We start from the raw sequence: 57,671 nt of genomic DNA, 5'->3' as shown, positions 1-57,671 counted from the left end.
GCTTTAGTTGGACTTACCCTATCAGTTATCATTGTGGTTTTGGTTCTATTTTTTTTCTTAGCGAAGAGATATTCTTATCTGTTTAAGGGGGAGACGATAAAAATAGATGATCGAAGGGTTTTAAGATTTTTAGGATATCTGACATTTTCAACTCTGGTTTCAGGTCTATTCTTTCTTCATGTTGATGCCATAATGCTTGGCATTCTTATGACTGCCAAGGATGTTGGTTTTTATAAAGCGGCATTTAGCATAGTCACTGCATTCATAAGCCTAGTATCCATCACCTCAGTTCTTTTTCCTGTTTTTACACAATTGGAAGGAGACGAATTGAGAAATGCCTTTGTGAAGGTCTTTAGGTATTCGTCAATATTCGCTTTTCCATGTGCTTTTGGATTAGCTTTCATAGCACGCCCTCTTATACAGGTTATGTATGGGGCAGAATATTTGCCATCAGTGATGCCTTTTTACGCGTTATGCTTGTTGATCCTCATTGTGCCTATGGATTTCTTTAGCATTTTGTTTGATTCAAAAGAAAAACCGGAATATCCTGCAAAAGTTACTGTTATGGCTTCTGGATTAAATATTGTGCTCAATTATCTCTTTATTCTACGGTTTGGATTGATAGGTGCAGCGATTGCAACCTTAACCGCAAGATACTTTGGTGCTTTTACCATGGGTGTCCTGTCAAAGAGAGTTTTAAATATATCCCCCGGATTTGATTCGATTTATAAGCCCCTGTTTTCTTCCTTTGTGATGCTTGCTTTCCTTTATCTGATACCAAGTCCCACAACCCTTTTAGATGGCATAATTGGAATTATCTTTGCTGCGGTTATTTATATTTTAGTGATGCTTTTGATAAAGGGAATAGATAAAGAAGATGTGATCTATTTGAGCGCAGTTTTTGGGCAGCAGGAAAGGTTAAAGAAGATGTATAACGCAGTGGACAGCAAGTTGCAAAGAGGTGTTAAATAACATAACGGTAAAAAGTATCTATAAAAGTGGTAAAAAAGAAAAGATAAAATAAGGTATTTAATAAACTCTTTTTTAGATAAGGTACGGGGTGTCTGTTGCTCTAATAAGGTATTTTCTAAATTTATCGGATTATTGCCTTATTGGACATTTTCAAATCAAAGAAGTGAAATTTTTATCAGTACATCTTGTTGACTTTGGGTTTTTGTATATAAATTTAAAACTCTAACAACTAAAGCGTTTAATTTAAGTGAAGATAAGCTCCATTCCATTCATAATAAAGTAAAGAAAATTCGGGTGGAAAAATGAAAATACTTGTAACAGGCGGTGCAGGCTTCATAGGAAGTCACTTGGTAGACAAACTAGTTGAAATGGGCAACAACGTATTTGTATTGGATAATTTAGAGGAGCAAGTTCATACAAAGAAACCAGAATACCTAAATCCAAAGGCAGAGTATTTGTTTGGAGATATAAGGGATAAGCGTGTTTTGAAAAAAGCTATCGAGGGCGCAGAAGTAATCTTTCATGAAGCTGCTGCTGTCGGCGTTGGGCAGAGCATGTATCAGGTCGAGAAATACGTGGATGTCAATACTATGGCAACTGCGAAACTTTTAGACCTTTTGGTAAATGGTGAGAATGAAGTGAGGAAGTTGATAGTTGCATCTTCGATGAGCATATATGGTGAAGGAGCTTATGAGTGCGAAGATTGTGGCATAGTTTATCCAAAATTGAGGTCAGAGGAGCAATTGAAGAGCAGAAAATGGGAAATGAAATGTTCAAATTGCGGGAAAATTGTTAAAGCAATACCCACAAGTGAGGATAAGCCGTTGCATCCCACTTCGATCTATGCAATAACCAAAAGAGATCAGGAAGAGATGTGCTTGAATATTGGGAGAGCTTATGGCGTTCCTACTGTTGCATTAAGGTATTTCAATGTCTACGGTCCGAGACAATCACTTAATAATCCCTACACAGGCGTTTGTGCGATTTTTTCCTCTAGGATAAAGAACAATAATCCTCCATTAATTTTTGAGGATGGGTTACAATCGAGGGACTTCGTGAGTGTTCATGACATTGTCGAAGCGAATATTTTAGCGATGAAAAAATTAAGTGCGGACTATGAGGTTTTCAATGTTGGGACGGGTAAATCAACCAATATTTTGGAGATCGCTCATACGCTCATAAAACTGTATGGTAAAGAGTTGAAGCCTCAAATTATAAATAAATACCGGGCGGGGGATATACGACATTGTTTTGCTGATATTTCAAGGATAAAGAATGAGCTGGGATTTGAGCCGAAGGTTGCTTTTGAGGAAGGTATAACAGAGCTGGTAGATTGGGGCGAAAAAGAAGAAGCAGTGGACAAGTTTGAAAAAGCTCATGAAGAGCTAAAAGCAAAGGGCTTAGTAGAAGAATAGATAATATGGCTATTTATGGCTATTTTTAGACATAGTTATTCCCGCAAAAAACTGATCAATAACATATGTCTTAACGTCTGATAGAGAAACTAAAATCCTTTATATTGTGAGATGATTTTCTGCCTTGTAGAAAACCTCTATCTAAATGAATATAAATGTTCCTTGGACAACCCCATCGATATTGTATTGTGTGTTGCAATATTTATCTTGATCTCCTTGACCTACTTCTTATGCCTTCTTGGCTTTTCTGCATTTGCAGTTAGGTTTAATGAGGTTTTAGATGAAATACAACCTGATATTGTAAATGCCCATCACGCCTTTGGGAAGAGTTTTATTGCAATGCTAATCTGCAAAAAGAAAGGCATTCCAGTAGTGCTAACTTCTTATTCAGAAATGTTATGGTGGAAAGAAAAAGAAGGGGAGAAAAGCTGGGCAGAAAGATATGATAAAATGTTTAAGTATGTAGCTAAGAATTCTGCTCATATAATCTCTCCAAGTGCGCACTGTGCAAAAGGACCTCTAAAATACGTCTCTGAAGATAAAGTTACGGTTGTGTATAGCGGAATTGACATCCAAACCTATGAAAAATATTTGGAAATAAAAAAAGAAGAAGCAAAAAATAAGATAGGTTTGAAAAACAAAAAGATAGCGTTATTTGTAGGTCAATTACATTGGAGAAAAGGACCACAATTTTTGGCAAAAACAGCACCAAAAATAGTAGAAGAAATTCCAGACTCTAGGATAGTCTTTGTTGGCTCGGATTTAGGAATGAAAAAAGAGATAGAAAAGATTACCGATGATGTAAAAGAAAATATTCTGTTTATGGATTCTGTTTCAGAAGAGGATTTACCTTTATACATACGAGCAGCAGATATTTTAATATTCCCATCAATAACGGAAAGCGAATGTATGGGTATGTCAATGAAAGAGGCAATGTTATTAGAAACACCTGTTATAGGGTTCAAAATTGCTGGAATACCAGAGGCAGTTATTGATGGCAAGACCGGATTTTTAGTAGAAGTAGGAGATTATGAAATGCTTGCAAATAAGACTGTAGAATGTTTAAAGAAAGAGGAATCAATTAGAGAACTTGGAGAAAATGCTAAAATCCGAGCATTAGAATTATTTGATTCAAGGATAACAGGAAGAGGAAGTTTAGAAATTATAAATGAACATCTGCATGAAATATAGGATGTTAGCAATGCTAAAAATCAAACTAGTCGAAGTGGTCATAGATATTTGGAGGCGCGTAGGCGTTCAGTTTGCAGGCACATGGGTAAGTAAGATTCCTGGAGTATCAAGACTGCACACGTACCTTGCAGCTTCGATTCTTAACGGGAAAACTCATGAGGTCGATGGCCAGAAGATGGTGGCGATTTTTGATCCTGCAACAAAGGATTTATTATACTACACAAATAATTACGAACCCCTCATTTCCTCTCTTTTCTGCTCCATGCTTGAAGAGGGTATGGTGGTTCTGGACATCGGTGCTTCTTTAGGTTATTACACATTACTTGCTGCAAAGCGTGTGGGTGATAAGGGGGAGGTGATAGCATTTGAACCGGATCCAGTTGCTTTTTGTGGATTGTTAGAAAATATTCGAATTAATGGATGGAAGAATGTTCGTGCATTCCAGTTTGCGGTTTCTGATTCCAATGGGGAAAGGAAAATGGGCAATTTGACGGCACATAAAAGTTTCGCAATCAAAAATAACACTATTGGTATTATTACCGTAAACACAATCTCTCTGGATTCCTTTTTAGATGTTGATCCTGACATGATTAAGATAGACGTTGACGGAGCAGAGCTAGAGGTTATAAATGGAATGAAAAAGATTTTGGCTAAAGGAAAAGCGAAGATAATATGTGAGGTTACTCCTTTTCACCTCTCTTCTTTGGATTACAGTGCCGAAAAAATTGAAGAAATTCTCAAACAATACAACTATAATATTTATTCGATAACTAAAAGCGGATTAATTCCTGTAACTTCTTTTAAAACGGAGGATGTGTACTTGTTTACAAGGGAAAAGGTAAGGTGATGAAATAGAACTGAAATGTCGCATATAATGAAAGCAGAGTGAGGTAAATGGCAAAAAGTGAATATGAAAGAAGGATTTATAGGGGTATGTAACGTTATGAATAGTAAGTTGCAAAGAGGTAGGAATTGATGGAGAAAAAAGCATTGATAACCGGTATAACTGGGCAAGATGGAGTATATTTAGCAAAGTTCCTTTTGGATAAGGGATATGAGGTATATGGCACATATAGGCGGCTTTCAACGCCGAACTTCTGGCGATTACACTATTTAGATATCTTTGAACGTGTGAGTTTAATACCAGCGGATTTGATTGATGCAGGGTCAATGGTAGAAGCGGTTAAAATTGCTGAACCTGATGAGGCGTATCATTTAGCTGCGCAGAGTTTTGTGGGGGCTTCTTTTGAACAACCAATTGGCACTGGCGAGATAACGGGTTTAGGTGTGACAAAAGTGTTAGAAGCTATCAGGCAGATTAACCCGAAAATAAAGTTTTATCAAGCATCTACAAGCGAATTATATGGAAGAGGGCACTCTTCGAGTTTAACCGAAAACTCACCTTTTCAGCCATCAAGTCCATACGCCGCAGCGAAATTGTATGGTTATTGGCTGACAACGCTCTATAGGGAAGGATACAATATTTTTGCATGTAATGGCATTCTTTTTAATCATGAAAGCCCGTTAAGAGGCTTAGAGTTTGTAACGAGAAAAATATCCAATGCAGTTGCAAAGATTTCTTTGGGACTAGAAAAAGAGCTGCCTCTTGGTAATTTAGAGGCAAAAAGGGATTGGGGGTATGCTCCTGATTACGTTGAATCAATGTGGTTAATGCTACAGCAAAAAGAGCCAGACGATTATGTAATAGCTACAAACGAATCTCATTCTGTGAGAGAATTTGCAGAGAGGGCATTTGATATTGTAGGGTTGGATTGGCAAGAATACACTAAACTTGACAAAAGATTTTTAAGACCCATAGATGTTAATTTCTTACAGGGGGACTATTCAAAGGCAAAGAAAGAGCTAAGTTGGGAACCAAAGGTAAAATTTGGTGAACTTGTGAAGATATTAGTCAAGGAAGATTTGGACAGATGGGAAAAATGGCAAAATGGAGAGGGATTTCCTTGGGATGCCCCGAATTATCCAAGCGAGGCAAGAATACTTACGAGAACTCTAAAGGTGTAGAATTTGTTGGTTTTTTTGTTTCACGAAAAAGGTGAATTCATGATTCCATTAGCAGAGCCTTGTTTAGGAGAGGAAGAACTAAAGAATGTTTTAGAAGCGGTAAAAAGTGGCTGGATTTCATCAAAAGGAAAATTTATCGAAGATTTTGAGCGGAAATTTGCAAGATACTGTGAAGTCGATTATGGTATTGTGACTTCTAATGGAACTGTTTCATTACATTTAGCTTTAGAGGCATTAGAAATAAAAAAGGGAGACGAAGTTATAGTTCCAGATTTAACTTTTGTTGCTGTTGCAAATGCTGTAACCTACTGCAATGCCAAACCCATTTTTATAGAATCTCATCCCGATTATTGGTGTATTGACCCAGAGAAAATAGAGGAGAAAATAACAAAAAATACAAAAGCAATAATTCCTGTTCATTTATATGGTCATCCCTGCTATATGGATACTATTATAGATATAGCAGAAGATCATAATCTGTATGTTGTAGAAGATGCTGCAGAGGCTCATGGTGCTGAGTACAAAGGAAAGAAGGTCGGATCTTTTGGAGACGTGAGCTGTTTCTCATTTTATGGAAATAAAATCATCACAACTGGAGAAGGAGGTATGTGCTTAACGGATAATGGGGATTTAGCAGAGAAAATGAAACTTTTAAGAGACCATGGGATGGATCAAAACAAAAGATATTGGCATGATATCGTTGGGTTTAATTATAGAATGACGAACTTACAGGCAGCAGTTGGAGTTGCTCAGCTGAGTAAACTTGATAATTTCGTGGAAAAGAAGAGAGAGATTGCGAGATGGTATATAAAAGAGTTGGAGGATTTGGCTGATAAAGGGCTGATAACTTTACATCCAGAAATGCCTTGGGCAAAATGCGTCTATTGGATGTATTGTATTTTAGTTAAAGATAAATTTGGTGTGGGTAGATATGATTTGATAAAGAAATTAGGGAACAAAGGGATTGAGACAAGACCTTTCTTTTATCCGATGCACGTCCTACCAATTTACAAAAGCGAAGGAAGATATAAAGTAGCAGAGGATTTGGCGAAGAGAGGGCTCAATCTACCTTCAAGTCTCAAACTGAGAGAGAAGGAAATACTATATATATGTAAAACGATAGGAGAGTTATGTAATTTATGAGGGTTTTAGATTTAGGTTGTGGAAAAAGATGTACAATAGGGGCTCTTATTCCTGCGATGAATGTTTTCCTTATCTTGAGGTGGTTAAATGAAGAGCATGGAATTCGTTGAGAGATTTTCTAAAATCACAGGACTTCTAATTATAAATCAAATATTCGTTTCCCTTTTAAATTATAAAAGTAAGAAGGGGCTTATGATGCATGTATCACAGAAAATTTAAAGATGCAGAATTCCCATTGTATATAAGAGGAAACGTTATAATTCATGGATTTAAAAACATTAAAATGGGAAAAACGTGATAGATATTATATAGTAACATTTATTTAGATGCAGATAAGTTTATTGAAATAGGAGGCTTCACGCATATAGATGTTTTTTCACTTCAATTTAGGGTTATGGTGGTGTCAAGATCAAAAAATGTGCACTCGCTATTTCTTCTGATGTTAAGGTATATTCTCAAACAAACAGACATGATTATGATCTAGAGTTACAGATTGTAGAACAACCAACAAAGTATGCAGAGGTTATAATTGGAGACGATGTGTGGATTGGTGCAAATGTTGTGATATTACCGGGGGTGTAAATGTAGGCGTTCATAGTGTAATAGGTGCTGGTGCTGTAGTTACTGGTGATATACCAGAAAATTCTATTGCTGTTGGAATACCTGCAAAAGTTATTAAAAAGAGGTTTTAAAGCATGTCTATAAAAATACTTGTCTGCGGAGTGGAAATACCACCTCCCTATGGAGGAATGGCTAAGAGAGTATTATTACATACAAGAGAGTGGGTTAGCGAGGGTAATAGGGTTTATTTCCTGACATCAAGAAAGAAGGAAAACGAAGATGCCCTTGATGTCTCTATTAACTTACTCTACGAACAGAGTTCATCAGCAGTAAAATGGCTTTTAAGTTGTTTTTTAAAAAATCCAAATTTGTTTTTAAAAGCATTATCCATGTCATTGCTTTACAATGTTACCGATCTTAGACACCTTCTTGGCTTTTCTGCATTTGCAGTTAGGTTTAATGAGGTTTTAGATGAAATACAACCTGATATTGTAAATGCCCATCACGCCTTTGGGAAGAGTTTTATTGCAATGCTAATCTGCAAAAAGAAAGGCATTCCAGTAGTGCTAACTTCTTATTCAGAAATGTTATGGTGGAAAGAAAAAGAAGGGGAGAAAAGCTGGGCAGAAAGATATGATAAAATGTTTAAGTATGTAGCTAAGAATTCTGCTCATATAATCTCTCCAAGTGCGCACTGTGCAAAAGGACCTCTAAAATACGTCTCTGAAGATAAAGTTACGGTTGTGTATAGCGGAATTGACATCCAAACCTATGAAAAATATTTGGAAATAAAAAAAGAAGAAGCAAAAAATAAGATAGGTTTGAAAAACAAAAAGATAGCGTTATTTGTAGGTCAATTACATTGGAGAAAAGGACCACAATTTTTGGCAAAAACAGCACCAAAAATAGTAGAAGAAATTCCAGACTCTAGGATAGTCTTTGTTGGCTCGGATTTAGGAATGAAAAAAGAGATAGAAAAGATTACCGATGATGTAAAAGAAAATATTCTGTTTATGGATTCTGTTTCAGAAGAGGATTTACCTTTATACATACGAGCAGCAGATATTTTAATATTCCCATCAATAACGGAAAGCGAATGTATGGGTATGTCAATGAAAGAGGCAATGTTATTAGAAACACCTGTTATAGGGTTCAAAATTGCTGGAATACCAGAGGCAGTTATTGATGGCAAGACCGGATTTTTAGTAGAAGTAGGAGATTATGAAATGCTTGCAAATAAGACTGTAGAATGTTTAAAGAAAGAGGAATCAATTAGAGAACTTGGAGAAAATGCTAAAATCCGAGCATTAGAATTATTTGATTCAAGGATAACAGGAAGAGGAAGTTTAGAAATTATAAATGAACATCTGCATGAAATATAGGATGTTAGCAATGCTAAAAATCAAACTAGTCGAAGTGGTCATAGATATTTGGAGGCGCGTAGGCGTTCAGTTTGCAGGCACATGGGTAAGTAAGATTCCTGGAGTATCAAGACTGCACACGTACCTTGCAGCTTCGATTCTTAACGGGAAAACTCATGAGGTCGATGGCCAGAAGATGGTGGCGATTTTTGATCCTGCAACAAAGGATTTATTATACTACACAAATAATTACGAACCCCTCATTTCCTCTCTTTTCTGCTCCATGCTTGAAGAGGGTATGGTGGTTCTGGACATCGGTGCTTCTTTAGGTTATTACACATTACTTGCTGCAAAGCGTGTGGGTGATAAGGGGGAGGTGATAGCATTTGAACCGGATCCAGTTGCTTTTTGTGGATTGTTAGAAAATATTCGAATTAATGGATGGAAGAATGTTCGTGCATTCCAGTTTGCGGTTTCTGATTCCAATGGGGAAAGGAAAATGGGCAATTTGACGGCACATAAAAGTTTCGCAATCAAAAATAACACTATTGGTATTATTACCGTAAACACAATCTCTCTGGATTCCTTTTTAGATGTTGACGGAGCAGAGCTAGAGGTTATAAATGGAATGAAAAAGATTTTGGCTAAAGGAAAAGCGAAGATAATATTTGAGGTTACTCCTTCTCACCTCTCTTCTTTGGGTTACAGTGCCGAAAAAATTGAAGAAATTCTCAAACAATATAACTATAATATTTATTCGATAACTAAAAGCGGATTAATTCCTGTAACTTCTTTTAAAAATATAAAAAACGAAAGTGTTTGTGATATGTACTTTTTTTACAAAGGAGAAGTGATGAAATGGGACTGAAATATCCTATAATAAATGTCCTATAATATGAGATGTCATATAATGAAAGCAGAGTGAGGTAAATGGAAAAAAGAAAGAAACGCCTTTTAAAACTCCTGAGTAAACTAAAGTAAGGTAAGGTGTTTTTTCAGAGATGAAAAGAGAATTAAAAACTAAGAGAGATCTTTGAAGAACTACTGCACTGAAACAAGGATTCCTTGAAGTGGTGGATCCTCATACATAAAAAAGGTTTGATATCCTATTTAATTTAATAGGGGGCGTAGATAGAAAGTCAGATACAAATTTTGATGTAGAAAAGGTATTTTTTTTACATTTACAGCTCCTTTGGATTTGTCATTTTAGATTCTGTATATTGAGCTCTCAACCCAACGTTCTCTCTCAAAGAGCCCCATAGATCTCGCGGTATCTTTTCAATTTCTAAAGGAGTTATGTTAGACATTCCAGCCTCTTTTAACCATACAATAACTTCTGCCATCCAGTGCCAATGCAAATAATAAACAGCATAAGAATCACGTTTCTGCAACCACAAATCATTCCAGTTAGGGTTTTTACCCTGGATCTTTTGCACCAGATAATTTGCTAGTACAATGGGAAATACACCTACTGTTTGCAGGCTTGTGGGCGATTTCGCAATTAATGGTCTAACGAGATGATGGCCAAAAACAACATAAAGGCCCTGTATCAAACTTTTTACTTTCCTTATTCCATAAACCCAGATGTATATGTAGCCCTGGCTTTTAACAAACTTAGAAATACACTTAAATGCCTCTTCTGTCGAATAAGTATGGTGAATCACACCGTGGCTGAATACATAATCAAACGCTCTCTCTCTAAATGGAAGATTGAATAGGGATGCCTGGACGAAATGAAGATCAGGGTATGAAACCGTTTTTTCTCCGAGATTTAACAAACTGAAGTTTAAATCTATTCCAACTACAGTAGATTTTGTATATTCATATATCATAATTGCTTCACGTCCCGCACCACAGCCGACGTTTAATAACATCTTATCTTTAAACCAATCTGCTTCAAGTCCTAGCTCTATTTTAAGGATATAGCGGAGTTCATCTTCAGTATATCCATATTGGAATTCCTGCTCGGTTCCATGAGCTTCCCATTGCTTTGAAAACGCTTTTTGGATGTATACCTCTCCCGGGCGGGGCTTGTTATTTGGAATAGTATAATCTTTGAATTCTTCGAGTTTATCGTTATATCTCCCCAGAAACTCAGTGGTAATGTTAGTTGGGAAATCCAACATTATCGGGATATAATTTATGATTGGGTATATTAGTTTGCATTTATCACATGCCAGAACACCTTCTTTGATGGTTTGACATTCTACCTCGCTTTCACCTTTGCCTATATTTCGCTGAAAATTAATAGCATTAATATTACCTTTACATAGTGGACATACCAGTTCGTTCATTAGTAAAAGATGCATATTGTTTCCTCTACCTATAATAACTATTCCAAGCTTCAGGTTTATATAAAGGTTTAGCTTTTATAAATAATAATGTGTGGAATATGTGGAATATATGGATTTGAAGATGAAGTTCTTTTAAGAAGAATGTGTAGTATCCTTTCACATCGTGGACCAGAAGATGAAGGCTATTTTATAGCTAATAACATATCCTTAGGCCATACAAGGTTAAGCATTATAGATATAAAAGGCGGACATCAGCCAATGTATAATGAGGATGAGTCAATTTGGACGATTTTAAATGGAGAAATATTTAATTACAAGGAATTGCGAAAAAGACTTGAATCACAGCATAAGTTTTATTCCAATTCGGATACAGAAGTATTGGTTCATCTTTATGAGGAATATAAAGAGGAATTTGTTCGTTATCTCAGGGGCCAATTTGCTTTTGCTCTTTGGGACTCAAACAGAAGGAAATTAATTTTGGTGCGGGATAGGTTAGGAATCTGTCCATTATATTATACGATGCTTGATAACAAACTGCTTTTTGCATCGGAAATAAAATCTATATTAGAATATAAAGAAAAACCAGTAGAAATTGATGATAAAGGTTTAATTGATTATCTGCTCTTTCAGGCACCAGTAGGACCTCATACCTTGTTTAAAGGTATTAAAGAATTGCTTCCTGGATATATGATTATCTGTGAAGCAGGGAAGGTTACGTCCAAAAAATATTGGGATATCACAAATTTTGTTCCAGATAACTTTCCAGAAGAATATTATACTCAAGAGCTTATGGAAAAATTAAAAGATGCAGTGCAATCGCATCTGATAAGCGATGTTCCAGTTGGTATGTATCTTTCAGGAGGAATTGATTCAAGTATTATTTTATCTATTATGGGTATCTATTATAAGAGTGCTATCGATACATTCACGTTGGGATTTGATTATAAAGATGTTGACGAGACGGACTATGCGAGAGCAATGGCAGAATACGTTGGAGCAAATTATCATGAAGTAATATTATATCCCGAAATGGTTATGAAGGAGTCTGATAAAATCTTCTGGTATTTAGACGATCCGATTGCAGATTTTGGAGAAATTAAAGACTATTTTTTATCCAAAGAAACACAGAAGCAAGGTATAAAGGTAGTTCTTTATGGCTATGGAGGTGATGAATTATTTGGAGGGTATGGGGGCTATAAAGATAGGGTATTTTGTGAAAAAATCAGGGGACATATACCCAAAACGATCTGTTCAAGTCTCCCAAAAGTTGCTAATTTAATTCCCGTTTCCCTCCCTAAGAGTAAAGGAGTTAAAAAATATTTAAGAGCAATCTCTGATGAAGAACCTTACCTGAGTAATGGTGATTTGTTTTCCTATGATGAATTGAAAACGCTTTATAGAAGAGATAATAGGTTTAATACTCATGGGAGGGATGTAGTTATGAATTATTTTTATAATCCAGAAATTCATGGTTTATTAAATAAATGTCAGTATGTAGATATAAAAATCTATATCGATGCTCACATGCTTCACTTTGATAAAATGAATATGGCTCACGCAGTAGAATGTAGGCACCCCTTTTTAGACTACCACATGGTGGAGACTGCATTTACTATTCCAGAAAATTTGAGACTCAAAAATGGCGTTGAGAAATATATTTTGAGAAAAGCAAGTTTGAAATATAATATTTTACCGGACAGCGTACTAAAAAGGAAGAAGAAAGGATTCATCGCACCACATGAGCGCTGGGTGTCCAGCAACAAAGATTTCAGAGATTTTGTGTTTAACAGTATATCTGATTCAGAAATTATAAATGAAAAATTGAATATAGAAAGAGTTCGAAAAATGATGATTCCAAAACCAGGTCATTGGCATGCGCATAAACTGTGGGGCTTATTTGTTTTGGCTAAATGGTATGAAAGGTATTTGGAGGGATAGATTGAAAATCTGCATGTTCGCTAATGGCTTGCCTGTGCATATAACAGGTGGGATGGAAATACATGTACAGGAGTTAGTTGAGGGTTTAGTTAAAAGAGATCATAAAGTAACAATAATAACAACGAAACATCCAAAAGGAATTAAAAAAGAGGAAAAAGGAAATTTAAGGATTTATTATGTTGGTGATATATCCTTAAAATGCACAAGGAGATTTTATAAAGAATCTTCGGAATTATTTGATAAATTAAATAAAGAAGAAATGTTTGACATCGTACATAGTCAAAGTACATCTGGTTTTGGACTTGCTAAATTCTACCATAAAAAAATATTTCTTATTGTAACTTTACACGGAACTGCATTAAATGAAGTAAAGAGTGCATTAAATACAAAATCAATAAAAGGTTTTATTGTTGCATCTTATATGTATTATACCTATATCCTACTAAGTCAGGTTGATAAAATAACATTAAAAAGAGCGAACAAAATAATCGCAGTGAGCAATGACTTAAAAGAAGATATTAAAAAACAATACAAAATTTCTGAAGAAAAATTGGTTGCAATCCCTAATGGTATTGATGTTAACAAGTTTAAAACAATGGAAGTTACACATCTAAGAGAAAAATGGAATTTAACCGATGAGAAAGTTATAATATCAGTTGGGGCAATAAATAAACAAAAAGGTTTTCACTTGCTATTAAAGGTTTTCCCAGATATTCTAAAGAAGAACAAAAATATAAAATTATTCATCGTTGGAACTGGTCTTTATTTACAAGATTTAAAGGATATGGCTATGAAATTAAATATTTTGGGTAAAGTTGTTTTTACTGGAAGAGTTTCAAATGAAGATTTGCCTAAATATTACAATTTAGCTGATGTCTTTGTGTTCCCAACATTAAGATTAGAGAGTTTTGGATTAGTAACCGCAGAAGCAATGGCTTGTGAGAAGCCAGTTATAGCCTCTTGTATTGGAGGGATACCAACGATAATAGAAAATAATAAAGATGGAATCTTAATTAAGCCAGGGGATTTAAAAGAACTGAAAGAAAGAATTTTAGAGGTTTTAAGTAACGAAGAGTTAGCAAGCAGACTTGGGAAAAATGCCAGAAAGAAAATTGTGGAGAAATTTAGTTCGGACAAAATGGTTGAGGATACGATAGAGGTGTATGAAAAGGTGTTGAATAAATGAACATAGAAGAAAAATTATATGAAAGAATATGGCAAAGTGAAGGTAATGGAAGAGCCAAAATTGATAAAGACTCAAGAGTAGACGTGGCTTTAAAATTAATTGAGAAAGGTGATAGGATTTTGGACATTGGTTGTGGTGATGGAACATTAGGATATTTTGCCAAAAATAATTACCGAGAGGTATATGGTGTTGATATATCGGATAATGCCTTGGAAATTGCGAAGAAAAGAGGTGTGATAACAAAAAAAGTAAACTTAAACGACGAGAATTTACCGTTTAAAGATAATTATTTCGATGCTATTACTTGTTTAGACGTAATAGAGCATGTATTTGAGCCAATAGTTTTGATTAAGGAGATATATAGAGTATTGATTGAAGGTGGGTTGGTAGTGATTTCAACACCAAATGTTAGATATTGGCATCATTTATTTGATTTGGTTATCAAAGGAAAGTTTCCGAAAACTTCAAATAACACGGAACACTATGATGGCGGACATTTGCATTACTTCACATACAAAGATATTGAAACTCTTTTAAAGATAAACAATTTCAAGATAGTCATGAAGGCAGGAGTTTTTGGTAAAGAAACCTTAAAAGAGTTTTTATCCACTGGTATTGTTATTAAAGCGAAAAGGTGAAACTATGAAAATAGCGATGACCGTATCTGGTTACAGTAAAGAAGGTGGTATATCAAGATATGTTTCAGAATTAGCTGAACGTTTCGTGAAAGATCATGAAGTTCATATCTTCTCGTCTGAATGGAAAGATGTTGGAGACGATAATTTGGTATTTCATAAAACTATGTCGATACCAAAACCCCCTAGCATATTTATCCTCTCATATCTTTTCTCAACAACCTTAAACATAAAAGTGCACGATTTTGATATAGTTCAATCTAATGGTGCAGATCGCTTTTCTGCGGATATAATTAATACCATGAGTATACACAAAGCATGGCTGGAAGTATTGAAAAAAGAGAAGTGGAGAACCATCTTTGGTAGAAAAATATTAACCCCAGGTAATTTGATTGTTTTAGCATTAGAAAAATATAGTTATGGTAAAAGAAAATACAAGAAATTGATAGCATGTTCTTCTTCTACTAAACGTGAACTTATGAAGTATTATAATGTCCCAAAAGAAGACATTGAAGTTATTCCCTTGGGTGTGAATTTGGATGAGTTCAGACCTTTGCAGGATAAAAATTTGATTGATTTGAAACAAAAATACGGAATATATGAGAACGATATTGTTCTTATTATTGTTGCAACAGAGTTCCATCGAAAAGGTTTAACTGAATTGATCAAATCTTTGTCTATTGTTAAAAACAAAGAAAAAGCAAATCTGAAATTGCTGGTTGTCGGATCGGGGAAAAATATTCCTTTTGATTATCTTGGACTTATAGAAAAGTTGGGTTTCAAGAATAACATAATCTTTACAGGACCTATAAATAACAAAAAGGGAGATTTAAATAAGCATTATAATTTAGCAGATATTTTTGTTTTTCCTACAAAATACGAAGGATTTGGAATACCTGTTGTAGAAGCGATGGCTGCAGGGTTGCCCGTAGTAACAACTAATACGGCTGCCGGAGAAGATGCTGTTGAACCTGGCAAGAACGGGTTGCTGATTGATGACCCAACCAATGTCATGGAAATAGCAAAAAAAATGAGTACACTCATCGAGGATGAGAGCATAAGAAAGCAGATGGGCAGGAATGCAAGGAGAACTGCTGAAAAGTTTACTTGGGACGATATTGCAAAAAGAACTTTGGAGGTTTATGAAGGTATACTGAAAAGATAAGTGTAGAAATATGACGATTATACTGAAAAAAAAATACTCTTTAATTGAAAAATCAACAACTACGAGTGAGCTACTTTTAAGTTTACTATTAATTTATCTAACAGTTACCATTATAAAAATCTTTTTTGTACTGCAAATACCTTCTCCCTTTATCTTCTCTGATGAAACTGCATATTCAAAAATGGCACTGTCTTTTTTTGAATCTAAAACCTTCTCGTTATGGGGCGTACCCGCAGGCTATCCCCCACCGTTATATCCAGTAATATTATCAATATCCTACATATTTGGAGATATAACTGCCGCATATCCGGTAATGAAAGTCATCAATGCATTTCTATCTTCTTTAATAATCATTCCGGTTTTTCTGATCGCTGATGAGTTTATATCTATTAAGAAATCTTTAATTGTTGCATTTTTATCCTCTTTACTGCCTGCAAGTTTCTCATTCACTTCCACGATAATGAGTGAAAATTTGTTTTATCCATTATTCATGTTCTCCCTCTTTTTTATGATGAAATCAATCATCGAAGACGATAAAAAGTGGGATATCCTTTGTGGATTGTTTATCGGATTATCAATTTTAACAAGAATGCCTGGTCTTGCATTATTGATTATTTTGTTATTCGCTTTATTGGTGAAAGGTATATATACGATTTTGCCAGAAGATGGTATTACTGTAAGAATAAAAATTGGGAAAATATTCCAGGCTTTTATTGATAAGTGGTGCATCTTTTTATCTTCCGCTGTGGTTGCGTTCCCTTGGCTCTTAAGGAATGGCTATTATTTTGGATTCACATCTTATGGATTAACGGGCGAGTCTATCGGCATGGCTGGCGGTATCGCTAAGTATGGTGGATCACAGCCAACAAATATTCCAATAATAGATTTTATCTATTGGGCTGCGATGCACATTGGATATTTCATCTTTGCAACAGGAATAATATTTTTCGCACTTGCTATGCTTCAAACATGGAAAATTGTAACGCAAAAACCAATAAATAAAACTACATATGTGAATATAAAACTTAAAGCCTTTATCCTAATTTCATGGGTTTCTTTTACAACACTTGTATTATTATGTGCATATCACAAATTTCATGGAGGTAATTATCTAATGGGTAGATATCTTGATCCAATTCTACCTGCATTTATAATCATGGGCGCAGTAGGGTTGGATTCATTTACTAAACGGGATTTTAAACCATTTTTTGGCACACTTATCGTTTGCTCAGTGGTATTGGTGTTTATCCCAATAAACTCAATGATACGTGCATTTAATACCCCTGATGCGTATATACTTTTGGTACCACAACGTTTGTATGAAATGGATGTCTTGTCATTCGAACCCAATGTTATCTTTATTAAACTGTTTTTATTGATATTGCCCTTCTTCTTTTTGATTTTAGCCAAAAAGAACGCATTAAAATGGAAATGCATAGCACCATTACTTCTGATATTTTTTGTAACAGGCAGCATGCTGGCATCAGGTGTTATGTATGCTGCATCCACCGATGCTCAGGATGAAATGAAAGTCGGATTATGGTTACATAATCATGCGCCTAAAAATTCGGCGATATTGTTTGATGAGCGAGATGCAGATAGAATGAATTGGGCGATGTGGGGGACGATGTTCTGGACTGATAATATAATAAAAATCGGCAATGTTAGCGCTGTTGAGGCGGATTATGTAGTCTCTCTCCATAGACTAAACTTGCCCTTAGTTCTGGAAGTGGGAACTGAGACCGAAGTTATAAGGTCTTACAATAATCATTATTTTGTTTATAGGTCAAAGTAACAAAAGGAATTAACTAAAATGAAAATCAAAAAAAGAATATGGGATATTTTCAGAATTTTTATAGGAGTGTCTATCCTTTCCTTTTTAATTCTTAAATTAGGTGTGTCAGAAGTATTAGATGTTATCTCAAATATGAACCTTTATATAGTTTTCTTAGTGTTATTTTCCTCGCTTTTTATCTACTTCCTGGCTTCAATCAACATTAAAATATTGATAAGTGGTTTAGGGGAAGAAATTAGCGCTGTCGATTCATTCAGATATTATTTGCCAACATATGCTTTAGGTCTACTCACCCCTGGGAAAGTTGGGAATCTATCACTGCTGTATTTTTTTAAGAAAAATGAAATTTCATATGGAAAAACCCTTGCAGTTTTAGTGCTGGATAAACTAATTACTTATGTTGTCCTTTCTGTGATTGCCATTTATGGTTTTTTTATCTTTTTTGAACGAGAGGCCGCATTACAAGTTACGTTCTACCTGATATTACTTCTACTTCTTGGTGTTCTTTTGATACGATCGAAAAGAGCCAGGAGACTTATTCAAGATATCCTCCTAGCGAAGTACGCGAAATCTCTTGAGGGGTTCTATCGTAATTTAGAGTTCTTACTGAGACACAGAAAAGGAAGAATTGCGTTAAATGCTTCGCTCACCTTTGGACAATGGGTGCTGGGGGCTTTTGTTAAGTATTTAATGTTCTTATATTTTGATGTACACGTTTCCTTTTTCGCTGTATTGGTAATTACTAGTATAGGCGCTATACTTACTATGCTTCCTGTTTCTATATCAGGATTAGGAATTACAGAAAGTAGTGCTGTCTATTTATTCTACAAAATAGACGTGGACCCTACTATAACTGGTGGGATATTCTTATTTGTAACTTTCATGCGATACATACTCGCTTCTGCCTTTCTTGGGTTTCATGTCAAGGAGATAAAAGAAGTAGCAACTTTAACTAAGAAGATTGTTCAGGGGTGAGAAGAAGTTAATGTTCTAACTTGGATGCAACCCACTTTTTCTTCACCTTTCCTTTTTCCAGCACTCATTCAGATCGCTTCAGATGATGTGCCTTCTTTGTCAATTTTATAAACACTGCTATCAAGAAAATCCAGCCGTAAACCGCACAAAAAATCAAATATTCGTTTACCCTGTTAAAAAGGCACGCAAGAGCTAAAAGGTGGAAAACAAAGTATTCGGTATAATAGAAATTTGTCAAAAAAGAACTTTTCTTCTTCTCTCTCTCTATTTCCTCTAACCCATTTGTATGAAGCCTTAAAAAGGTATTGTAAATAAGAGCTATAATCAACGAAGCAATAAGACCCAAGGGTCCATAAACCCATACTAAATAGTTCCCGGTATTTCGGAATAAACCATACATCGCCGCATAAAAGAGAATCACCAAAGCAAACGGACCCAAACCCAAAAACATATCCACCCACTTTCCATAGGTACTCGCTGTGCCCGTGATTCTTGCTAAAGAACCATCCATAGAATCAAAAAAGAATGCAAATATTATAAGAATTGAAGAGAAGATAAGGTATGGATACTTTCCAACAAAGATAAAGTACGCGGCTATTAAAATCAATAAGGATGAAAGCAGCGTTATCTGGTTTGGTGTTATTTCTGTATATTTCGCTATCCTTTCTGCTACATACGTACTGGCTATTCTATGAAGCTTAATTACGATAGGAGCATGAAGATCTTGAAATTTCGCTCCCTTTAATTGCGACATATCCAAATGCGATGGCTTTTTATTTTTCATATCCACTCGATTGTTCTATTTTTTCCAATATAGTAAAACCATTACAATTGGCATAGTGTTTAATCTGCCAGCCGTCTATAAGCTCAATAAAATCCTCTTTTTCATTAAAACCTTTGTCAAAATATTCCTCTATCGCTCTAATTACACCTCTTTTATTATTCCGTCCAACACCCATACTTCCGTCTCTTCTAAAAAATAGCCTTTTAAGATTTGTGTCGTGGAAAAAAACCTTTGATCTCTCTCTTAAGAAAGGAAACCAATTTTCTATTTCTTGAACTGTATTCTCAAAAATATGACTGGTATCTACAAAAAGCACATTAATCTTTGGTTGAATATCATGTCTGGCACACCATTTTTCAAATCTCTTTGCAAATTCTATATCGTCACTTTGAACAAATATCCAGTTTTTATAGGAAGAAATATCAGAACAATCTTCAATGTCAACACTAATTAGTGTTGAATCGCACAATTTAGCCACACGTTCTAAAACAAAAGTGCTCTCCCCTCCCCTCACCCCCAGTTCTACTATCAATCTAGGCTTTGTACTCAGTGATTCAACGAATAAAGTAACTAAATGGTCACTTATATCTGTCTTCTTAATTGATTGCCTCTTTATATCTTCTAATTCTTTTAAAATTAGATGCTCCTCTATATTAGTCCTTGTGATTAAATGTTCTTTTATTTTATCCAATTCTTTTAACTCTTCGGCGGAAATTAATTTCTTATGATGTTTTAAATCTATAAAAATATTATAAATCGTGCTTACCAAAAATAAAATTGCTTTCCACGGATTTTTTATCCCTTTTATCAACTGTTTTGAGATCATGAGTAGAAATTTCACAGTATGTCTTCTTCCAAATCAATTTCATTATCCTTATATTTAAACTTTTCACACGATTAAGAGGGGAAAAGAAGCAGCGCTTTCTCCTCTTCGCTGAACGGAAGATCCGATGTCGATGTGGCTATCGAGGCGTTGAACATCTGAACTTCGTGACAAATACAGCCCCTATACCAAACGTTTCGAGGCCTATGTGAGCATGCTGTGCGAGAAGATGATGTTCACGACGTCGCATCGGTCGCCGAGATGGACGGAAGGCGGCAAAGCGGATTGACAAAAAATACCTGAGCAGACTGGTTACGGGGCTTGAGGGTCCGAATCCGAAGAGACTCGGCATTGACGAGGTCGCCCCATGCATTCCCGTATCTCGGTTAATAATCGGTCTGCTTGTTCGCTGAAGACCTTTGCCCATCGTAAATGTGTGTATCCTCTCTTTTTACGGTCTCTTTTTTGGATTAAAATGAAAATCCTTCCTGGTTGGAGGTAGGATTCGGAAGTACTCTTGTGCTAACTTCTAGCACAAACTTTTTAAATAGATACTAATAATCACCTTTTAGGGGATCAAGTAATGAAAGCTATTCTATTGGCTGCGGGCAAAGGCACAAGGTTATCGCCTCAAACTGAAGATTTGCCTAAATGTTTACTCAAAATAAAAGATAAAACCATTTTGGAGTATATTTTGGATAGGATTGTTGAGAATAATATTCAAGAAATTGTTATTGTTATAGGTTTCTGTGGGGATAAAATTAGAGGAATAATCGGGAATACCTATAAAGGTTTTCCAGTAACATATGTATTTAACCCCGTTTTTGATAGAACAAACAGCATTTACTCGTTGTGGCTGGCTGAAAATGTTGTTGGGGACAGTTTTGTTGTTATAAATGCTGACACTTTGTTTAGTAAACGTATATTACAACATCTCAGTGAATCACCTTATGAAATTGCCTTAGCAACTGATGATACCTTAATAGGGGAAATTTCTGAAGAGGCAATGAAAGTTACAATCATCAATGGCGTAATCAAAGATGTTAGCAAGCAAATCCCTCCTGAAAGGGCACATGGTGTTGCAATAGGATTATACAAATTTGGTCCAAAAGGAAAGACAAAGCTTTACAAAGAACTAAAAAGATTAGTTGACAGCAAAATTCTTGATCAACTATTTACAAAAGCAGTAAAGAATTTAATAATGAATGATTTAGAGGTGTTTCCTATAAGTACGAAAGGTTTATCATGGATTGATATAGATACCTATAATGACTTAAAAATTGGAGAGAAAATAGTTGAAAAGATGCTAGAGGAGAACAATAGAAAAGAATAAAATGTTTTAAGACCTATTAAATTTATAAGAAAAATGAAAGCAGCAGTTTATGTAGGAAATGGGAAAATAGAAATTGAAGACATACCAATACCAGAGATTAACAATGACGAAGTCCTATTGAAGGCAAAAACAGTAGGCTTATGCAAAACAGATGTTAAAAAAGTGGTGTATAACTTATTAGATCCTCCAAGGATCTTTGGTCATGAAATTGTTGGAGAAATAGCAAAAGTGGGAGAAAATGTATGGAGGAATGGCGAAAAGAAGTTTGAGGTTGGGGATCGGGTTTTAGTTTTCCATCATGTTCCTTGTTTAGAGTGTTTCTATTGTCTCAATGAAAAATATTCACAATGTGAAACTTATGGAGAAATAGACACAACAGCGGGCTACGGTAAACCAAGTGGAGGTGGATTTGCAGAGTATACTAAAATACCTAATCTAGTTGCAAGAAGAGGACTGATAAAGATACCTGACGATGTAAAATATGAAGAAGCTGTTTTTGTAGAACCTCTGAATTGTTGTTTTAAAGCAATAAAGAGAGCAAATATTTCAGAAAAGGATACCGTATTAATACTAGGACAAGGGTCTATTGGTCTTACCCTCACCCAACTTTGTAAAATAGAAAAAGCCACAGTAATCGCAACGGATTTAGTCGATTTTAAACTTAACCTATCAAAAAATTTTGGAGCTGATTACACTATCTACACAGAAGATCCCTCCTTTGTCGAAAAAATTAGAAAATTTAATAACGGGAGGGATGCAAATAAGTGCTTAGTTGCGGTAGAATCTCTTAGTGCTGTTAAACAGGGTTTAGATGCTATTGATAGAGGAGGAGATATTATCTTTGTCTTTGATAAAATAAAAGATAAAGAAGTGGTGATTGATCCAAATCTGGTTTCTAATAAAGAGATTGATATAATCGGGAGTTACTCCTCTGATTATAGTTTACATGACAAATCTGCGGAATTAATTTTTTCAAGAAAGATTAATGTAAAAGACATGATAACTCACACCTTTAATTTAGAGGAGATTAATAAAGCAATAGAAATGGCTTTTAATCCTTTACGATCCATAAAAATTCTGATAAAAATAAGTTAGTTTCGGTCGGTATGGAGTGGAGAAGGCATTAAGAGTTTACTAATTAAAATGTGTGGTATATGTGGTTTTAATTGGGAAGATAAGCGGCTTGTCAAAGAAATGGCTGCAACACTTAGTCATAGGGGTCCTGACCAGGATGGTTTTTATACTGATTCTTTTTTTTCCCTTGGCCATAAACGGTTGAGTATTATTGATTTAACTGAGAACGGTAGACAGCCAATGTCAAACGAAGATGGTACAATATGGGTTGTTTATAATGGAGAAATATATAATTTTAAGGAGATTAAATCTGGACTAAAAAAAAGACACACATTCAAATCAAATTCAGATACTGAAGTTATAATTCATTCTTATGAAGAATATGGAGAGGATTGTGTTAAATTATTCAATGGCATGTTCGCATTTGCACTATGGGATTCTATTAATAGGAAAATAATATTAGCAAGAGACAGATTAGGCATTAAACCGTTGTTTTATCATTACAAAGACAAAAAATTTATTTTTGGCTCTGAAATTAAGTCAATAACGAGAACCAACTCTGTTAAAAAAGAGCTTAACCTACATGGGCTTAGCCAATTCATTACATATGCCTATTGCATAAATGGGGAGACTATGCTAAAAGATATATATGAGCTCTTACCAGGGCATATACTCACCTTGAATTCTGAAGGAGTTGTCATAAAAAAATATTGGGAGGTTAAGACGAACGTAGACTATAAATCCGAAGATTATTTCACTAAAAAATTACGAATCATCTTAAAAGAAGCTGTTAAGAAAACATTGGTGAGTGATGTGCCCTTAGGAGCTTCTTTATCAGGTGGAATTGATTCAAGTTCGATTGTAGCTTTTATGAGTCAGATTGTGGATAATCCAATTAAAACATTTAGTATTGGTTTTGATGATCCATCTGATGAGCTTGATAAAGCAAGAATTGTTGCAGATTATTGTAACACAGAACATCATGAAATTATAGTGCCATTTAAAGAATTAACGAAGAATTTAGTAAAGATCGTTTGGTATATGGAAGGCCCTTTTGGAAGGCCCTCAGTGTTTTCTGGTTTTTTCTTATCAAGAGGTATAAATAGGAATGGAGTTATTATTGATTTGGCAGGCGACGGCTCTGATGAACTTTTTGCTGGTTATAACCGATATGATGTTTATTTATACAAAGCGGCAACAAGGAGATCATCGATAAAGGGGAAAGCAAATAAAATAACTTCGGGATTTTTTAATACACAGTTAGAAAAAAAAATATTTTTTAAAGACTTTTTGATAAATAATCTGGATAACAATCTTAAACCAGCAACTGCGTTTGGTACTTACCTTGAAAAAGCGGATAAAGAGGAATTGCTCAATGCCGCACTTGAATTTGAGCTAAAAACAGAATTGCCCGGGATACAATTGATAAGAGCTGATAGAACAAGCATGGCGTACTCCCATGAAGTTAGGGTTCCTTTTTTGGATCATCACATTGTTGAATTCGCTATGACGATACCTTCCGCTCTTAAATGGAATGGTAATAATAAAAAGTATATTTTGCAAAAAGCAATGAGAGGCATGCTTCCTGATGAAATAACAAATAGAGTCAAACTACCCTTTGGCATGCCCTTATTTAGGTATTTTAAAGAAGAATTTGTTGAAGTTGCTGACAGTATTCTGTCTAAATCACAAATCTTTAAGAAAGGACTTGTTAAATCCGAGAAAGTTATGGAATTAATACAGAAAATAAAAAGGGAAAAGGAGATCAGTGATAATTCTTTAAGGCAGGTATTGTTTTTTACAACTCTTGAATTGTCTAATGAGCTGTTTATAGAAAGAGAGAGAATTAAACAAAGTGATTTAGATATCTCTAAATTTCTTTAATATCTCCTTCTGTTATAGTATATATTTCTGTTATAGTATATATCCTTCATTAAATTGTTCTTTTAAAACTTCTTTTATTAATGGGATATCATATTCATGTCCTAGATTTTTTGGTGAGTAAAACGTTGCGTTTGACTCCGCGTCCATCATCTTATATACTTCTTTGACTTGTCTAAACTGTTCTTCTGCTTCTGTGGGGCTAAATGTATCATATTCCCCGTTGATAACCACGACTTTCTCTGGGGCCCTCGCGATTAAGTAATCTCTCATATCAAAGTAATTTAGGATGTCAGGAATTCTACCACACCTACAATGATTCTCAAATACAAAATTATGACTGAAACTGCCAAAAAACCCGCATATTATTGCATAGGGTATTGTCTTATCGATAGAAGATGCAAACAAACACACCCCCCCACCAGTAGAAAGACCTATCATTCCTATGGATTCACGTTTTACATCATATTTTTTTGATATATGCTCCCGGAATATTAATGCATCTGATGTTAGAAATCCATACCACGAAAGAGAATACATTGAAGCAATTTCGTTAAAATCGTTATGATCCATTTGTGTATTAAATCCCCGTAATCCCATTGCAAATACGGTATATCCCTCCTTAGCAAGTTCAACAGCTATTCCCTTTTGATAGGAATGTCTATCAATCAAGTCATCTAGTGGATTACTTTTTGATGGATGACCGGGCACTACAATAACAACTTTACCTATTGGTTGATCTTTTTTTTTGACTATTAATCCAGGCAAATCTCCTCCAATTACAGAGAATTTAATGTTGGAAATTTCCAATCCTTCAGAATAATGCGTATCATCAATTGTAATATTCCCTAACATCTCCGAGTTTAAAAATTCTTGATGTAACTCTGTGGGGTAGCCAAACGAGATATATTTATATCTTTCAAAATCATTTTTAAAGGTTTCATAGTCGCCGTTATATGAAAAGGCAGGTTTTTTTTCAATTAGCTTTAAAAGAACATCATCTACACTTTGTGATGGAGGGGTTCTGATTTCATGTTTGATTGCGCTAGGAATAAAAGAAGAAAAATCAGAAGATATTTCATATCTGTATTGTGAATAAGCCCCTCCTAAAAAGGAGGATACTAAAAGAGCAATTACCAGTATTCCAGAAAATATCGCTTTTTTCTTTTTCATTTAATCTTATGTTTATATTTTCTGAATACCTCTATAAATATGTTGGGATTTACTATCATGAACTTTTTCCGACCATTAAAAGCGCTAATATTCTTAGTTTTAAAAATATTTTCATCTAAATCCCATTTATTAAGGTCTCTGAACCATTTATCAAAAGGAAGTGGGGAAGCGTATTTTGGGCGATATACTACATTATGTGGGATATATCTCTCTGCTAGTTTCTTTAAAATATATTTAGGTATATCCATTTTTTCACTTATATCTCTAAAATATATCTCTTTAGCAGCTTTTTTATGTTTTTCTGATTTCCAATTTACTTTAAAATCAAAAGGTAAGGAATTAACAAAATTAACCAGTTCAATATCCGTGTATGGGAAACCCATATCTATATCATTAAATCGCATAGCGTTTGCACCTCTGATTATTAGGCCTGGAGTATGTACTTTCTGTATAAAATAAAAAACTTTATCTCTAATGTCTTCGGGCATCTCCCTTTCATCTAAAAATGAGTTCAATAATTGAAAATCATTTACTAAATATTTATCTCTTATAATTTTGCTTCTATCTTCTAAGCTAAAATATCTATAATTATCTAAAAAGAATTTAAAAAAAGGCTTATCATTTTTATAGTTTATGTACATCCTAAGATTTTGTCCATAACCTCCAAAAATGTCGTCAGCACCCTCTCCACAGACAGCTATATCACATCCGTCACTTTTCGCCATTTTATATATATATTGGCTAATGCGATCTTATTTGGATGTAATGGCTCACACTTTTGCTCTATAAGGGGTTTCAACAGTGAATTTTCACCAATAAAGTCCTCCTTGTACAATACTTTTTCTTTATGTATGGAATTATTTTTTTTTGCTACCAATCTGGAATATTCAAATTCGTCCTCACCATAAAAACCAGTGCTATATGTGTAAATCTTTTTATCGGGATATAATTTTCTACATATTGCTAATATCAAAGAACTATCAATATCCCCGCTTAAAGGAATAGCTATTTTCTTATCCGAGGTTATACCTTCAATACTTTTTATTAATAACTCTTCAACCCTTTTAAGAGCTCTATCGAAAGCAATATCGTCATTTTCAAGCTTTGGATACCAGTAATATTGAATTTTACCGTCTTTTAACTCTGCACAGCAAGGTATTTTCTTATAATCCTCAAACATAGTTAAATTTCCAATTGGGTATCTGAAAGTTAAATAACTTGTTATTCCGTGAGGATCAAAATTACTAAAACCAAATTTTTTTTATTCTTCCTGCTAAATTTTTAAGATAAGACATATCCTCATTCTCAATATAATATTTTATACTTTCCCCAAATTCGTTAGTTATCATGTGCAATTACTCCAATAATACTGTAGTTTCAAACCATATAAGAATTTTCGATTGCTGTGTTGGGATAGTGAAATTAAGAAAAGATCTAACATATCAATCTACTTGCCATTTATGTCATTTTTCACCTATCCCTACTGAAACTAAACTCTTCTATTATTCCCTTCACCTCCCTACCTATTACTTCAGGACGGCATTTCTCAGTAAATACTTTATATCCTCTTTCTGCAATTCTCTTTCTTAACTTTTCTCTCTCTTTCAGCTCCACTATTGAATCTGCTAAGGCATCAGCATTCGCCATCTCTACCAGTAAAGCACTCTCCTTATCTGTGAATAATTCCCTATTTGCAGGATTATTCCCCACTATAACCGCCCTCTTCATTGCTATTGCTTCAAATGCTTTTCCTGCTATTACTCTTTTTGCCTTGTCAATATCGGAAAAATGCCCTCCCAAACAAACATCCGCTTTTGCAATCTGCTCTGGCAATTTTTGGTGTGGAATCCAACCCAATAGTTCAACGTTGCTGATGCCTAATTTTTCTATAAGTTTCTCTATTTCATCATACATTATCCCGCATCCCGCTATCTTAAATACTATATCGCTACAAGGTTCTAACAGTTTGGCTGCTTTAATAACATACTCTAGTCCAGAGAGAGGTAAAAAATTACCATGCCAGAATACTATAAATTTATCATCATCTCTTTCCACACTCATAGGATAAAAAATCGAATCATCCGCGCCTATAAAAACCCTCTGGAATTTTCTCCTTACCAACCCAAATGTTTTCACAAAATAATCTATGTGCGCATTTGTATCTAACAGAACTTTATCTGCGATTTCGCAGGAATGCTTATCTAGTCTATAAAAATATTTCCCCATTAACGACTCTGGTCTGAACTTTTTTCTATCAAAACACATTGTGTCGTATGCAGACAAAAACGCATCAAAGATTATGGGTTTAGTCTTCGGAGTCAGTTTTCTTATTATAGATACCAAAGGCTGACTAAAAAAACCAATAAAAATTGCATCATAATCCGTTTTATTTCTCAAGAGAAACTTCCCCACCGCTTTCGGATACCTCCCTATATAAGATTTTGATGTATCGGTGCATTCAATCACGTCAACGCCATTTGCTCTCAAACCGTTCAATATCACTGCATTTCTCACGTAGCCCGGTTCACGACCAGAAATAAAAATGATTCTCGCCTTCGGAACTTTATTTCCTTCCATATTGGTCCCTCTCTATCGTTTGAAACCTCCCGAATTGTTTTAATTTCTCTTTCCCCTCAAGATTTCCAATAAAGTCACATATTAATTTCAATCCATCCTGTGGTGGCATCTTTGTCTTCTCTCTTATCCTTCTTTGGCATTTTAGGCCACTTTTATTTTTCTTCATCTCCTTACTGTGCCTACTATCTTTATTATACTTCATTTTTTCAGTCTATACATCATTTCCTCTAAAAAAATACGCTGTGTTTTCAGCATATCTGCAAGCAGTCCGAATGTTATTACCAACAGGCCTGTGACAACTAACATGGTGGTTAAAATTGCTGACGGCAAGTGTGCCACCTGGCCAAAATTTAAAAAGTCCATTACAACTCTTACACCGAATATGAATCCGATTAAAATTATAGTGCCACCTATTGCAGTGAAGACTTCAAGAGGGCGATAATCTCGATAACTTTTAATTATATTAAGCCCCGCGTATTTCGCATAACTGAAAATATTTGTAATCAGTCTCGACTCTCCGTCTCTCTCTCTGAATTCAACAGGTATTTGCTCTATTTTTAAATTTTTATTAGCTGCTTGTATAAGCGTTTCTTGAACATACGTGTAATCTCCTCTCAAGTTCATTCGTAAAGCAGCATCTCGAGAGAATGCTCTGAAACCTGTCTGTGCATCTCTTATGGGTAGCCCGGTGATTCTTCTGACCAACCATGTGGCGATTTTATTACCCCATTTTTTGCTCAGCGGCATATGCTTTAATTTATCTATTTGCCTGTCCCCCAAAACTATATCCGCTCTTTCGTTAATCACCGGCTCTATTAATTTTGGAATCTCTTTTGGATCGTACTGAAAATCTGCATCTATATTCACGATTATGTCTGCATCCATTTCTAATGCTTTTTCTAGTCCATCCCTAAAGGTAACGCCTAAACCAAGGTTTGTTTTATGAGAGAAGACCTTGGCACCAGCATTTTCAGCTATATTTACAGACCCATCAGTAGACCCATCGTTTATTACTAAAATTTCTGTTTTTTCTAAACCCTCCATTTCACGTGGAATTTCCTTTATGACCTCCCCTATCGATTTTTCTTCGTTATATGCAGGTATCATGACCACTAATTTATCCTTTTTTGATGATGTTACCTCTACCATTTTTCTTATACCCCCAACTCATCGCTTAATTTATTTTTAGCCTCCATACACCCATAAATTTTATCTGCAACTTTTTCCCAGGTATACTTCCCTATCACGGCATTCCTGCCATTATCACCAAACTTTTTCCTCGAAACTTCATCCTCCATCAGCATTCTTATCTTCTCAGCAAAATCCTCAGCATCCCCGGGCTTTGCCAACAAACCGCATCTGTTTTCATTTATGATGTCTCTTATTATCTCTAAATCACTCGCTACAACAGGCTTTCTACAGGCCATATACTCAAAAATCTTTATTGGCGAGAAATAAAAGCCATATCTCTCCATATATCTAAATCCTTTTGGATTGTATGGGGCAACCGCAACATCTGCAGCAGAAACATATTTTGGCACATCTTCATACTCAACAAATCCTGTGAATATGAACCTAGAGGAAATGCTTTCTTCCTTTGATTCTCCTTCAAGAATATCCAATCCTTTGCCAACCATAAGAAACCTTACGTCTTCATCGAGTTTATTAGCAATCTCAATAAGATCTTCTGCACCATGCCATGCACTCATCGCTCCTACGTAAACAACCACTTTTTTGTCTTTTAAGTTGTATTTACTCCTGATATCCTCTTCATAAGCGGGTTTAAAAATATTTGGGTCTACACCGGCACTTATAATTTTTACCTTGTAATGAAAACTCGGATTAATTATGTTTTTAGTATAAGCAAAAATCTTCTTCGTTAGTTTCATCGATAAGTTGTTGTAATCCGGGTCCAAAAGCTCTATGATGGTTGGAATTCCAAGCAAAAATCCTGAAAATACCCCTACTCCTTTTGATGAACTTCTGTCAAGAACAAAATCTATTTTGTGTTTTTTTAGCAAATAAAGCGCGAGGATAATTAAGACAAAACGGTAAATGAAGAAATACGTTTTTTGAACAAAACTGAGCAAAAAAGTACTTTCCTCCTCTTTCATCGATATTTTGCCTCGAATGGGAAAGATTAATCCTCGGTAAACACGTCTCGTAAAAATGTTCTCACCTATTTTTTGGTATTTCTTCTGTTTCTTTGTCATCCTCCTAGATAGGATGATCACTTTATTGCCCCTCTTTACCAATCCCTCTGCTATTTTCAAAACATGTGTAGAGCCACCTATGAACTCTCCTGTGTGTGGAATGGGGATGTCAGGAGCAACGTACAGGATGTTCATAATAAATCCTCAATAATCTTTTCATATCTCTTTCCAATCGTCATCCAATCAAAATTATCAACAACCCATTCTCTGGCTTTTTTCCCCATCTCCGCTTTTTTATCTTCATCCATTAAAATCGTTATTCTATCTGCAATCTCCTTCGCATTTCTCGGTTCGACCAAATATCCTGTTTCGCCATCTTTTATCGTATCCAGCATACCGCCAACTTTGGTCCCTATGACGGGTTTTTCACATGCCATTGCCTCTAGGACCACAATCCCGTAAGGCTCTATTGTGCTTGGTTGGACGTAAACATCACACTCTGAGTATAAAAAAGGCATTTCATGGTTCGGAATGGGCTTTTTGAGAAATTCAACTTCTGTTTCTAAATCTAATCTTTTCACAAGATTTTTCAAATTATCTTCTTCCACACCCCCACCCAAAATGTATAATTTTGCCTTTGACTTATCTCGTAAGAGTTGCATCGCCTTTATTAAATAATCTAATCCTTTATATCTGTGCAATCTGGCAACCGTTAGAATCTTCATCTTTGATGATTTGAGATGCTCGCCTTTTCCTCTCATTGGTCTGAACAATGTCGTGTCCACGCCAACATGTATCACCTTTATCTCTCTTTTTACTCCCAACTCTTTTATCATGAATTCCTTGGCTGCATTGCAGTGTGCAGTTATTGCATCAACACCATTTCTCAAGATTTTGTTGAGCGTTTTGTCAAGAATTTTCAATGAAATTTTCTTCGTAACATCTGCGGGATAATATGTTCTCTCCGTAGACAATATGGTGGGCGTTCGCTTTAACCTTGCTGCAAAGTAGGCGAGGTGACATATGAAGGGGTAGTCCTCTTGCAGGAGCAGCACATCATAATCATTTTTTAGAATATGGGCAAAAACGGAAGGAACGATGGGGTTCTCCCCTAACTTCAAGGGCGTTGGGAGATATTTTACCTTAAAATCATGGGAAAAGTTTGATTCCTCCTCCTTAATCATCCCCTCCCTGGGAGCCCTTGCAGTGGAAGTTACAATCGTTACTTCATGTCCTAGATTTGTTAGACTATGCGCAAGCCCATATTCGTTGCCTCTAACAAAAGGCGTGAAGAATGGTACTACAATGCAGATTTTCATCTTATTTCCTCGTACACATCAATCAAACGCTCTGTGACCCTGTCCCAATCCATCAATTCTCCGCCATATTTGACTTGCTTGATAGAGGCCACTCTTTTTATCGTTTGGGTAAGGTCGTTAGCATTCGGATGTGACTTAACCTTAAAGCACATTTTGTTATCTAAGAATTCGCCTAATGAATCGATATCTGAGACGATACAGGGTGTTCCGCTTGCAAGAGCCTCTGCCACTGTTATGCCATACGCTTCGTGCTCAGATAGCATGACGAAGACGTCTGCTGATTTGTAACGTTTAAGTAATTCGGATCTCGGAAGCTCTCTTATCCAGTCAATCTTCTTACTTACGCCTAGATCACTTGCCAATTTTTTTAATTTTTGCTCATAGGGACCTTTCCCCACGATCTCTAATCGATATTCCAGCAATGGCAACGCTTGAATGACGTACTGCACACCTTTGTATTTCTCGAGGCGCCCCACAAACAAGATCGTTTTATGCTTTCTTTCGAGTGGTTTAACGTCCTTAAACTCATCTAAGTTTATGCCGTTGGGAATGTGCGTCAATTTTGATGAAGGAATTTTGAAATTCTCTTTTATTAGATTCAGCTCAAACTTTGATACGCATACTATTTTGTCTGCTCTTTTAAACATCATCTTTCCAATCGGACGATAGGGTTTGTGGAGCTGATTTCGGATGAATGAATGCCCTGCTCCATGATAATGGGGTGTGAAAACCAGTTTTCGGTCCTTTTTGGCCAGGGAGCAGAATAACGCTGGAAATGCATGGTAATTGTGCGCATGAATTATGTCATATTCTTGATTTAGGATATAACCATAAATCTGGGGTGCCAGGAAAAAGGCATCATTGGGCGCTATTGACCTAAATCTGGTGACTTTGACGCCATTTATCTCCTCTTTTTTTTGTAGCTTATCGGACGTGCATATTACTTCTACGTTCCATCCCTTTTTTGCTATGCGCTCACTTATCTCCCTTACATGCGTCTCCACGCCGCCTATATCCGGATGATATCTGGGGCAAACTTGGGCTATTTTCATGATGTTCACTTGGAAGATCGGTGTTTACCCTCTAGATATTTTGACAAAATGCCAAAAATAAGATTGGCTTTTTCTATCGCACTTTTTGCGTCGCTTTCATCGTACTCTTTACTTGGAATCCAGATCGGCAAATCCGTTCTTCCAAACAAAGGGTATCGCACCCTTTTGAATTGAGACTCAAGTTTTGGCGTATCCTTCATGATTTTTTCTATCGTTTCACGGGAAAGTTCGTTTTGATACACCTTTAGAAAATCCGTTAAAACTTCGTGCTCTGAGATGAACTTTCCCTTTAGTACTAAGGCTGCTTTAAATGCCTTTTCAACGCATTGTTGAGAATGATAAACTGCCTTACTAAATTTTCCATGTGAATAGGCGATTTCTGCCATCTCTATATCATCTTTCGCTTCGATCAAAAAAGCTTTAGAAATCTTTTCATACCTCAATCAAGTCACCAACTGGTATCTCGTAACTGTTGTCTCCTATTTTTTTCACATGCATTTCTTTGACTTTCTCCTTAAACTTCTTCATCTTATCCCCAAAAAAGCCCTTTTTATCATACAAAATGACGTATGCCTCGCTTATTCCTAAAACTAATGGATCAAACCACTTCATAGAGTCTACTAGGTCCTTTTTATCGATTAGAGTTATGTCCATCTTCTTTTCAAAGACAAATGGCGTTTTTAAGTCAGTAGCTATCTCATCTCTTTTTCTCCAATCATATGATAGGTTTTCGGCAATAATGAGCAGATCGACGTCACTATACTCATGCTCGACACCAGTAGCATACGAACCAAATAATACCACGGAAATTAAATCCACTCCAAATTTTTCCTTACATTTGTCAAGGAGTTTTTTAAGTATGGACGCTATGTCTTGCTTCATGGTTATTTAGTTGCATTTAGTGAGTTATAAAGATTATCAGGGAAAACCTGTGCCATTTTCAATTGACTAACCTCATCCATTATCCCAGAACTATTTATAAATCCTTACTGACCTATTACTTGTTACGATGAGGACCATATGCATAGTTGGGCCATCAAAAAAATTTTTAAGCGGTCTTAGTTATTACACGATCCGCTTGGCTAATGCATTGGCAATGTCAAATGATGTGTCAGTTGTATGTTTGAGAAAATTGTTGCCTCAATTTTTGTTTCCAGGAAAAGAACACGTTGGAAAAAAGCTATCAGATCTTGAATTCTCGTCTAAAATCTCAGTTTATGATGGCATGGACTACAATTCGCCATTGAGTTGGATCAGGGCGTTTAACTTCATCAAAAAGAAAAATCCTGATGTGATCATATTACAATGGTGGACCTCTTCTGTGGTACACATGCACCTTTTTTTAAAGATTTTCAATGCGCTTTTTATTAAATCAAAGCTCATAATCGAGTTTCATGAGGTTGTAGATCCATTGGAGGAGTCTATTTTGCCGATTAGGTTGTATTCACGCATATTTTGTCGTTTGTTAGCGCATAAAGTCGATGCCTATGTGGTACACTCCAGTTTTGACAAGGAGCAGATCGCATCTAAATATCGCCTCGATGAAGGGGAAATGTATATCATTCCCCACGGCCTTTATAATCATTATAAACCAATTGATAAAGAAAAAGCAAAATCTGCACTGAAGATCAAGGAGAAATTCGTCATTTTGCATTTTGGATTGATCAGGAAATATAAGGGCATTCCCTACCTCATCGATGCATTCGAACGAATGCCAGAGGACGTAGCTGAGCAATCTAGATTGCTTATCATTGGAGAACTATGGGAGGGCGGAGAAGAGGTAGTTCAGAGGGTTGAAACTTCAAAACTCAGGGATAAGATAATACTGATACCGAAATACGTCTCTGATGACGATATACCTCTATATTTTTCAGCCGCTGATGTTATCGTTTTTCCCTACCTAAGGGCATCACAGAGTGGCGCAGCTCATATAGCCATGTGCTTTAAAAAACCTATCATAACTTCGGCGGTTGGAGGATTGAATGAATCTATGTCAAAATATGGGGGGGCATCTTTCGTTCCGCCAGGTGATGCAAATGCGATTGCCAAAGCCCTCATAGGCTGCTATGAGCGACCCAAAGAAATCAAATGTGATCTAGCAGAGTTTAGTTGGGATACCACCACATCCAAATACTTTGATGTAATTGATAGGATCAGAAACAAATAACATATTCAAAAGATTTATGTGAGTGTGATGCTGTGTTTAATGCTTAATGTAAAGGAGAAGATGATTGGTGGGCAAAAAAACAAGCAAGAAAATAAAAAAGAAGTCTGGGCAAAAACCCAAAGCAGAGAAGAAAGAGGCACAAAAGATATCGAAAAGAGAAGCAGAGGTCACGCAGCTTCTCTCATCCCTAGAAAATTTGGAGAAGGAATATAAACAAGGCAAGATCTCCAAAGAGGCATATGAAAAACTTAAGGTGGAGTATGCGGATAATCTCAAGGAGCTTGAGCACGTCTCCTTTTTTGAGAATATCAAGCAGAAAATATCGATCTATAATGTGTTATTAATCGCCATAGTTGCACTCGCTTTCTATATCAGGGCTGTTTTGCCATACGATAACGTGTTTATCGGTGATACAGTTCGATTTGGTGGAAATGACCCCTGGTATCACATGCGTCTCGTAGAAAACACGATTCGTAACTTCCCACACAGGATTTTTTTCGATCCATATACGCATTTTCCATTCGGCGACGTTCTCCATTTTGGGCCACTGTATGATCAGATAATAGCGTTCATTGCATTACTCGTTGGGTTAGGGCATCCCAGTCTGCGTACCATAGAGATCATGGGAGCCTATTTCCCAGCAGTTCTGGGGGCATTGGTCGCTTTACCCGTCTATTTCATTGGAAAGATAGTATTCGATAAGCGAGTAGGGTTACTATCCGCACTTATCGTTGTAATCATGCCAGGGCAATTCTTATCCCGATCTCTCTTGGGATTCACAGATCACCATGTTGCCGAGACGCTTTTTAGCACTCTGACGATTATGTTTTTCATGATGGCGATCAGAAGGGCAGAGGGAACAAGGTTTGAGCATGTATTGGGGGAAGAAAAAGGCATCTTGAGGGGCCCACTGGCATATTCAATATTGGCTGGGCTTATGTTTGGATGCTATCTGCTCTGTTGGGCAGGGGCCTTGTTGATTGGATTCATAATTGCCGTATCTGTCATCATCCAGCACATCACCGACCATCTAAGGAATAAATCAACCGACCATCTTTGCATCGTGGGCGTGATCACCTTTTTAATACCGCTTATGATGGTTATACCAACTATTATGCAGGGTGCTGGTCAGTATTCGTCGCTACACATATTCTCGTTCATTATAGGTATCCTGGCGTTTTTATTGCTGAGCGGTACCTCAAAGTTAATGGACCACAAAGAAATCGCTCGGAGTTATTATCCTTTGATTTTAATCGGAATTGGTGCGATAGGAGCAGCAGGCATTCATCTGATTAATCCCTCTCTTCTTAGCTCGATATTTGGGTCGTTTAGCATATTCCAGCCGAGTGGGGGCCTACTAACAGTCGCAGAAGCTACATCGATCTTTTATAGGGGGGGACAGTTTTCCTTACAGTGGGTGTGGGAGAACTTTACGATGTGCTTTTATACTGCGCTCATCGCCCTTGTGATGGTAGTCTATAGAATGCTTAAAGAATGGATACCAGAGGACACGTTGCTAGTGGTATGGAGCACCGTCATGTTCTTTGCCATCGTTGGGCAGAACAGGTTCGCATATTACTTCGCTGTGAATGTCGCAATTCTCTCTGGATATTTTGGCATCAAGATGTTGGAATGGGGCGGACTAGGTGAATTACATAAGGACTTCAAGAGAAGGGTGAAAGACTCTAGCGATATCGGTTATTTCGTTTCCAGATATGTGAAACTGGTTCACGTATTTGTCGTTATACTGGTTGTTTTGCTTTTCATATATCCTAACGTCAACATAACGATGGGATCAGGCCCAGGTGCAGCAAGGTGGACCGGCGGGCCGAGTATGGATTGGCACTCTGCCTTGGACTGGATGAGATATAACACGCCTGATCCTGGTTTAGATTATTATGCGCTCTATGAAGCGCCTGCGCCGGGAGAAACATATCGATATCCGGACTCAGCCTATGGCGTGATGAGTTGGTGGGATTATGGTCACTGGATCACCAGAATAGCGCACAGAATCCCGAATGCGAATCCATTCCAATCAGGCATAGGTGGTCCTATAGGAAGTGACAATCCTGGAGCTTGCGTTTTTTTCATCTCAAAAACTGAAGCAGAAGCAAATGAAGTTGCAGATGAACTCGGTGTGAAATATGTAGTAAGTGACTTCATGATGGCTGACGTATGGAATGCATTTTATAACAAGTTTGGGGCTATGACCGTGTGGGCTGGTGATACTGAGGGATATTATGTGCAGGTTAACAATACTGGGGGCGGGACTGGATTTACCCCCAGCCCCAAGTATTTCAGCACAATGGAAGCCAGATTGCACATATTTGATGGCAGAGGAGTGCAACTTAGTGAAGACATCTATCTGGAGCCTTTACTTCATTATAGGCTTGTCCACGAGTCTACCAGCACCATAATCAGTATAGGTGGGCAAGAAGTCAAATTTGTGAAGGTTTTTGAATATGTTCCCGGGGCGAAGATAGTTGGAAGTGCACCTGATGGTACTAATGCATTAATCAACGTTGAAATCAAGACAAATCAAGGTCGAACGTTCAATTATACCCAAACTACAACTTCTAATAATGGAACCTATGAGTTCATCGTTCCGTACTCTACAGAGGGTCCTGTGGCTGGTGGAACACAGTTTGACACGATGCCAGTGAGACCGTACACTATAATAATTGGAGATATGATAGGGGAAGTTAGGGTCACAGAGGGGCAAGTGATGACCGGAGAAATCATCTTATTGACTTAGTTTGATTTATTTTTTTATATCCTATTTATTATTCTAACATTCTCCGTGTTCATTTAGCCTTAACTTTTGTTTTTAAATGATTCTCCACTCTTGACAATATGTTATTCAAAATATCTCAAATAGCCCGCCTTTTTAACACAAAACTTCTTGGAAGCTTAAAACCCTCTTTGAATCAACAATTGTTAACGTATAACCTTTTGACATCTTGTTGATTGAATCGATAACGCGATGGGGGTTGGATATACAAATAAGCCAACTTGATATAAAAACACACAGCAAATCTTATATGAACCTGGTGGAAATGAGCAGTAAACTGAAATAATGGGAATCTAAGAAATTTTAGGTGAACTTCAAATGAGAGATAAAGTTTGTATACTGATCCCAACGCTCAACGAAGCCCCCACCATAGGGGATGTAGTTGAAGAGTTCAGTTCTATGGGATTTCCAAACATATTGGTGATGGATGGGCATAGCACTGATGGTACCGTCAAAATAGCGACGGAGAAGGGTGCTAAGGTTGTGACCCAGAAAGGAAGAGGCAAGGGTCAAGCTATTCAACAAGCGTTTGATCTGATTGAGGAGGACATCATCGTGATGATCGACGGTGATGGGACCTATCTCCCAGAAGAGGTGGATAGATTAATAGAGCCGATCGAGAAGGGGACTGCCGATCATGTTATTGGAAACAGATTTGCAGAGCAGAAGGATGGCGCCTTTACAAAACTGAATCTATTTGGCAACAGAATTTTGAACAAGTCTTTTGGTCTTGCATACGGTACTTGGATCACCGATATTTTGTCCGGATATAGGGCGTTTACCAAGAAAGCAGTCCAGGAATTAGAGCTTAACAGGACCGGCTTTGAGGTAGAGGCCGAGATCACCATAGAGAGCGTTAAAAAAGATTTGAGAATGGTGGAAGTGCCAATATCCTATCTATCCAGGCCTGAAAGATCTGTAACCAAACTTCATCCTCTTAAGGATGGCTTTAGGATTGGACTCACCCTATATAAGCTTACCAAAACTCACAACCCATTATTATATTTTGGCCTGCTTGGGGGAGTTTTCATGGTGTCGGGCACTTGTGTAGGAGTCTACGTCGTACTAGAGTGGCTCAAAGGAACAACTCGCATTCCAATGACCATACTTGCCACTTTGTTGATCGTTATGGGCGTTCAAATGTTAATCTTCGGTCTTCTAAGCGATCTCCTCTCGTTATTCCACAAAGAAGTGATGAGGGAGCTAAGAAAAAAGTAAGTCCTCAGTCATTCATTCCATTAGCATCTTATCTTTACTTTACACTTTGCACAAAAGCATAATGTAATGGGATATGCCCCCCATTCTGCAGGGCAAGTATATTACACATCATAATAACAATAATTAATCGGTTGGGGTGAAAAAAATTGAAACTAGTTCCAGATACAAGTGTCATCATAGATGGAAGGATTACCGCTAAAATAGAGAGAGGCGAGTTCGATGGAGCCCAAATTCTCATACCGGAGGCAGTGGTCACAGAACTTGAGGCACAGGCTAACAAAGGCAGAGATATTGGATTCAGTGGCTTGGAGGAACTCAAGAAATTAAACGAGATGGCAAAAGAAGGCAAGATCACATTGGAATACACAGGTGAAATTCCCACGCTTGAGCAGATCAGGCTTGCATCTAGGGGGGCGATCGATGCCATAATTAGGGCTGTAGCGGTTCAGCACAAAGCCATTTTCATCACTAGTGATATCGTACAGTCAGAGGTAGCTCGAGCAAAAGGGCTGGAAGTCATCTATCTGTATCCAGAGAAGGAGGAGTTTGGCCCCCTTTCTATCCAGAAATTCTTCACCGATGACACGATGTTCGTACTTTTGAAGTCTAGGGTTCGACCAATGGCAAAGAGGGGCACGGTCGGAAAGATGCGATTGGTTAAGATAAGAGATCAACCTTGTACAGAGAAGGAACTGCGCGAAATCTCACATGAAATCTTGGAAAGAGCCAAGAGTGATCCTGACGGCTTTATCGAGTTTGAAAAGAAAGGAGTCACCATCGTCCAGCTTGGATCTATGAGAATCGCGATAGCTAGCCCGCCTTTCTCGGACGGCATGGAAATAACGGCAGTACGCCCTATTGCGAAAGTCACGCTAGATAACTATCGATTTTGTGATGAATTAAAAGCAAGGTTGGTTGAGAGGCAAAGAGGGATCGTCGTTGCTGGACCGCCTGGTGCTGGAAAGTCTACTTTTGCGGCCTGTGTGGCAGAATTTCTGCAAAAGAGTGGATATGTGGTGAAGACCATGGAATCCCCCAGAGATCTTCAGGTACCAGATGAGATTACGCAGTACGCTCCTCTGGAAAACGACATGGCTGCTACTGCAGATATACTTCTTCTGGTCAGACCGGATTATACAATCTATGACGAATTGCGAAAGACATCCGACTTTCGTGTATTTGCAGACATGCGATTAGCAGGTGTGGGAATGGTGGGGGTGGTTCACTCCAACAGGGCCATAGATGCGGTGCAACGATTGATAGGAAGGGTTGAGCTGGGCATCATCCCGCAGATCGTTGACACGGTTATATTCATCGATATGGGTGAAATCGCAAAGGTATATGACGTGATGTTCAAAGTGAAAGTGCCTAATGGAATGGTCGAGGAGGATTTGGCTAGGCCAGTCATAGATGTGGTGGACTTTGAGTCGGGACGTACGGAATACGAGATATATTCATATGGGGACCAAGTTGTGGTCATGCCTGTTGACAATCTAAGCAAACCAGCGTGGTCTCTGGCGGAAAAGGAAATCCATAAGGTAATTAGCAAGTATGCACGTGGTCAAGTAGATGTTTTGATGATCTCAGACGGAAAAGCTATCGTCTATCTTGATGAGCAAGATATCCCTAGGATCTTAGGCAAAGGTGGTAAGAATATAGATCGAATAGAAGGCATTCTTGGAATCAGCATAGATGTTTGCGAAAGGGAAGATTAAAATAGGTGGCCAAGTCTCCTACAGAGCGCGATGAATGGAACTGTTGGTTGAGAATGGTGGCTTGTGTCCAATCCTCCTTATCGGGTCAGGTCTGTCGGCTTGCCCTTGACAGGATGCAAGCCCCTTGAAGCCACCTCTTGAAAGCTTCAAAAAATTATAAGGAATATCCCACTTTTGATAATCCCTTTATCATAATGCTGGACGAGAGTTATAACCCCCTGATACTTCTTCCATTCGTCTTAAATCCACTTGATGGAATCTTTAAATATTGGTACACCTTTGCGCAAAAAGTCGATCTTGCACATAAAGTCTCAATTCTGTAAATAAATTGCCGAAAATGGTTGTGCGAAGAACTTAACAATACCCCTAAATATATCCCATGTACAGACCTTCTTTCTGTAGCAATTTATTGAGACTCGAGGTCAGGTCTGACTCTAGCTTTCTCTGCTTGCTCGAAATGATCCCTCTTAGCCTATCAGTAGACTCCGGAGAATAGTTCCCGATTCCCATGGCGATTATTGCGAAATCCTTTTTTTGAGGATATATCTCTGCAAACGGAAGAGGATCACCGGTATCCATGATTCTTTTGATCTTTTTGCTCACATCTTCTGTCACAATCGTACCCACTCCCACAGGCTGATATGGGTTCTTAAGTTCTGTTTTCATCTGCCATAAAAACGTAGGGCTTGAGATATAGGTGTTATAATGTCCTCGCTGGTCTTTTCCTCTCAATACTCTCCATCCTTTTGGCTCCTCGTCATAGTGCTCTTTTATCTCCCTAATTATCTCTTCAACTGGCTTTATGGTCATTTCATAGCCCTTTCATACTTCTTCATTTTCATTTCAGTTGCAAAAAAAGTTCCACTTATGTGGCACAAAAGGCTTGCTTTTTCTACATCGATCACTTCGCTCCAGAATTCGTCTTTGACATCCGCTTCCAGAACACTGCCAACGATCCACATGTGGTCTCCTATCTCTTCAAAACTTTCCAGTTTGCACTCTATCCACGCTATTGCCTCTTTAATTCTTGGCGGACTTACCTTTTTTGATCTTTCTTCAGTTAATCCAGCCTTTTCAATTTCGCTGACCTCGTAGGGAAACATTTGCTCAAGAAGGTGCATGAGTGGGCCAAGATCCTTTCCAACTATGTTTACCACGAACTCCTCGTTTTCTTTGATATTCCTCCATGTATGGTGCTCTGGTGAGCAGGAAAAACCATACAATGGGGGGTTGAAGCTCAATGGGGTGCTAAAGCTGAAAGGTGCCGCATTTGAAATGCCTTTTTCAGAGATTGTAGATACGACGACCACGGGTCTAACTAATAGCTTATAGTAATCGGTCTTTTTTAGTTTCATTTATCGCTATTATGCCTCCTTATTTATGGGTGGATTACAATGCCTTTGGTAGTTTTATCTCAAATTGGCTGATCTTACCACTTTGTTCAGATCCCAATTTTAATGATTTCTATGCTACGAACACGCCCATATCCAATTTTTTTATACCGCTACGCACTCTTTTTGTGCTCTATTTTTTGTGTCATTCGTGTTTTGTTTATGCCTTTATATGGTCTGGTTGTTATTTTTAATCATTGGTGGTGGGGGAAAATGCCCTCTAGGATAGGGGAGGAATGATGTTTGTAAATTATGAACTGAGAGAAACTATTAATAGTTTTTCCTAGCTTTGCGTTTAAAGTCGACTAAAATTAGCACTTTAGGGGCAAGTTGCACCTTCTCAAGATTTGAAATTCGGAGGATATTTGAGTAATATTTGATGCTTGTTTTGGTAGGTAGACATGTTACATAATTTGTTAATTGCTGTATTTGTTAATCTCTGTAAGCCGCTCTATTACAAGTAATAGCTTCCCCTTAATTGCTTTTAGAATGCAGAGAGTCAAATTTAGTTTAGTACTGTGGTCAGTTGCTAAATCATTCAAACAGTATTTTCCTCATTTCGAGCGGTATTCTCCTCATGAGAATATTTATGGTCGTAACATTAATTAATTGCTTGAGAACTGTGTTTAAGAATCTTTGTATATCCCTATAGTGGTTAAAATAAATACATGGGTTGGGACATATGGATTTATTAGGGCATTATTTATAGATAGACCTAAGTTGAAAACATATTTTATTTATAACCAGATACATATTGACATGTTTACACAAATATGTGACTCATGCGGGACGTGTGGCCTAGCCAGGATAAGGCGACAGTCTCCTAAACTGTAGATCAGGGGTTCAAATCCCCTCACGTCCGTAAATCGTGTATATCTTTGTAGAGTCGTATGTTGGAATGAAACAAAAAGAGGAGGGCATGAACTATCTTGTCATTACTGGTAAATGGTAAAATATAAAATAAATAATGCAATATGCATAACTTTTATCTGAGAAAAAATAGGCTTATTTTTCCTTGTGATCTCTTTACTCATTGGCATTTGTAAAAATTGCCTCCCAGATGGAGGGTAAACTTTTATTTTTTTACATCATCAATTGGATTGATACATTGCGCATCAGTTTTAGTTTGATTGTGAACAACCATTTTTTGCAGAATGCATTGTAGGGGTTCGAAAGGAATTGTGAATTGAAATTTAATATATATGTTTGCTGTTCATAACACTTCTGGACGCAAAGCGATCTAAACTACTTTCCAAAAGCATCATTGATCTGTCTTAGTGCCTCTACCACCTTTTGCTGAACTTCGACATCCAAATCCCCTTTTGGAATTTTCCCTTCTCCAACATTGAGCAAGTACTCTATGTTCTCTGAGATCTGATGTATCATATCGACGATATCTTCCATGGAGACCAATCCGGAATAATAGGCATAAAAGAAGGTGGTTCCTGATTTCAGAACCTTTTTCTTAAAGGCTGCTCTTGCCATGGAAACCGCTTGGCGCGAATAGGGCTCTTTCATGAATGGCACCAGTTCTGGTAGATGTTCACCTATTCGTGTAATCTCTGATCTTCCGGAATGTTGAAAATCTGCGCATAGCCGAGCAATAGCCCATTCCCTTGCCGTTAGATGCGTGCGCTTCTTTAAGAAGCGAGTTACCTCATTATATTGCTCCTTATCGAATTTCTTGAACTTACAATATTTTTCATCCATGCTATTCCAACCATTGGTTTACAATATGTCCATCTTACTTAAGAAAGTTTTTAAGGCATGCTCATTCATATATCCTCATCCATGACAAAAGCGGAAATCGGCACCAATGTAAAGGATATAATGACAAGGGATGTCGTGACCGTCAAGGAAGATGACACTCTGCAGGATTTGCTGGGGTTGTTCAAGAAATACCACTATCACAGCTATCCGGTCGTCACATCCGAAGGAGAGTTGAAGGGAGTGGTCAACGAGGATATAGTCTTACAGTGTCTTTTGATAGGTAGCATACCTTCAGCGATGTTCGGTCGGTCGATCACTATGTTGCTGGGTGAAGATGCTAAAGGGATAATGGATCCTCACCCCATAACGATCTCTCCAAATGCGAGCCTAGAGGAGGCTGCTACTTTAATGATAAAAAATTCCATCAATAGGATGTGGGTTGTTGCTGACAAAAAACTCCTGGGTGTCCTTGCCAAGAGGGACATCATCAATGAGATTTATGGGAAAAGGTATTGAGAATGCATATACTTCTCCAGGTCATTTTGATCTTATTGTTGGCAAAGGCGTTTGGAGAATTCTTTGAGAGAGTTGGCTTTCCAAGCATCTTGGGTGAAATCTCTGCTGGCATCTTCCTTGGAATGATGTTCTCCCTCGATCCGGACAATGAGATCTTGAAGTTCTTAGCAGAACTTGGCGTAATTCTCCTCTTGTTTACGACAGGGTATAAAGAGGTAAATCTGCGTGAATTACAGGGCATGTTAAAGCAATCTTTCCCTCCGACGATATTTGGCGTTATAGTCCCGTTCCTCTTTGGTTTTCTTCTGGGTAATGTGTTCAATTTTACGTTTTTGGAATCCCTGTTCATAGGTGTTGCATTGTGCCCAACTTCCATAGGTGCCTCGGTTAGGGTCTTGATAGATCTTAAGCAACTGTCAACCAAAGTTGGATCAACCATTTTATCGGCAGCCATATTGGATGATGTCATAGCTATATTCACTTTGGCAGTGCTCATGCAAATAGCATTATACTCAAAGATATCGGTGGGTCAACTTTTGACCATGGGTGGTAAGTTAGTTACCTTCATACTCATAATGATCATCTTTGGGCTTCACATACTCCCAAAGCTCTTTGAATACATCCATAAGATGCATGTGGAGGAAGCGGTATTTACTGGCGTGATTGTGGTGGCATTGTTTTCTGCCTTTTTAGCAGATGAGTTAGGTCTAAATGCCGTTATAGGGGCTTTTCTTGGCGGTCTGTTGCTCTCCAACCTCCCGTTTGCCAAGATCAGAGATGTGCAAAACAAGGTCAACGGTGTTTCTTATGGTATATTTGTCCCAATTTTCTTCGTTTTAATCGGTTTGTCCGTCGATCTGAGCGCACTAATCACCGCAGGCTTATTCGCAGCAGTTCTCACAATCCTCGCATTATCAGGAAAAGTGATCGGTGGCTTCATAGGATCAAAGCTTGTTGGTTTTGATTCCCATGACAGCTTGATTTTTGGCGTTGGTATGATACCGAGAGCTGAAGTTGGAGTAGTCATCGTTAGCATAGGTAAAACTATGGGAATCATCGAGTCCGAGGTTTTTTCAGCAGTGATATTGATGGTGGCAATATCTGTTCTATTCACCCCCATCGCTTTGAAATATGTAATTGGACTTACTAGGCATCGCAGGTGACCAGATGAACATCACCATTGTCTCCTCCCTGAAAGATCCGGCTAGCGTAAATATCCGGAACAAGCTGTTAGAATCTGCAAGATGGAAACCAGTCGACAAAGGATATGAATATAAGGATTTCAGGCTTATCGAAATAGAGGCATCGCATCTTTATCAGGATGGAATTGACGGAAAAATGGAAGATGATGGCATCAAATCAGATTTGATCATTTTTGTCTCCAGACATGAGGGCAAGGATAAACGTTCTATGTTGACAGTACATTTCACAGGAAACATTTCTGATGCTAAATTCGGGGGAAAACCAAGAGAATTAGCTATAGCAGCCCCTCATGCTGCTAGAGCTCTGTTACTATCATTAAAATCCTACCAAGATGAGGTGACAATGGAGGCAACGCATCATGGACCCTCTTCTTTGCATACACCTTCGTTGTATGTCGAAATCGGAAGCACAAAAAATCAGTGGTGTCTTGAAGCTCCAGCAAGGACTATAGCAAATGCCATCTTGACATTAAAAGTTGCCTCCGGCAGAGTAGCAATCGGTCTTGGCGGCCCTCATTATGCCCGTAGGCTGACGAAATTGATCTTTAATTCTGACATCGCATTTGGGCATATATTTCCTGATCATGCTCTGTACCAGGTGGACGAATTCATGCTCCAACAAGCATTTGAGAAGTCCAGTGCAAATCTTGCATATTTCGATCCCAGAACAAGTGCTCAGCAACGTGATCGCTTGTGTAATCTCATACAAAAACTTGGATGTACGGTACTTCAAGAAGGCGATATCAGAGTGAATTCTCACAAAAACTTATAAATCCTTGTAAGCTATGAGTTATGGGAGGAAAATTAAAATGAAATCTATCATAGAGGAGGCGATTACAAGGTCTGAAGCTAAAACTCAAGTTAAGCGCAATCCTCAGACCAATGAGGACCTTGAGAAAGTTTTGAGTGGGCTTAAGACCAATATCGTTGTCATCGGGTGCGGTGGTGCTGGATCGAATACAATCCAACGAATGGTCGATGAGGGAATCGAGGGATCAGAATTAATTGCATTGAACACAGATGCCCAACATTTACTTAACATCGTTGCTGATAAAAAACTCTTGATAGGGCGCAAGAGGAACAGAGGACTTGGCGCCGGTAGCATTCCACAAATAGGTGAGGAAGCTGCGAGGGAAAGCGAAGACGAGATTCGAGCATGTTTAGACGGTGCAGACGTCGTATTCGTCACATGCGGTCTTGGTGGCGGTACTGGTACTGGCGCATCACCCGTCGTAGCTCAAGCGGCTAAGGACTCCGATGCACTAACGATTGTGATTGTTACACTTCCATTTACGGTGGAGGGTGTGGTTAGGAGTACAAACGCTGAAGCAGGCTTGGATCGTTTGAGGGATGTTGCCGATACCGTGATAGTTGTGCCAAACGATAAATTACTGGAGGTAGTGCCAAGATTGCCCTTACAAGCCGCATTTAAAGTAGCTGATGAGGTGCTTATGCGGGCAGTCAAGGGGATCACTGAACTGATCACTAAACCTGGCATAGTTAACCTTGACTTTGCAGACATTCGAACGGTTATGGAGAACGGTGGTGTGGCGATGATCGGCTTAGGAGAAGCAGATGGTGAAGATAGGGCTACAGAGTCTGTAAAGAAAGCGTTGAAATCTCCGCTATTGGATATCGATGTCTCTGGTGCAACTGCGGCGTTGGTAAACGTAACCGGTGGACCTGATATGACCGTTGCAGAGGCAGAGGGTGCGTTAGAAGAGGTTTATCGACGCGTTGATCCAAATGCAAGATTGATTTGGGGGGCACAAGTCGACCCAGAGCTGGAGCGTACTGTTAGGACCATGCTTATCATCACTGGAGTAAAATCTCCTCAAATCTATGGCAAACCAGAGAAAACAGTAGGGACTACACATAAGTTCGGTATCGACTTCTTAGGGTGAATAAATATTGGATAAGTCAAATAAACTCAGTGAGTACGCGCGAATTCTCAAGTTAACGAGAAGACCGAGTAGAGAAGAGTTTGCTATGATTGCAAAAATTGCTGGTGCAGGCATCTTACTAATCGGTTTAATAAGTTTTTTGATTTATCTTGTCATGACTAGCATGCCGCAGTTCATCATCGGTAAATAGGGGGATATCTATTGTCAAATGAAATACCTATCTATGTGTTAAAAACTACTGCAAATCAAGAAAGACCAGTTGCGAACCTGATCGAGCAAGCTGTCAAAAAAGAAGGCTATGATATCAGGGCTATTTTAGTTCCAGATGAGCTGAAAGGCTATGTATTGGTTGAATCATCAGCTCCTGAGATAGTAGATCAGGTGATTAAAGGCATTCCCCACGCTAAGGGAATGGTTAAGGGCAGCACCACACTGGCAGAAGTAGAACATTTCTTGACGCCTAAGCCAACTGTTACTGGTATCTCCGAGGGTAGCATCGTCGAGTTGATCGCAGGGCCTTTTAAAGGTGAAAAAGCCCGGGTTAAGCGAGTGGACGAGGCCAGAGAAGAGATCACCCTTGAGTTGTTCGAAGCGATGGTTCCTATTCCAGTTACTGTAAGGGGAGACCATGTACGAGTTTTAAGCAAGGAAGAGGAGGAATGAAATGGTAGAAGTCATAGAAGTCCTAGTTCCAGGAGGAAATGCTAATCCAGGCCCTCCGCTAGGACCGTCATTAGGTCCGCTTGGGATAAACATCAAACAAGTGGTAGACGAGATCAACGAAAAAACGAAGGAATTTAATGGAATGCAGGTTCCCGTTAAGTTAACCGTAGATGCTAAAAAGAACGTGTCCATAGAGGTGGGAACACCGCCCACGTCGACTTTAATCATGCAAGAACTTGCCATCCAGAAAGGGTCTGGCGCGCCGGGAACAGATTTCGTGGGGGACCTCTCTTTGGAGAAGGTTATGCGCATTGCTAAAATGAAACAAGATTCTATGCTTTCGCTTACCTTGAAAAATACCGTTAAGGAAGCACTCGGAACATGTCTATCAATGGGAGTCACTGTGGGGGGTCAAAAAGCCAAAGAAGTAATCCGAGATATTGACAAAGGAAAGTATGATAATCTTCTTGTAGGTTAAGGGCTTTATGATTGCTCTTCTTTTACCGTATTTTTCCTTTTCTCTCTATTTTGTAATCTTGTGATCCTATCACCTCCAGAAGAATTTTGAATCCCTTACCATCCCCTCCTCGATCTTCAATCTACAAAAACCATCTTTTGAGAGATTACTGGGGCTATTCACCGATAGATTAAAGTATAGGTTGGGATAACTTTGAAACCCAACACCGTAGTAGACCGATCGGTCGCATACACTACGGAGGGATGAAATGGCACAGAGGGATATATTAAAGGCTGTTCAAAAAGCCCTAGAGAGACCAGTAAAAAGAAATTTTACCGAGAGCATTGATCTGGCAATTAACTTGCGAAACATAGATATGAGCCAGCCTCAAAACAGGATTGAGGAGGAGATCATTCTGCCAAATGGTCTGGGCAGGCCAGTGAAGATTGCGGTTTTTGCATCTGGTGAACTTGCAGTGAATGCAAAAAAAGCAGGTGCAGATTTAATAATCTCACCAGAACAAATCACTGTGCTCGGAGAGAACAAAACGCAGGCCAAGACCCTTGCCAATGAGCATGACTTCTTTATTGCAGAAGCGTCTTTGATGCCCTCCATTGGTAAAAGCTTGGGTCCGGTGCTTGGCCCTAGGGGGAATATGCCAAGTCCAATCCCGCCGGGGTCTGATGTCGCTAAACCCATAGAACGGTTACGAAAGACCGTCAAGATAAGGTCCAAGGATAAAGTGACATTCCATACGATCGTTGGGTGCGAGAGCATGGCTCCTGAGGAGATTGCAGCGAACATCGAAACGGTCATTAAAAGACTTGAGGCAAAGGTAGAAAAACAAAAAATTCGTTCGATATATGTGAAAACTACGATGGGACCTTCTGTAAGGGTGCTTTGAATGAAAGAATGGAAGAAAGAAGAAATCGAGGGCATCAAGCAAAACATACAGGCCCACTCCATGGTAGGACTGGTTGGCATGAGGGGCATGCCAGCCAAACAATTGCAATCCATGAGGAGGGATTTACGTGGAACAGCAATCCTGAAAATGTCAAGAAATACGCTCATCAAACGCGCGCTGGAAGAGTCTGATAAAAAAATCCGTCCCATGGGTAATTTCATTGAAGATCAGACGGCACTCATTTTCTCTGAGATAGATCCCTTCAAATTATATAGGCTGATTGAGAAGAGTAAGTTACCATCGCCGGCAAAGCCCGGGGATCTCCCACCAAAAGACATCCTAGTTGAGAAGGGTCCCACTTCCTTTAAACCAGGTCCTATCGTGGGTGAGCTGCAAAACGCCGGCATATCCGCTGCTATTGAGGGCGGTAAAGTGGTAATTAGGGAGACAAAAATTGTAGCTAAAAAAGGTGAGCCCATATCTCCCAAACTAGCGGAAATGCTCAGACGATTGGAGATACATCCGATGGAAGTTGGTTTGGATCTACGTGCCGCCTATGAGAATGGCATTATCTATGAAGTTCTTGCAATCGATGAGCTCAAATACTTTTCAGATTTCACGTCAGCAGTACAAAATGCTTTTAATCTAGCAATCAGCCTAGGATATCCAAACAAAGCGACTATCCATGCGTTGCTATCGAAAGCATCTACTGGTGCGAGAAATCTTGCTATAAAAGCAACGATCTTTGAACCAGACGTTATGGAAAGTATTATCTATAAAGCGTACGCACAAGTGACTTCATTATCTAAGTTGATAGAAAAGAAAGGTGTTTGATATGGAATACGTATATGCTGCCCTATTGTTGCATAATTCTGGAAAAAATATCACAGAAAAAGACGTAAATGCAGTGCTAAAAGCAGCTGGAATCGATGCCGATCCCTCGCGGGTAAAAGCTCTTATAGCTGCACTTGAGGGAGTTAATATAGAGGAGGCAATCTCCCAAGCAGCTTTCACGCCTGTGCAAGCTCCAGCAGCGACTACACATGCAGAAGCCGCCGCATCAGTAGCAGAGGAAAAGAAAGAGGAAAAGAAGAAGGAAGAGGCAGAAGAGACGGGGATGGAAGGTCTTAGTGCCTTGTTCGGCTAAAGGGCTAAAGATTTGCAAGGCTAAAGGGCTAAAGATTTGCAATTAAGTGCTCAGCCGCTATCAATCCAGTAGCTGCTGCGCTCACTATGCTCCTGCTAACACCGGCTCCATCGCCTATTGCATATAATCCCTTGATGGACGTCTTGAATCCCTCTTTTGTGATTATGCGCATGGCAGAAAATTTGATCTCTGGTGCATAGAGTAATGTGGAATCGGATGCTACGCCTGGCACTACATGATCGAGCATATTGAGGCCCTCCAGTATGTCAGTCAATATCCTGTAAGGCAATACCATGGAGATATCGCCTGGAGTAACCTCTTGCAGCGTTGGCGTAACATAGCTTCTTTTAATCCTGTCCCATGTCGACCTTCTTCCCCTCTTTAGGTCGCCCAGCCTCTGTAGGAGCGGTTTTCCACCTCCTATCGTCGTAGCGAGCTGTGCTATCGAATATCCGTATGCTGTTGTATCTTCCACGGGCTCGGTCAGACCAATCCTCACGAGAAAGGCAAAGTTCGTGTTATTTGATCTTTTATGCCTCATCGAATGTCCGTTGACGCCGACTGCATTCCCATAGGGATCTTGTACCACGAAACCATACGGTGAGGTGCAGAAAGTCCTGACAAGGTCATCATGTGTCGGCACCCTCATTCTAAATTTTGGGTCCCAGTTGATCTCTGTTATGTCTTCATAGATCTTGGATGGCACTTCTACACGTACGCCTATATCTATGGGCATATGTTTGAGGGGGATCCCATGCTTTTTCATCACATGACCAAGCCAATGTGAACCTGCCCTGCCTGGAGCTAAGATGACATAGTTGGATTCGATCTTCTCCTTTTCAGTCAAGACGCCTTCTACACCGTCATCTGAGATTAGGACATCTTCGACGTTAGTTTGCAAAAGAAATCTCACTCCGCCCCTTTCCAATTCTCTTTTGATCGAGTTGATCAAAGCAGGTAATTTGTCCGACCCTATGTGTCTTTGCTTGATGGGAAGGAATTCAATGCCAGAGGAGGCTGCCCTTCGAAGTAGCTCCTCAGCTGAAGAACTCTTACCCTCCGGGGCGCCATGCTTTACGAACGTCTCATCTACGCGATCGATCAGTTCATAGGCTTTTTCTTCGCTAACAAACTCTGTCAGATCTCCCCCTATTTTTGGATGAAGGTTTAGCTTGCCGTCTGATATGCCGCCGGCACCTCCGACCCCCTGGACGCCATTAGAACGCTCCTCTATGTTTTTCCCCTTATCTATGACAAGAACTTCTGCTTTATCCATTAGCTCCAGGGCTGCGAACAATCCGGCAGGACCTGCGCCGACAATGATCACCTTTTTCATCATCCACTGGTATCACATCTTAGGACAAATACTTTTTTGAACATGAATGCATATTGTCCTCTGATGTGAGCGATAGATGGGTATGAACGATAAAGAGCTAAAAAAGGAAATGAAGTCCCGATTCTTTAATAATTATGGGAAGTTTTACCCGGTGGAAGCTTTAGGCTCATTGGGTTTTTCCAGGAGCGTGTGCAAGAGGTGTGGCAGCGGTTTCTGGAGCATGAATCCGAGAGACTTCTGCGATGAACCCGCATGTAGCGGGGGTTACCGATTCATCGATCAGAGCATCACCAAAAAGCTCGACTATAAAGAAGCTTGGGATGTATACGTGGATACTTTTGAGAAATGGGGCTATGTTCCTTTGGACAGGTATCCGGTCGTATGCAGATGGTATGATCAGCTCTATTTCGTGACCGCCGGTATCAACGACTTCCAGCCCTACGTGGTCTCCGGGGAAGTGGCTCCACCAGCTGATGCAGTTCTTGAGCCGCAGTTTTGCCTCAGGTTTCCGGACATCGACAGCGTCGGAATCACAGGCAGGCATTACACCGGTTTTATAATGGTCGGACAACACGTGTTTAACACTCCGAAGAAATTCATCTATTTTAAAGAGGAGGGCATAACCCAGATACATGAGTTTTTAACAAGGGGACTTGGAATCCCCTCCGAAGAACTGTTTTTCCAAGAAGAGGTCTGGGCAGGCGGAGGGAATTTTGGTCCATGCATAGAGTTCTTCTCAAGGGGTCTTGAGCTGGGCAATCAAGTTTATATTCAATATCAATTGCTGCCAGACGGCGATTACAGGGAGCTCTCCACAAAAGTTATCGATATGGGGGCAGGACTGGAGAGGTGGTCCTGGTTTACCCAGGGAACGCCAATGTCCTATGATACGGTATTCCCCAAGGTTATGCGCTACCTGTATGAAAAGACAGACATCGTTCCCGATAAGGTGCTGTGGAATAAATTCGCCAGATATGCGGGTTTGCTGAACGTGGAGGAAATCGACGATGTAAGCTCTACGTGGAATGCTGTAGCTAAACAGGTGGGCGTTGAGCCTTCCACGCTAAAAGGAGAGGTATACAAAGTAAGGGCATTATACGCTTTGGCAGATCATACGAGAACGCTTTTGGTTGCAATACATGACGGCGCACTGCCAAGCAACGTGGGTGGGGGGTATAACCTCAGAAACCTCTTAAGGCGGTGTTGGTCTCTAATCGATGAATACGGTCTCGATGTGGATCTGGAGCAGTTATTCAAACTCCATATCACGGAGTTTGGGGCATGGTTTACGGAACTCAAAGACTATGGAAGCCTATTTGATATATTGGAAGTCGAGAAAAAGCGATATGAGGAGACCCTCAAGAAAAACAGGGAACTGGTAAAAAGAATGATCGGACGAAAGGAGAAGTTCGATATAGAAAAATTGGTCAAATTATACGATTCCCAGGGTATAACCCCCAATACCCTGAAAGAGTTTGACTCCTCTATCGTAATACCAGATGATTTTTATTTGAGGGTGCAGATGTTGCATGAAAAGTCCGAGCAAAAAAGGGAAATATCCGGTCACGACCTCGAAAGAATACCCCAGACAAAGTTGCTTTTCTGGGAAGAGCCTGATTCGAGAGAGTTTGAGGCAAAGGTCCTGCAGAGAATTACCCCGACCAAGATAGTGCTTGATCAAACGCTTTTCTACCCGACGAGTGGCGGACAGGCACATGACACCGGAACGATCAACGGCGTAAAGGTTTTTGATGTAATCAAGGATAATGGAGTCGTCATCCATGTTTTAGAGAAGCCCATTCAAGGGGATCAGGTTCGTGGCATAATAGATTGGGAGGTGCGAAAAATCTTATCAGAGCATCATACTGCCACGCACATCGTTAATTACGCTGCTCGGAAGGTTCTGGGAGATCACATATGGCAGGCAGGCGCGGAAAAAACGTTGGAAAAAGCCAGATTGGATATCACCCACTACAAATCATTGAGCTTTGAACAAATCCAGGAAATAGAGAAAGTAGCCAATGATGTCGTGATGGAAGACGTCCCAATTCTGATCAAGGAAATGCCGAGGAACGAAGCCGAAAGCAAGCATGGCATGAGGATCTATCAGGGCGGCGCAGTTCCCGGAAAGAGGTTGAGAATCGTCGCCATCGGCAAATATGATGTCGAAGCCTGCGGGGGGACCTATGTGAAGAGTACCTCGCAGGTGGGACTCATCAAGATCATAAACTCAGAAAGAATACAGGATGGCGTGGTTCGATTGGAATACGTTTCCGGAGAGCGTGCGATTAAGGAAATACAGCGTCAGGCATCAATTTTAAGAGAGCTGTCCGATCTTTGGGGAGTCTCCCCAGATGACATTCCAAAGACTGCCAATAAGTTTTTCAGGGAGTGGAAAGAACTCCAAAAGGAGAAGGCCAGATTGAAAGAGGAGTTGGCAAAGTCCAGAGAGTCAGATTTAATCAAGGATCTAAAGTTGATCGGTGGTGATATCAGCATAATTTCGAAAACTCTGCCGGGTGCTGATGCCGAGGAACTGAGGGAAGTTGCATCGCATTTGACAGAGAAACATCCAGACATCGTTGTTATTCTTGGGACTGCTGATTCGAACAGGGCATATATATGTGATGCTTCAGGTAATCATGCAATAGAACGAGGCATCCATGCTGACTCTATCGTAAGAGAGGTGTGTAAAGAGATAGGCGGTAGCGGAGGAGGGACGTCGCAACTTGCACAGGGCGGCGGTCCAGATGTAGCAAAGCTGGATCAGGCCATGAAGCAAGGTATAGAATTGGTTAAAAAACAACTCAGGTGAAATTTAAGATGTTACTAGAATGCATCGAATGTAAAGCCCAATACTCTGATACAGAAGTCATATATACATGCCAGAGATGTGGTGGACTCCTGGACGTCATATACGATTATTCAAAGATCGACCTCAGGGTTCAAAAGCTAAAGCAACCACCATCCGTATGGAAATATGCCTCGCTTCTGCCTATCAAGATGGAGCCCGTAACCATAAAAGAGGGGGGAACTCCGCTTTACAAATGCGACAGGCTTGCGAAAAAAATCGGCATTCGTGAATTATACGTCAAAAATGAGGGGCTGAATCCAACGGGCTCGTTCAAGGACAGGGGGATGACCGTCGGCGTGTCGAAGGCAATCGAACTGGGCATGAAGACGGTCGCATGTGCATCCACCGGCAATACTTCTGCATCCCTGGCAATCTATGCCGCAAAAGCAGGCATTTCTGCCGTTGTGCTGCTGCCGGAGGGCAAGGTCGCCATGGGCAAGGTAGCCCAGGCACTGATGCATGGAGCTAAGGTGATCACCATCAGGGGCAACTTCGACGATGCGTTTAGGCTGGTGCGCGAATTATGCGAGCAAAGGGAATTTTATCTGCTTAACTCAATCAATCCTTTCCGACTGGAGGGACAGAAGACCATCGGCTTTGAAATCATAGATCAACTGGGCTGGAAATCGCCGGATAGGGTCGTCCTTCCGGTTGGCAATGCTGGCAACATTTCCGCCATCTACAAGGGCTTCTCAGAGTTCAAGCGATTCGACATCATCGAGGAAATTCCCAGGATGACGGGCATTCAAGCGGAGGGAGCGCGTCCCATCGTTGATGCTTTTAGTAAAGGCGCCAGGAAAATCGTACCTGAGAAACATCCGGAGACCATTGCCTCTGCCATAAGAATCGGCGATCCGGTGAACGCGCCGAAAGCGCTTCGTGCGATATACAATTCGGGTGGTATAGCCGAAAAGGTATCAGACGACGAAATCATCGAGGCGCAAAAAAGTCTCGCCCGCCTTGAGGGCATCGGTGTGGAGCCTGCCAGCGCAGCATCCATCGCAGGTCTCAAAAAATTGAGGGGGGAAGGTGTGATCCAGCCGGACGAGCGCGTTGTTTGCGTCACCACGGGGCATCTATTGAAGGATCCCGAAGAGGTGATAGGCGTTTGTGGCAAGCCAATGGTGGTCGAGGCAGATATAGAAGCGATACGTGGCTTGCTTGCTGTTGAAGGTTCTAAATCTTTGGATGTTGCACCGATGCTGAGAACAGCATAAACCGTGTTAGACTACAAAAGAGTATCAAAATTGTAAAGACATTTTGAGTTCACGTTTTCTAATAAATGTTCACGTTTTCTAATAAATGATTTATTTGTATGCTTACCCTCTAAAACCACGTCCTCTTTTTGTATTCTTTATAACCCTTGTATTTCTTCTCCAACTTTCTTTCTTCTGATGTTTTCCAGTACATAATCTGTGGCATCCATATAATCGATGATGCAAGAGTGATAAGGCTCTGCATGAACATGGGAAAACCAACAATCCAGAGTATAAACCCTAAATACATCGGATGCCTTATCTTCGAGTATATGCCAGTTGTGATTAGTTCATCACTAACAAATCCCGCTATTTTTAGGTGCGATAGTATAACAAGGGCAAATCCCGCTAAGAACAGTATAAATCCGAAGTATTTTGCCAAAGAAATATTCATTTTGATTGGATCAAAAAAAGACATGGGAAACCATGAAAACCATAGGAAAAACATTGTAACTGACATTATGGCAGGTAGTTTTTTGCTTTTCACTAAATTACTTTTTTTATTGTCTAATACGTGAAATGAAGTACGGAGTATGTAGCATATGAAGCATATCCCAAACCAGATAAAAAAAATTGGGTCCATGGTTAATACTCCATTGTAAATAAAATATATTTATTCATAGTATTCAAAGACATCTTTTTTCACCTGTTTTGCAGAGTGTTTGATAGCGGTTTAAAATACCTTAGTATTAAACTTCACTGGAAGGTATTGGAAAACACGGAAAATTGATAGTTCAAATTTCGACTAATGGTATCGGTGTAAAAGAAGTTTGCCGAAGGCAAATTTGAATGAGCGAAGCGCAGTCTTTTACACCGTGTTACGCTGTTGGTCGCTTCTCTACGGATTATTTTCCCTTGCCTTTTTGAATCTTCTCTAACGCCTCTTCTGCAACTTTCCGAACATTGCTATATTTATCCTTCAGAGCCTGAATAAGAGGTTCTACTGCTCTTTCATCTCTTATTTCTCCAAGAGCCTTTGCTGCTTCCTCTCGAGCATACCAATTTTCATCTTTCAGAGCCTGAATGAGAGGTTCTACCGCCGGTTCTCCAATCTTTCCAAGAGCCTCTGCAGCTCCCTCTCGAACATCCCAATCTTCATCCTTCAAAGCCTGAATTAGTGGTTCTACTGCTCTTTCATCTCCTATCTTTCCAAGAGCTTCTGCTGCCTTTACTCGGACAGGGTACTTTTCCAAGACTACCATTCCAACACTCTCCGGGTAATAATGGTATTCATCCTTCAAAGCCTGAATTAGTGGTTCTACCGCTCTTTCATCTCCTATCTTTCCAAGAGCCTTTGCTGCTTCCTCTCGAACAAGCCGATCACCATCCTTCAAAGCCTGAATAAGAGGTTCTACTGCTGGCTTTCCAACTTTCACTAATTCATTCCAACCACCCCAATCACTCTTTGCCATTAAGTAACGAACTTTCTCTGCATCATCTCTAGGCTTCCATCCTATTTCTCCAAGAGCCTTTGCTGCTTCCTTTCGAACATCCCACTTTTCATCCTGCAAAGCCTGAATAAGAGGTTCTACTGCTCTTTCATCTCTTATTTCTCCAAGAGCCTTTGCTGCTTCCTCTCGAGCATACCAATTTTCATCTTTCAGAGCCTGAATGA

Annotated in this window: 55 protein-coding genes and 1 tRNA gene (1 of these 56 running past the window's edge); 36 read left to right on the top strand and 20 right to left on the bottom strand. The window is 38.8% G+C overall.

Going from position 1 to position 57,671, the window contains the following annotated elements; translation table 11 throughout:
* The 10 genes from PHI74_03850 to PHI74_03805 form a co-directional block, all read left to right on the top strand.
* Positions 1–972 carry the 3' portion of a flippase gene (locus PHI74_03850; protein MDD5485144.1) on the top strand. The gene continues 546 nt to the left of window position 1, outside the view, so 972 of the gene's 1,518 nt are visible here — the last part of the coding sequence; the start codon falls outside the window, past its left edge; the stop codon is at positions 970–972.
* A gap of 302 nt (positions 973–1,274) precedes the next feature.
* Positions 1,275–2,387 carry an SDR family NAD(P)-dependent oxidoreductase gene (locus tag PHI74_03845; protein MDD5485143.1) on the top strand — a complete coding sequence of 371 codons (1,113 nt, stop codon included), beginning with the start codon at positions 1,275–1,277 and terminating at the stop codon, positions 2,385–2,387.
* A gap of 162 nt (positions 2,388–2,549) precedes the next feature.
* Entirely contained in the window at positions 2,550–3,578 is a 1,029-nt protein-coding gene (locus PHI74_03840) for a glycosyltransferase family 4 protein (GenBank protein MDD5485142.1), read from the top strand.
* A gap of 1 nt (position 3,579) precedes the next feature.
* Positions 3,580–4,425: an FkbM family methyltransferase gene (locus tag PHI74_03835; GenBank protein ID MDD5485141.1), complete on the top strand. Its 846-nt coding sequence runs from the start codon at positions 3,580–3,582 to the stop codon at positions 4,423–4,425.
* 128 nt (positions 4,426–4,553) lie between these two features.
* Positions 4,554–5,603 (top strand): GDP-mannose 4,6-dehydratase, encoded by a 1,050-nt coding sequence (locus PHI74_03830; GenBank protein MDD5485140.1) that lies wholly within the window; start codon positions 4,554–4,556, stop codon positions 5,601–5,603.
* Positions 5,604–5,642: 39 nt separating this feature from the next.
* Positions 5,643–6,746: a DegT/DnrJ/EryC1/StrS family aminotransferase gene (locus PHI74_03825; GenBank protein ID MDD5485139.1), complete on the top strand. Its 1,104-nt coding sequence runs from the start codon at positions 5,643–5,645 to the stop codon at positions 6,744–6,746.
* An 87-nt stretch (positions 6,747–6,833) separates the two neighbouring features.
* Positions 6,834–6,965 (top strand): hypothetical protein, encoded by a 132-nt coding sequence (locus PHI74_03820; GenBank protein MDD5485138.1) that lies wholly within the window; start codon positions 6,834–6,836, stop codon positions 6,963–6,965.
* Positions 6,966–7,288: 323 nt separating this feature from the next.
* Positions 7,289–7,438 carry a hypothetical protein gene (locus PHI74_03815; GenBank protein ID MDD5485137.1) on the top strand — a complete coding sequence of 50 codons (150 nt, stop codon included), beginning with the start codon at positions 7,289–7,291 and terminating at the stop codon, positions 7,436–7,438.
* A gap of 3 nt (positions 7,439–7,441) precedes the next feature.
* Complete coding sequence (locus PHI74_03810) at positions 7,442–8,689, top strand: glycosyltransferase family 4 protein (protein MDD5485136.1); 1,248 nt, start codon at positions 7,442–7,444, stop codon at positions 8,687–8,689.
* A 1-nt stretch (position 8,690) separates the two neighbouring features.
* A complete protein-coding gene (locus PHI74_03805; GenBank protein ID MDD5485135.1) occupies positions 8,691–9,536 on the top strand; it encodes an FkbM family methyltransferase in 846 nt (281 codons plus the stop codon).
* 313 nt (positions 9,537–9,849) lie between these two features.
* Here PHI74_03805 and PHI74_03800 read toward each other — a convergent pair whose 3' ends face one another.
* Positions 9,850–10,962 (bottom strand): class I SAM-dependent methyltransferase, encoded by a 1,113-nt coding sequence (locus PHI74_03800; protein MDD5485134.1) that lies wholly within the window; start codon positions 10,960–10,962, stop codon positions 9,850–9,852.
* An 87-nt stretch (positions 10,963–11,049) separates the two neighbouring features.
* On the opposite strand from PHI74_03800, the gene asnB (PHI74_03795) reads away from it, so the two are divergent.
* Genes asnB (PHI74_03795) through PHI74_03770 form a run of 6 tightly spaced genes read left to right on the top strand, consistent with a single transcriptional unit; the run spans position 11,050 to position 18,656 of the window.
* Complete coding sequence (asnB, locus tag PHI74_03795; protein MDD5485133.1) at positions 11,050–12,900, top strand: asparagine synthase (glutamine-hydrolyzing); 1,851 nt, start codon at positions 11,050–11,052, stop codon at positions 12,898–12,900.
* Positions 12,878–14,086, top strand: a complete 1,209-nt coding sequence (locus PHI74_03790) for a glycosyltransferase family 4 protein (protein ID MDD5485132.1) — start codon at positions 12,878–12,880, stop codon at positions 14,084–14,086. The genes asnB (PHI74_03795) and PHI74_03790 overlap by 23 nt, the downstream gene beginning before the upstream one ends.
* Entirely contained in the window at positions 14,083–14,724 is a 642-nt protein-coding gene (locus tag PHI74_03785) for a class I SAM-dependent methyltransferase (protein MDD5485131.1), read from the top strand. Before PHI74_03790 ends, PHI74_03785 begins: the two co-directional genes overlap by 4 nt.
* A 4-nt stretch (positions 14,725–14,728) precedes the next feature.
* On the top strand, positions 14,729–15,886 hold the full coding sequence (locus PHI74_03780) for a glycosyltransferase family 4 protein (GenBank protein ID MDD5485130.1): 1,158 nt from the start codon (positions 14,729–14,731) through the stop codon (positions 15,884–15,886).
* Between the two features lie 10 nt (positions 15,887–15,896).
* The gene (locus PHI74_03775) at positions 15,897–17,681 is read left to right on the top strand and encodes a glycosyltransferase family 39 protein (GenBank protein ID MDD5485129.1); all 1,785 of its coding nucleotides are present in this window, start codon (positions 15,897–15,899) and stop codon (positions 17,679–17,681) included.
* A gap of 18 nt (positions 17,682–17,699) precedes the next feature.
* Positions 17,700–18,656: a lysylphosphatidylglycerol synthase transmembrane domain-containing protein gene (locus PHI74_03770; protein MDD5485128.1), complete on the top strand. Its 957-nt coding sequence runs from the start codon at positions 17,700–17,702 to the stop codon at positions 18,654–18,656.
* 64 nt (positions 18,657–18,720) lie between these two features.
* Here PHI74_03770 and PHI74_03765 read toward each other — a convergent pair whose 3' ends face one another.
* The gene (locus PHI74_03765) at positions 18,721–19,440 is read right to left on the bottom strand and encodes a CDP-alcohol phosphatidyltransferase family protein (protein MDD5485127.1); all 720 of its coding nucleotides are present in this window, start codon (positions 19,438–19,440) and stop codon (positions 18,721–18,723) included.
* Entirely contained in the window at positions 19,430–20,281 is an 852-nt protein-coding gene (locus PHI74_03760; protein MDD5485126.1) for a class I SAM-dependent methyltransferase, read from the bottom strand. Before PHI74_03760 ends, PHI74_03765 begins: the two co-directional genes overlap by 11 nt.
* Positions 20,282–20,846: 565 nt before the next feature.
* Here PHI74_03760 and PHI74_03755 point away from each other — a divergent pair.
* From PHI74_03755 to asnB (PHI74_03745), 3 genes are read left to right on the top strand one after another with little or no spacing between them, the layout of a single operon-like run.
* Positions 20,847–21,596 carry a phosphocholine cytidylyltransferase family protein gene (locus tag PHI74_03755; GenBank protein MDD5485125.1) on the top strand — a complete coding sequence of 250 codons (750 nt, stop codon included), beginning with the start codon at positions 20,847–20,849 and terminating at the stop codon, positions 21,594–21,596.
* Positions 21,597–21,629: 33 nt separating this feature from the next.
* On the top strand, positions 21,630–22,691 hold the full coding sequence (locus PHI74_03750) for an alcohol dehydrogenase catalytic domain-containing protein (protein ID MDD5485124.1): 1,062 nt from the start codon (positions 21,630–21,632) through the stop codon (positions 22,689–22,691).
* A gap of 48 nt (positions 22,692–22,739) precedes the next feature.
* Positions 22,740–24,554: an asparagine synthase (glutamine-hydrolyzing) gene (asnB, locus tag PHI74_03745; GenBank protein MDD5485123.1), complete on the top strand. Its 1,815-nt coding sequence runs from the start codon at positions 22,740–22,742 to the stop codon at positions 24,552–24,554.
* 30 nt (positions 24,555–24,584) lie between these two features.
* Here the strand turns inward: asnB (PHI74_03745) and PHI74_03740 are convergent, their stop codons facing one another.
* The 11 genes from PHI74_03740 to PHI74_03690 all read right to left on the bottom strand — a co-directional run bounded on the left by PHI74_03740 (position 24,585) and on the right by PHI74_03690 (position 33,707).
* A complete protein-coding gene (locus PHI74_03740) occupies positions 24,585–25,724 on the bottom strand; it encodes a hypothetical protein (GenBank protein MDD5485122.1) in 1,140 nt (379 codons plus the stop codon).
* A complete protein-coding gene (locus tag PHI74_03735) occupies positions 25,721–26,449 on the bottom strand; it encodes an asparagine synthase C-terminal domain-containing protein (protein ID MDD5485121.1) in 729 nt (242 codons plus the stop codon). The genes PHI74_03740 and PHI74_03735 overlap by 4 nt, the downstream gene beginning before the upstream one ends.
* Positions 26,422–26,904 (bottom strand): asparagine synthase-related protein, encoded by a 483-nt coding sequence (locus tag PHI74_03730; protein ID MDD5485120.1) that lies wholly within the window; start codon positions 26,902–26,904, stop codon positions 26,422–26,424. The genes PHI74_03735 and PHI74_03730 overlap by 28 nt, the downstream gene beginning before the upstream one ends.
* A 290-nt stretch (positions 26,905–27,194) precedes the next feature.
* Positions 27,195–28,301: a glycosyltransferase gene (locus PHI74_03725; GenBank protein MDD5485119.1), complete on the bottom strand. Its 1,107-nt coding sequence runs from the start codon at positions 28,299–28,301 to the stop codon at positions 27,195–27,197.
* Entirely contained in the window at positions 28,288–28,503 is a 216-nt protein-coding gene (locus tag PHI74_03720) for a hypothetical protein (protein ID MDD5485118.1), read from the bottom strand. Before PHI74_03720 ends, PHI74_03725 begins: the two co-directional genes overlap by 14 nt.
* Complete coding sequence (locus tag PHI74_03715) at positions 28,500–29,450, bottom strand: glycosyltransferase family 2 protein (GenBank protein MDD5485117.1); 951 nt, start codon at positions 29,448–29,450, stop codon at positions 28,500–28,502. Before PHI74_03715 ends, PHI74_03720 begins: the two co-directional genes overlap by 4 nt.
* A gap of 5 nt (positions 29,451–29,455) precedes the next feature.
* Entirely contained in the window at positions 29,456–30,415 is a 960-nt protein-coding gene (locus PHI74_03710) for a glycosyltransferase family 4 protein (protein ID MDD5485116.1), read from the bottom strand.
* Between the two features lie 230 nt (positions 30,416–30,645).
* Entirely contained in the window at positions 30,646–31,773 is a 1,128-nt protein-coding gene (locus PHI74_03705) for a glycosyltransferase family 4 protein (GenBank protein ID MDD5485115.1), read from the bottom strand.
* Positions 31,770–32,825, bottom strand: a complete 1,056-nt coding sequence (locus PHI74_03700) for a glycosyltransferase family 4 protein (protein ID MDD5485114.1) — start codon at positions 32,823–32,825, stop codon at positions 31,770–31,772. Before PHI74_03700 ends, PHI74_03705 begins: the two co-directional genes overlap by 4 nt.
* Positions 32,826–32,830: 5 nt before the next feature.
* Entirely contained in the window at positions 32,831–33,268 is a 438-nt protein-coding gene (locus PHI74_03695; protein ID MDD5485113.1) for a HEPN domain-containing protein, read from the bottom strand.
* Positions 33,258–33,707 carry a nucleotidyltransferase domain-containing protein gene (locus tag PHI74_03690; protein MDD5485112.1) on the bottom strand — a complete coding sequence of 150 codons (450 nt, stop codon included), beginning with the start codon at positions 33,705–33,707 and terminating at the stop codon, positions 33,258–33,260. The genes PHI74_03695 and PHI74_03690 overlap by 11 nt, the downstream gene beginning before the upstream one ends.
* Before the next feature lie 127 nt (positions 33,708–33,834).
* Here PHI74_03690 and PHI74_03685 point away from each other — a divergent pair, with 127 nt between their 5' ends.
* The 4 genes from PHI74_03685 to PHI74_03670 all read left to right on the top strand — a co-directional run bounded on the left by PHI74_03685 (position 33,835) and on the right by PHI74_03670 (position 40,716).
* Positions 33,835–34,992: a glycosyltransferase gene (locus tag PHI74_03685; GenBank protein MDD5485111.1), complete on the top strand. Its 1,158-nt coding sequence runs from the start codon at positions 33,835–33,837 to the stop codon at positions 34,990–34,992.
* Positions 34,993–35,059: 67 nt separating this feature from the next.
* Positions 35,060–37,747, top strand: coding sequence for an oligosaccharyl transferase, archaeosortase A system-associated (locus PHI74_03680; protein ID MDD5485110.1), 2,688 nt, complete (start codon positions 35,060–35,062; stop codon positions 37,745–37,747).
* Between the two features lie 354 nt (positions 37,748–38,101).
* Positions 38,102–39,001 carry an S-layer glycoprotein N-glycosyltransferase AglJ gene (aglJ, locus tag PHI74_03675; protein MDD5485109.1) on the top strand — a complete coding sequence of 300 codons (900 nt, stop codon included), beginning with the start codon at positions 38,102–38,104 and terminating at the stop codon, positions 38,999–39,001.
* 146 nt (positions 39,002–39,147) lie between these two features.
* Positions 39,148–40,716, top strand: coding sequence for a PINc/VapC family ATPase (locus tag PHI74_03670; protein MDD5485108.1), 1,569 nt, complete (start codon positions 39,148–39,150; stop codon positions 40,714–40,716).
* Positions 40,717–41,082: 366 nt separating this feature from the next.
* On the opposite strand, the gene PHI74_03665 is transcribed toward PHI74_03670, so the two are convergent.
* Together PHI74_03665 and PHI74_03660 are read right to left on the bottom strand one after the other, a co-directional pair.
* The gene (locus PHI74_03665) at positions 41,083–41,526 is read right to left on the bottom strand and encodes a hypothetical protein (GenBank protein ID MDD5485107.1); all 444 of its coding nucleotides are present in this window, start codon (positions 41,524–41,526) and stop codon (positions 41,083–41,085) included.
* Positions 41,523–42,071, bottom strand: coding sequence for a flavin reductase family protein (locus tag PHI74_03660; GenBank protein MDD5485106.1), 549 nt, complete (start codon positions 42,069–42,071; stop codon positions 41,523–41,525). The genes PHI74_03665 and PHI74_03660 overlap by 4 nt, the downstream gene beginning before the upstream one ends.
* A gap of 823 nt (positions 42,072–42,894) precedes the next feature.
* Between PHI74_03660 and PHI74_03655 the strand changes: the two genes are divergently transcribed.
* Positions 42,895–42,969 (top strand) — tRNA-Arg (locus PHI74_03655).
* A 383-nt stretch (positions 42,970–43,352) separates the two neighbouring features.
* On the opposite strand, the gene PHI74_03650 is transcribed toward PHI74_03655, so the two are convergent.
* Positions 43,353–43,817 (bottom strand): DUF5806 family protein, encoded by a 465-nt coding sequence (locus PHI74_03650; protein ID MDD5485105.1) that lies wholly within the window; start codon positions 43,815–43,817, stop codon positions 43,353–43,355.
* Between the two features lie 81 nt (positions 43,818–43,898).
* On the opposite strand from PHI74_03650, the gene PHI74_03645 reads away from it, so the two are divergent.
* From PHI74_03645 to rpl12p, 10 genes are all read left to right on the top strand, one after another.
* Positions 43,899–44,333 carry a CBS domain-containing protein gene (locus PHI74_03645; GenBank protein MDD5485104.1) on the top strand — a complete coding sequence of 145 codons (435 nt, stop codon included), beginning with the start codon at positions 43,899–43,901 and terminating at the stop codon, positions 44,331–44,333.
* 2 nt (positions 44,334–44,335) lie between these two features.
* A complete protein-coding gene (locus PHI74_03640) occupies positions 44,336–45,496 on the top strand; it encodes a cation:proton antiporter (GenBank protein ID MDD5485103.1) in 1,161 nt (386 codons plus the stop codon).
* 4 nt (positions 45,497–45,500) lie between these two features.
* A complete protein-coding gene (locus tag PHI74_03635) occupies positions 45,501–46,307 on the top strand; it encodes a D-aminoacyl-tRNA deacylase (GenBank protein ID MDD5485102.1) in 807 nt (268 codons plus the stop codon).
* A gap of 37 nt (positions 46,308–46,344) precedes the next feature.
* Positions 46,345–47,439, top strand: a complete 1,095-nt coding sequence (gene ftsZ, locus PHI74_03630; protein ID MDD5485101.1) for a cell division protein FtsZ — start codon at positions 46,345–46,347, stop codon at positions 47,437–47,439.
* Between the two features lie 7 nt (positions 47,440–47,446).
* The gene (locus tag PHI74_03625) at positions 47,447–47,629 is read left to right on the top strand and encodes a protein translocase SEC61 complex subunit gamma (protein ID MDD5485100.1); all 183 of its coding nucleotides are present in this window, start codon (positions 47,447–47,449) and stop codon (positions 47,627–47,629) included.
* Positions 47,630–47,640: 11 nt separating this feature from the next.
* The gene (locus PHI74_03620; GenBank protein MDD5485099.1) at positions 47,641–48,102 is read left to right on the top strand and encodes a transcription elongation factor Spt5; all 462 of its coding nucleotides are present in this window, start codon (positions 47,641–47,643) and stop codon (positions 48,100–48,102) included.
* A 1-nt stretch (position 48,103) separates the two neighbouring features.
* Positions 48,104–48,580, top strand: a complete 477-nt coding sequence (locus PHI74_03615) for a 50S ribosomal protein L11 (protein ID MDD5485098.1) — start codon at positions 48,104–48,106, stop codon at positions 48,578–48,580.
* Positions 48,581–48,827: 247 nt separating this feature from the next.
* The gene (locus tag PHI74_03610) at positions 48,828–49,463 is read left to right on the top strand and encodes a 50S ribosomal protein L1 (protein ID MDD5485097.1); all 636 of its coding nucleotides are present in this window, start codon (positions 48,828–48,830) and stop codon (positions 49,461–49,463) included.
* Complete coding sequence (locus PHI74_03605; protein MDD5485096.1) at positions 49,464–50,297, top strand: 50S ribosomal protein L10; 834 nt, start codon at positions 49,464–49,466, stop codon at positions 50,295–50,297.
* Position 50,298: 1 nt separating this feature from the next.
* Positions 50,299–50,610, top strand: a complete 312-nt coding sequence (gene rpl12p, locus PHI74_03600) for a 50S ribosomal protein P1 (protein MDD5485095.1) — start codon at positions 50,299–50,301, stop codon at positions 50,608–50,610.
* Between the two features lie 28 nt (positions 50,611–50,638).
* On the opposite strand, the gene PHI74_03595 is transcribed toward rpl12p, so the two are convergent.
* A complete protein-coding gene (locus PHI74_03595; protein ID MDD5485094.1) occupies positions 50,639–51,946 on the bottom strand; it encodes an NAD(P)/FAD-dependent oxidoreductase in 1,308 nt (435 codons plus the stop codon).
* An 82-nt stretch (positions 51,947–52,028) separates the two neighbouring features.
* Here PHI74_03595 and alaS point away from each other — a divergent pair, with 82 nt between their 5' ends.
* Both alaS and thrC read left to right on the top strand, forming a co-directional pair.
* Entirely contained in the window at positions 52,029–54,761 is a 2,733-nt protein-coding gene (gene alaS, locus PHI74_03590; GenBank protein MDD5485093.1) for an alanine--tRNA ligase, read from the top strand.
* Positions 54,762–54,769: 8 nt separating this feature from the next.
* Positions 54,770–56,017, top strand: a complete 1,248-nt coding sequence (thrC, locus tag PHI74_03585) for a threonine synthase (protein MDD5485092.1) — start codon at positions 54,770–54,772, stop codon at positions 56,015–56,017.
* A gap of 109 nt (positions 56,018–56,126) precedes the next feature.
* Here thrC and PHI74_03580 read toward each other — a convergent pair whose 3' ends face one another.
* Positions 56,127–56,543, bottom strand: coding sequence for an NnrU family protein (locus PHI74_03580; protein ID MDD5485091.1), 417 nt, complete (start codon positions 56,541–56,543; stop codon positions 56,127–56,129).
* 358 nt (positions 56,544–56,901) lie between these two features.
* A partial coding sequence (locus tag PHI74_03575; GenBank protein MDD5485090.1) for a HEAT repeat domain-containing protein occupies positions 56,902–57,671 on the bottom strand: 770 nt, incomplete at its 5' end.

This window comes from Methanocellales archaeon (assembly GCA_028715985.1).
Lineage (GTDB): Archaea > Halobacteriota > UBA148 > UBA148 > UBA148 > UBA148.
The sequence above is the reverse complement of the archived record's forward strand: the minus strand, read 5'-3'. Positions and strand labels throughout refer to the sequence as shown.

Coding starts and splice junctions, on each gene's coding strand:
- PHI74_03845 (MDD5485143.1), top strand. CDS start 1,275: ATGAAAATACTTGTAACAGGCGGTGCAGGCTTCATAGGAAGTCACTTG.
- PHI74_03835 (MDD5485141.1), top strand. CDS start 3,580: ATGTTAGCAATGCTAAAAATCAAACTAGTCGAAGTGGTCATAGATATT.
- PHI74_03830 (MDD5485140.1), top strand. CDS start 4,554: ATGGAGAAAAAAGCATTGATAACCGGTATAACTGGGCAAGATGGAGTA.
- PHI74_03825 (MDD5485139.1), top strand. CDS start 5,643: ATGATTCCATTAGCAGAGCCTTGTTTAGGAGAGGAAGAACTAAAGAAT.
- PHI74_03820 (MDD5485138.1), top strand. CDS start 6,834: ATGAAGAGCATGGAATTCGTTGAGAGATTTTCTAAAATCACAGGACTT.
- PHI74_03810 (MDD5485136.1), top strand. CDS start 7,442: ATGTCTATAAAAATACTTGTCTGCGGAGTGGAAATACCACCTCCCTAT.
- PHI74_03805 (MDD5485135.1), top strand. CDS start 8,691: ATGTTAGCAATGCTAAAAATCAAACTAGTCGAAGTGGTCATAGATATT.
- PHI74_03800 (MDD5485134.1), bottom strand. CDS start 10,962: ATGAACGAACTGGTATGTCCACTATGTAAAGGTAATATTAATGCTATT.
- asnB (MDD5485133.1), top strand. CDS start 11,050: ATGTGTGGAATATGTGGAATATATGGATTTGAAGATGAAGTTCTTTTA.
- PHI74_03790 (MDD5485132.1), top strand. CDS start 12,878: ATGAAAGGTATTTGGAGGGATAGATTGAAAATCTGCATGTTCGCTAAT.
- PHI74_03785 (MDD5485131.1), top strand. CDS start 14,083: ATGAACATAGAAGAAAAATTATATGAAAGAATATGGCAAAGTGAAGGT.
- PHI74_03780 (MDD5485130.1), top strand. CDS start 14,729: ATGAAAATAGCGATGACCGTATCTGGTTACAGTAAAGAAGGTGGTATA.
- PHI74_03775 (MDD5485129.1), top strand. CDS start 15,897: ATGACGATTATACTGAAAAAAAAATACTCTTTAATTGAAAAATCAACA.
- PHI74_03770 (MDD5485128.1), top strand. CDS start 17,700: ATGAAAATCAAAAAAAGAATATGGGATATTTTCAGAATTTTTATAGGA.
- PHI74_03765 (MDD5485127.1), bottom strand. CDS start 19,440: ATGAAAAATAAAAAGCCATCGCATTTGGATATGTCGCAATTAAAGGGA.
- PHI74_03755 (MDD5485125.1), top strand. CDS start 20,847: ATGAAAGCTATTCTATTGGCTGCGGGCAAAGGCACAAGGTTATCGCCT.
- PHI74_03750 (MDD5485124.1), top strand. CDS start 21,630: ATGAAAGCAGCAGTTTATGTAGGAAATGGGAAAATAGAAATTGAAGAC.
- asnB (MDD5485123.1), top strand. CDS start 22,740: ATGTGTGGTATATGTGGTTTTAATTGGGAAGATAAGCGGCTTGTCAAA.
- PHI74_03740 (MDD5485122.1), bottom strand. CDS start 25,724: ATGAAAAAGAAAAAAGCGATATTTTCTGGAATACTGGTAATTGCTCTT.
- PHI74_03735 (MDD5485121.1), bottom strand. CDS start 26,449: ATGGCGAAAAGTGACGGATGTGATATAGCTGTCTGTGGAGAGGGTGCT.
- PHI74_03730 (MDD5485120.1), bottom strand. CDS start 26,904: ATGTTTGAGGATTATAAGAAAATACCTTGCTGTGCAGAGTTAAAAGAC.
- PHI74_03725 (MDD5485119.1), bottom strand. CDS start 28,301: ATGGAAGGAAATAAAGTTCCGAAGGCGAGAATCATTTTTATTTCTGGT.
- PHI74_03720 (MDD5485118.1), bottom strand. CDS start 28,503: ATGAAGTATAATAAAGATAGTAGGCACAGTAAGGAGATGAAGAAAAAT.
- PHI74_03715 (MDD5485117.1), bottom strand. CDS start 29,450: ATGGTAGAGGTAACATCATCAAAAAAGGATAAATTAGTGGTCATGATA.
- PHI74_03710 (MDD5485116.1), bottom strand. CDS start 30,415: ATGAAAGAGGAGGAAAGTACTTTTTTGCTCAGTTTTGTTCAAAAAACG.
- PHI74_03705 (MDD5485115.1), bottom strand. CDS start 31,773: ATGAAAATCTGCATTGTAGTACCATTCTTCACGCCTTTTGTTAGAGGC.
- PHI74_03700 (MDD5485114.1), bottom strand. CDS start 32,825: ATGAAAATAGCCCAAGTTTGCCCCAGATATCATCCGGATATAGGCGGC.
- PHI74_03690 (MDD5485112.1), bottom strand. CDS start 33,707: ATGAAGCAAGACATAGCGTCCATACTTAAAAAACTCCTTGACAAATGT.
- PHI74_03685 (MDD5485111.1), top strand. CDS start 33,835: ATGAGGACCATATGCATAGTTGGGCCATCAAAAAAATTTTTAAGCGGT.
- aglJ (MDD5485109.1), top strand. CDS start 38,102: ATGAGAGATAAAGTTTGTATACTGATCCCAACGCTCAACGAAGCCCCC.
- PHI74_03665 (MDD5485107.1), bottom strand. CDS start 41,526: ATGACCATAAAGCCAGTTGAAGAGATAATTAGGGAGATAAAAGAGCAC.
- PHI74_03660 (MDD5485106.1), bottom strand. CDS start 42,071: ATGAAACTAAAAAAGACCGATTACTATAAGCTATTAGTTAGACCCGTG.
- PHI74_03650 (MDD5485105.1), bottom strand. CDS start 43,817: ATGGATGAAAAATATTGTAAGTTCAAGAAATTCGATAAGGAGCAATAT.
- PHI74_03645 (MDD5485104.1), top strand. CDS start 43,899: ATGACAAAAGCGGAAATCGGCACCAATGTAAAGGATATAATGACAAGG.
- PHI74_03640 (MDD5485103.1), top strand. CDS start 44,336: ATGCATATACTTCTCCAGGTCATTTTGATCTTATTGTTGGCAAAGGCG.
- PHI74_03635 (MDD5485102.1), top strand. CDS start 45,501: ATGAACATCACCATTGTCTCCTCCCTGAAAGATCCGGCTAGCGTAAAT.
- ftsZ (MDD5485101.1), top strand. CDS start 46,345: ATGAAATCTATCATAGAGGAGGCGATTACAAGGTCTGAAGCTAAAACT.
- PHI74_03615 (MDD5485098.1), top strand. CDS start 48,104: ATGGTAGAAGTCATAGAAGTCCTAGTTCCAGGAGGAAATGCTAATCCA.
- PHI74_03610 (MDD5485097.1), top strand. CDS start 48,828: ATGGCACAGAGGGATATATTAAAGGCTGTTCAAAAAGCCCTAGAGAGA.
- PHI74_03605 (MDD5485096.1), top strand. CDS start 49,464: ATGAAAGAATGGAAGAAAGAAGAAATCGAGGGCATCAAGCAAAACATA.
- rpl12p (MDD5485095.1), top strand. CDS start 50,299: ATGGAATACGTATATGCTGCCCTATTGTTGCATAATTCTGGAAAAAAT.
- PHI74_03595 (MDD5485094.1), bottom strand. CDS start 51,946: ATGAAAAAGGTGATCATTGTCGGCGCAGGTCCTGCCGGATTGTTCGCA.
- alaS (MDD5485093.1), top strand. CDS start 52,029: ATGAACGATAAAGAGCTAAAAAAGGAAATGAAGTCCCGATTCTTTAAT.
- thrC (MDD5485092.1), top strand. CDS start 54,770: ATGTTACTAGAATGCATCGAATGTAAAGCCCAATACTCTGATACAGAA.